The sequence below is a fragment of the Halomonas sp. KO116 genome (assembly GCF_000734975.2).
Classification (GTDB): Bacteria; Pseudomonadota; Gammaproteobacteria; order Pseudomonadales; family Halomonadaceae; genus Vreelandella; species Vreelandella glaciei.
Genome location: NZ_CP011052.1, coordinates 3,221,960 through 3,279,630, shown reverse-complemented (window position 1 = coordinate 3,279,630; position 57,671 = coordinate 3,221,960). Strand labels below are relative to the sequence as shown.

The following is a 57,671-nucleotide window of genomic DNA, read 5'->3' as shown; positions in this document are numbered from 1 at the left end:
AGGATACAGAGCGCTATCCGCTACCACCTGCTATTCATCTGAAGGCACTCTACCACCAGTGGCTGAGTAAGCTGATACCCACGCCTAAGCGCGATGGCGAGCATTTGGAAGAACAACTGGCAAGATTTAGTGCAGCCAGCACTTTAGAGAAGCAGGCTGAAAAATTAGAGAAACGGTTGCGCAACACGAAACAATTTAACCGCAAAGTCGAGCTGAATGCCGAGCTTCGCGGCATACGAAAACAGATTACCGAATATATTGCCCACTAGGGGTCAAGCGCCTAGCAGGCCAGGAGAAAGAAATCACCATGGATAAGCTCAAAATGCATTCGCCCAACCTAACAGAGGGCAACATCGCCAAGCTGGCAGAACTCTTCCCTAGCTGCGTGACGGAAGCGCGTGATGAGCATGGCAAGGTAAAGCAAGCAATCGACTTCGATCAGCTGCGCCAAGAGCTTTCCGACCATATTGTTGATGGTTCCCAGGAGCGTTACCACTTGAATTGGCCCGGCAAGCGGGATGCTTTGCTGGCAGCCAATGCGCCGATTGCTAAAACACTACGCCCCTGCCGGGAAGAAAGTGTTGATTTTGATAACACCAAAAACTTGTTTATCGAGGGGGATAACCTTGAGGCATTAAAATTACTTCAGGAGACATATCTTGGAAAGGTCAAAATGATTTATATTGATCCTCCTTATAATACCGGTAATGATTTTGTTTATAGTGATGATTACTCTGTTTCAGTTGACGATTATCTTTTGTACTCTCAACAGTCAAGTGAGGGCAAGGGTAAGCTGGTTGCCAACACTGAAAGCAATGGCCGCCGCCATTCTGACTGGCTCTCGATGATGTATGGTCGTTTAAGACTTGCCAGAAATTTGTTGAAAGATGATGGCGTAATTTTCTTATCTATCGATGATAATGAACTTTCTAATTTAATAAAAATTTGTGATGAAATTTTCGGGGAAGATAATTTTATTGCTAATTTTGTTTGGGAGAAAAGGACAAATAGAGAAAACCGTAAGGTGGTATCATCAAGACATGACTATGTAGTTTGTTATTGCAAGAATATTTACCATAGTGAGAGAGTTCTTAAGCAGCTACCTATGAGTGAAAAAGCATTAGCTAATTACAAAAACCCAGATAATGATCCCCGTGGCTTATGGAAGTCAGATCCTGCTACAGCCCAAGCTGGACATGGAACTAAAAGTCAGTTTTATACCTTCATAGCTCCAAACGGAAAGAAGCATGAGCTTCAAAGCGGACGTTGCTGGTTATACACTGAAGAAACTATGAAAAAAGCTGCTGAGGAAGGGAAGCTTTGGTTTGGTAGAGACGGCAATGGTGTTCCAAGAGTTAAAACTTATTTGAATGATAAAGAAAGGGGGCTTACTCCAGAAACAATTTGGTTTGCTGATGAAGCAGCTACAAATGAACAAGCAAAAAATTATCTAAAAAAACTGTTTGATGGTAAATCTGTTTTTGATACTCCTAAACCAGTAGATTTAATAGAAATAGCATTGCGTTTATCTACAGAGAAAGATGATCTGGTTCTAGATTTTTTTGGTGGTTCTGCTACTACAGCACATGCAGTAATGAAATTGAATAAATTAGATAAAGGCGATCGTAAATTTATTATCGTCCAGTTAGATGAACCATGTGCTGTTAAGAGCGATGCTTACAAAAATGGGTATAAAAAAGTTTCAGATATATCAATCGACAGGATTAAAAGAGCTGCAAAAGAGCTCTCTAAGAACACAAAAGATGATGAAATGTTGGATTTAGGTCTTAGGGTATTTAAAGTAGATAGCTCTAATATGCAAGAAGTTTACTACCAACCGGGACAGCTGCGTCAGGATATGCTGTCTGATACTGCCAACAATATTCGCCCAGATCGCACTCCAGAAGACCTGCTTTTTCAGGTGTTGCTGGACTGGGGTGTTGATCTCAGCCTTCCTATATCGCAAAAAAAGATTGCGGGTAAAACGGTTTACTTTGTAGATGGTAGCGACAAGCACATGGCGTTAGCCGCCTGCTTTGATCTTGATATCGATGAGGCCTTCGTCAAGCAGCTGGCTGAATACGAGCCGCTACGTGCCGTGTTCCGCGATGCTGGCTTTGCTAACGACAGCGTCAAAATCAATGTTGAACAGGTATTTGCTCAGAAGTCACCTAACACAGATGTGAAGGTGATTTGATGAAGCTCCAATTTAAAACCCAGGCATATCAGACCCGAGCCGTTGACTCTGTAGTGGCCTGCTTCAAAGGGCAGCCGCCAAGCCGTGGGGTAACGTACCAGATCGACCCAGGCAGGGTGAGCAAGCTTTCTACCCCTATGCAGCGTGACCTTTATGCATCGCCGCAAGCGGCTGATGCGGGCTTTCGAAACGCAGATGTTGAGCTTTCTGAAATGGAGCTATTGGGCAATATAAAAGCGGTGCAGCAGCGCCAGAACTTGCCCGTTTCAGACTCGCTGGCTAAGGATGATAAAACTGGTTGTTCCATTAACCTTGATGTTGAGATGGAGACCGGCACCGGCAAAACCTACGTTTACTTGAAGAGCATGTTCGAGCTGTATGAAAAATACGGCTGGGGCAAGTTCATTATTGTCGTACCCAGCATTGCCATTCGTGAGGGTGTATATAAGTCGCTGCAAATCACCGCAGACCACTTCCAAGAAGCCTATGGCAAGAAAGCACGGTTTTTTATCTACAACTCAAAGCAGCTTCACCAAATAGAGGATTTTTCCTCTAATGCGGGCATTAACGTGATGGTCATCAACGTCCAGGCGTTTAACTCCCGTGGTGCCGATAATCGGCGGATATACGACGAGCTAGATGATTTCCAATCTCGTAGGCCTATTGATGTTATCAAGGCTAATCGACCCATTCTATTCCTTGATGAACCGCAGAAGATGGAGGGCGGCAAAACGCTTGGCTCGCTGAGCGAGTTTAACCCTCTGTTTATCGTGCGCTACTCAGCCACACACAAAACGACTTACAATAAAATCCACCGGCTGGATGCGCTGGATGCCTACAACCAAAAACTGGTTAAAAAAATATCAGTGCATGGCATCACTACCCGTGGCTTAACCGGCACGGATGCTTATCTGTACCTCGAAAATATCGAAACCTCCCGCAGCAAACCACCCGTAGCGGTAGTGGAGTACGAAGAAAAAGGGGCAAGCGGTATTCGGCGTAAGCGTCGCAAGCTGCGGCTGGGTGACAACCTTTATGAGCTGTCGGGTGGGTTAGCCCAGTACCAAGGCTTTGTGGTCTCTGACATTGATGCCAGGGTTGACCAGCTCAGCTTTACCAACGGCGTTGAACTAACGGTGGGTGATATCACCGCTGATATCTCTGAAAAGGTATTGCGTCAGATACAAATTCGCGAGGCGATCAAAGCCCATTTCAAGAAAGAGCAGCAGCTCTTCTCCCAAGGTATCAAGGTTTTAACGCTGTTCTTTATCGATGAAGTGGCCAAGTACCGCCAGTATGACGACAGTGGCGAGGTCGCAGGTGAGTACGCTCAGATGTTTGAAGAGGAGTACAACCGCGAACTCAACGAGGTGATGACGCTAGAAGACAGTGACTACCATCGCTACCTGAAGGGAATTGCCACTGAGAAAACCCACAACGGGTACTTCTCTATCGACAAGAAGTCCAAGCGGCTAGTAGACCCCAAAACGAAGGCTCGCTCGACTGAGACGGATGATGTCGATGCTTATGACCTTATTCTGAAAGACAAAGAGCGGCTGCTTTCCTTCAAGGAACCAACGCGCTTCATTTTTTCGCATTCAGCGCTGCGAGAAGGCTGGGATAATCCCAACGTCTTTGTTATCTGCACGTTAAAGCATAGCGATAACACGATCTCACGTCGCCAGGAAGTCGGGCGTGGGCTGCGTTTGGCGGTTAATCAGTTGGGTGAGCGGATGGATGACCCCATGACCGTTCACGACATCAACGGACTGACCGTAATCGCCAGCGAAAGCTACAAGGATTTCGTCACCGCACTGCAGAAAGATATTGCCGCCAACCTTTCTGAACGGCCCCGTAAGGCTGATGAGGATTACTTCAAGGGTAAACTGCTGGTGAACGATGCCGGTGAAGAGACCGAAGTAACGGATGCGATGGCGAAGGACATCTATCGTTACTTGCTCAAACATGATTACACCGATAACGATGACCACATTACCGATACCTATCACCAGGCCAAAGAAAAAGGCGTGCTAGCGGAGTTGCCGGATTCACTGAAGCCTTATGAGGCACAAATTGGTCAGCTGATCGATAGCGTTTTCAGCAATGCTCAATTGCCGCACATCGACGATGGCCGTCGCACCAAGCTCAATCCCCTCAACGATAACTTCAATAAGCAGGAGTTCCAGGCGCTGTGGGAGAAGATAAATCGCAAAGCGGCGTACTCGGTACGCTTTGACTCAGATGAGCTGATTCAAAAATGCGTCGGTTATCTGGACTTAAAGCTCCAGGTGAAGCGCCTTGAATACAAAATCGAGCGTGGCGAGCAAAATGTGGATGCCAGCTATGAAGACCTCAAGCGTGGCGAAGGCTTTACGGTTAAGGAAAGAGATAACCAAAAATACCAAGACTCAGTGCATTCAGCGGTGACGTATGACCTTATTGGTCGATTAGCAGATGGTACAAAGCTAACGCGCCGTACTATTGCTGCGATGCTTTCTAAGGTCAAGGCGAGTACCTTCAAGCAGTACGCGATGAACCCAGAAGACTTCATGATGCAGGCTGTGCGCCTTATCAATGAGCAGAAGGCGACCATGGTGGTCGAGCACATCAGCTACGACCCGCTTAATGAGACTCATAGCCAAGAAATCTTCACCATCGAGAAGCCTGAAAACCGGCTGGATACCGCTTACAAAGCCAAACGGCATATTTACGATTACGTGGTCACTGACTCCGGCATTGAGCGTGACTTTGTGGAAGATATGGAGACGCGCAAAGAGGTCGTGGTATACGCCAAGCTGCCTAAGAGTTTCTTCATCCCGACACCAGTGGGCAATTACAACCCAGACTGGGCGATTGCCTTCCATGAAAAAGGCGTCAAACACATTTACTTCATTGCAGAGACCAAGGGCAGCATGTCGTCTATGGAATTACGCAATGTGGAAGAAGCCAAGATCAAATGCGCTACAGAGTTCTTCGATACTATTGCCACCGCCCAGGTGAAATACGATGTTGTGGATTCTTACGACACCTTGCTGGATTTGGTGAGGTGATGATTGTTTTCTGTAATCAATACCTAACCAGTATTTTCGCTCGTTATAAGAGCTTACAAGAGGTGGATTTTTGAAGCTTGATATCAGTAGTTAAAACCTGGTCTTTCTGGGGAAAGGTCAGGGTGCACTCTTACGCAACTCTGTTAGTTGCCTCACCCAGCGACGTATTGTGCTCTCATTAACGTCCAGGGCCGTACTGGCTTGGCGAATCGTTAAGCTATGATCTAGCACCAGGCTGGCTGCTTTCTGTTTAAACTCAAGCGACAAAGAGCGTCGCTGCCTGGTTGCAACGCTTAAGATCAGTAGCCAGTTTTCTGAGGTGGAGTGACTCTGGTATGTGTTTAAGACATTGTTGAAGTTCAGAGGGCGTTTTTCCTGTTGTGCAATTCTAATGGTTTGAATAGCATTTTTGAGTCTATTCAATGACCGTGCCACATCACTAAGCCCATCCACAAACTGAAGTCGGTAGTGAAAATCACAAGTCCTTCGTACGATCATTTCGTTCAGGGTATCCATCACCAAGTTTCTCTCTTTGAATACCCTTTCTGCAAAGCTATAGTAATCCTCTGGACTGGTTGGACGGGTAGCAACAACGGCCGGATAAGTCTTTAATTGGGGATCTGCAAACGGTGCAAATGGATCATTGTCGGCAGAAGGATAGAGGTACGAATTAGTGACCTTAAGATCTTCATCTTCAAACAAGAGACCTTCATGTTGTTTGAAACGAACTGTGAAAGGTACGTTTTGCTTATCAAGGCGGTGCCCTGGCAGCCTTAAAAAAAAACCTTTTTGATTCTTAATTCTTGTAATAAAATCGGCTTGGACAATATGAAAATCCCCAAAGCTGGCATTGTCAACTTGAAATAGTTCTTCAAGCTCTGATAGAAAAAAACACTGAACTATTCCTATGTCGCCATCTTTCCCTTCTTGGCTAGCAAAGAATAAAGCTATCCAGGCTGTTCTAGTTAGGTCAATTAGTGGTGATAGAATGCCATAGTGCTGAGCAATGGCCATGCAGACACTTTCGGATGAACCCTCACCTTTTTGTTCTAGAAGTTGCTTCATTGCCTCACAAAACAGTGCGAGATCTTTATATCGACGCTTGCACTCCTCAATCTCAGCCTGCACGTTATTTAGCGGAAGGCCACGCAGTATCGACGGTACCAATGGCCACTTTTCGTTTCTCGTCCCTCTGAATCCTACCCCATGTTCCCTGTAGTCATCTGTATTTGGGTTGAATAAATGCCCAGCCTTAAAAGCACAAGCGGCCGCGTAAACATCAGGGTAAATGCCACCATCGGGTAACGTTCGGTAAACTTCCCCCATCTCGAACAAACTCTCCACCTCTGCGTTTGATGGTTGCACGAGGTTTGAGTTGTTTCGGTAATCCTGCAAGGAACTATCACGGCGCGGTATTGAGTATGTGATTGCGGGATCGATAAGCATATGTCGATGATCTCCTTCATAATGCCGCTCAAAGTGCGACCATCGATTCCAAAGATCTTTCCATTTCGATGAATAGCTATATTCCATACTGAGTCTCCTATTTTTCAGAATCTTGGCAAGCCCATGCCTATATCTGATCGGTCTATAAGGCCGATGTGGCCAAGGAAGTGTTAGTTGCTATACGGTATTGATTGTAAATATATGCAAAAGGGATTTGTAGAAGGCCTAAGAGACTAGAAATACCAGTAGCCCTTGTTATTACCCGATTCTTATCTTAAGAGTAAGAATAGCTAACGAAAATGATAAATCAAAACGTTAACGCGAAGTTTTGGTTTTTTCTTACAGCAAGTTAAGTGATGGCTCAGATTTCGCAATGAATCAGAAGTTAGAAAATTGTCATCGCTGGTAATGGAATAAGTAATACTGCTCTATTGCGTTTGATGTTTATCTAATGCATATTAAGTTTTTGATATTTTAAGAAATAATCTTTTTCCTTTACTTTATAACACGGGAAGATTGCTTTGAGTCGAGTGTTATTAGTACGCAGCCCTGCGCTTCTAAGTCGTCAGCATCAGGTTGGCTACGGTTGGTCCCAGATGAATTTTTCTGGCCATGCGAGCGCTGATGACTTAATGGGCGCTTTTCGCGAGCAAAATATAGAGGTTGGACGAAAAGAAAACCAAATCCGTCGGTTTTTCAATATTCAGCAGGGTGACCTGCTTGTAGTGCCAGTAAATCGGGCGATTTTGCTTGCCCGAGCAACGGGTCAGAAAAGTTTCAGCCTAGATGTGCATTATGGTGAAAATCGTGTAGGCGCTGAGTTCCTGCGTAACCCTGACGGAAGCTTAAAGCGTGTTCCTCGGGATGATCTCTCCAATGCACTAGAAACACGACTAAAAATCCGCATGGCAATTGCGCCACTGGATGAGTTCTCCGATGAGCTAGAGCGTCTCTATACCACGCTGGAAAAGGGTGGGCATAGCAGTATTAGCAGCCACTACGAAGCACTAAACAATGACTTAGTAGCTGAGGCGAAAAGCGAACTACTCAAGCGTATCCAAAAGGGTGGTACCTACTTAGCAAGTGGTGGAGAGGGCTTTGAGCGGTTGGTTATGGAGCTATTGGAGTTAGAGGGTTATAGCGTTCATCGCCCTAGTAAGCGTCACTATGCAGGTATAGCGGATGGTAAGCGCCATTAAACCGACCCACTTGCCCTAACCGTATTGAGCCACATTTTTTAAAGCTGGCAGCTCTGCATTCCAGGGTAAGAGCGTTTCGAGTTGTTCGAGGGTAACTGCATCGGCGATGTGCGTCAGCACATGATGGATGTAAGCCGACGGCTCCAGTCCGTTGGCCTTGGCCGTTTCGATCAGCGAGTAACAGGTGGCGCTGGCTTTCGCGCCCTGCGAGGTATCGGCGAACAGCCAGGCTTTTCTTCCCAGAGCGAACGGGCGGATGGCATTCTCGGCACCCGCGTTGCTGATTTTCAGGTCGCCACGTTCACAGTAGCCCACCAGGGTATCCCACTGGTTCAGGGTGTAATCCATCGCCTTGCGGGTGAGCGAGCCCTTCAGTACTTTGCTGGTGTTTTTATCCAGCCAGGCCTTGAAGGCATTCAGCAGCGGCAGGCTTTTTTCCTGGCGCACGCGATAGCGCTCGGCGTCGCTCAGTTCGTTCGCGGCTTTCTCGACGGCGTACAGTTTGCGGATGTGGCTGAGGGCCACATCGGCTTTCGATGGCTGGCCTTTTTTGCCCTTGGCTGGCGCGGCCCGGGAGGCTTCCACGAACTTGCGTCGGGCATGGTCCCAACAACCGATGCGGGTCAGGCCGTTTTCACGGCAGACTTGTCCATAGCCGGAATAGCCATCGGCTTGCAGGATGCCCTGGAAGTCATCCAGCAGGCGCACCGGCACCTTGCCACCTCGTGATGGATCATACTCGAACAGCACCGAGGGTTTTCCCGGTGGACCACCCCGGGTCACCCACATCCACTTGTCCGATTGGGCTTTTTTGCCATCCTCCTTGAGCACCTGGATCCGGGTTTCATCGGCCTGCAGGTAGTCACTGCCGTTCTGGGTTTCACGTATCAGGGTCATCAGCGGTTTGAACACGTCGTTCAGGCGGATGATCCAGTGGGCCATGCTGGTGCGGCTCAGGTCATGACCCAGGCGCTTGAACATCTGCTCCTGCCGGTACAGTGGCAGGCCATCGGCGTACTTGGAGGTGATCAGGTAAGCCAGTAGTGACGGTGTGGCAATGCACTTGCCCAGTGGGTGCTTGGACCGGGCGGCCGCAATGACATGCTCTTGGCCGTCTTGTTCGAACACCGCCTTTTCCTGCCAGTACTCCAGGACTTTCAGTTGGGCCGGGATATACTCCAGCTCTTCTTTCACTTTGGTGAAGAAGGTCTTGCTGGCGCCGGCTTTCTCGTCGTCGCTGAGGGTCAGCTCAATACGCTCACGCAAAAGCGTGTCGGAGAAGCCGCGTTGGCGGCGCTTGCGGGAGCGAGGCGGCGCATCGGCTTCTTCCACATCGTCAGGGAGTTCGTCGCGTAGTTCGTCAATCGCCACTTCCAGCTCGGCTTCATCGAACAACACGATCTGGTTGGGCTGTTTTTCACTGCTTGCGGCGAACTGCTGGATCTTCTTGTGACGCAGCAGCTCTTCGAGAATGGCGATGTAATTGTCGCGACGCCGGAGGGCCTCATCATGCTGCTGCAACTGACTCTGCAGAGCCGCTTCTTTCGCGGCCAGTTGTTCCTGCAAATCGTTGATAACCGCCGCCATTTCAGCGGGCGAGAGACCGCTGAAATCGGGTGTTTTGGGCGTGTTATCAGGCATTGTTTTCATGGCGAAATGATAGCAAAAACAACGCCCTGACACACTTAAAAAGTGCTACCCAACGCTCTCATAATGCAGGGTTTTATGGCCCTGCAGCAGGGTGATGTCGTAGCCGTCCAGCAACCAGTTGATCTGCTCGCCGTTCAGCGGCATCAGCTCATCCGACGGGCCCGGCCATTTAAATTTTTCCTCGGCCAGAGACTTGTAGTAAAGCACAAAGCCGTTGTCTTCCCACATCAGACACTTAATCTTGTTGCGCTGCCGGTTGGTGAACGCATAAAGCGCGCCGGAGAACGGGCTGTGCCCCAGCTCCTGCTCGACAATCAGCGCCAGCCCATTGGCCTGCTTGCGGAAATCGACAGGCTGTCGATACAGGTATATCTCCGGCAGGTCCCAGGAGGGGCGCAGATAGCGGTGGCGCATTACAGTTGCCTCAGCACGGCACCGAGCAACTCCACATTGCCAGCGTGCAGGCCGGTGATCGAGACGCCGCCGGGCAATGACACCGTTAATCCTTCTGACGACTCCGGACCAGGCACTGCCGATACCTTGGCAAACCCAGGCGACGACACGGGTTGCTCCGGAACCGCTGTCTCCGGTTCGGCCAGCTTTTTGCGCCAGTAAACAAAGCGGCAATAAGTCAGTGATTGCTGCTGGCAGTAGGCCATGCCGGACAAACCCGACGCCTGCCAGTCCTCGATATGCTGCTGCCAGAGACGTTTGCGTTCGGCGTGTGTCATGCTGATTCCTCCTGGTGTTTATGAGGAAATCAGTGTGGGCAATTTCAGGGCGTGGCTGTAGGTGCCGATTTATGGGCGCTTACCGTCACTATGCAGGTATAGCGGATGCTGATATTGAAGCGTATCGGCAGGATCGTTTCATCCAGACAAAGCTCTTGCTTCAGGTTAAGCACCACCAGGGCACAACAGATGCACATGGAATCAAGCAGCTAGCGGCCATCGAAGAAGAGGGCGCACAGCGCTGGCTTATCACCTCTGCACTCATTGAAGAGCAAACAAAGACTTATGCAGAAAGCCATGATGTACAAGTCATGGATGGAGCTGAGTTTGTTGATTGGCTCTTTGAGCAAGCTCATCACTTGAGTGTAACTACTAGAAGTCGGCTAGGTCTCTCTGATGCGCCAGTCTTGATATAGGGATATCGCATTATGGGCGTCATGACTTGGTAAAAATAAACAAGCTCATTTTGCTTTTATAATGCTGTAAATTGCCTGTCGTAATTCGGCTGACTTTATCCCGACCTTAATTAATTCATCATTAAACTTTTCGGAGCCTAAGTAGCTCCTTACCTTCTTCATGCGCCTTTCTGCAGAAATGTCAATTAATATTAATATATCTGTTGCGCCTGTTTGGTTGCGGAAAATTTCTTCTTCGAGCACATCTAACGCATCTAAGTCTATTTCTATGTTTTCATTTTTGACTATTTTAGGAATTTGCCTTAAACATGCTGCTGTTACACCTTTCTTACCTTTCCATCTTTCTCTAAACCAAGTCTTTATCGCTTCATCATTAGAGCTAAGGTAATGATAATTAATTTTTTTGGTTGTATTTTTTAGGTGATGGTATGCTGCATTAATATCTATGATTACGCTGTTAGACCATTCATTTATTTGATAGTCGCCAATATTTGAAAAATTAGGCTTTGTTTTTTCATGAATATTTTTAGCAATAAGTTCAAGATCTGATTGTAAAATATAACAGTTATTTAGATCTATTTGTGTTGTGAGTAATAATTTGTTTTTAAAGAAAAATTCTTGATTTTGATAAGCCCTTCTTAGGTCTCCAATGCCGCAAACACAGTGAAGGCGGCACTCTCCTTCGTGCAGGCGTTGTTGTAGTGAAAGGCTATAGGGAGTATGTAGATCCACGCTGCGATATTTATGAGTAAGCCATGCTATTTTTTGAGGCGTTACAGTCTTCCAATTGCGAATGCGTAACACTTTTTCACTATCACCAGGCGAGATAGTAAAGCCATCTGCATCTTCAATATCGATTGAAAGTGGATTTTCACCGGCACGGTCAAAAATACCTTTTCGGTAGTTTCTAGGAAATCGCACTCCAATATGAAAAGGTGTGCTTGGGACCACTATTAAGGATGCTTTTTCTTCACAGAAAGCAATTGTTAATTCTTCTAAACTGCAGCCAATCTCCCTTATGGCATTTTTTGCGGAGGTAATTGGCTCGTCGGATTGGTAAAAAATTGGCATGATAAGTAGCTCTTAAGAACATTCTCTTAAAAATTGAATAAAGCTTATCGCTTGGATTTTAGATCAGTCAAATCTAAACCAAATATATTTCCCGTGTCTTGCGGTGCTACGTACTCTGACCACTCCTGCATCATAGCCCTACGTTTTTCAAATAGATCGCCTCGCCGGTAGGCAGCTTCCACTTTGTTTTCAATGGCATGTGCCAGTGCCATCTCAGCCACATCACGCGGGTAGCTAGTCACTTCACCTGTCCAATCCCTGAAGCTTGAGCGAAAACCATGAGGTACATAATTCCCTTTCTCACCACTTGGGCCGTAACCCAACCCCCGCATGAACTGCAGAAGAGACATATTGGAAAGCGGGCGACCCGCTTTTATTCCTGGGAAAATATGATTATTACCTTTCACTCGTGGGAGGCTAAGTAGCAGATCCATTGCCTGCTTAGACAAAGGTACACGGTGCTCGCGATTCGCCTTCATACGTTCTGCAGGGATCTGCCAAGTTGATTTTGCTATGTCGATTTCATGCCACTCAGTATTGAGTACTTCTGACGTGCGTGTGGCGGTCAATATGAGGAACTGCAATGCTTTTGAAGACATACTGCTATAGCGCTGAATTAAGTCCATAAACGCTGCAACTTGCTCGTAAGGCATAGCAGGGTGGTGACTCACCTTTTGTATCCGTGATGGTTTAGCGAGCAGTTTGTCGAGGTGGCCACGCCAGCGTGCAGGGTTAACCGGGTCGCGATACCCATGAGCTGCTGCAAAATCTAGTATGTTTTCAATGCGCCCTTGTACACGCTTAGCTGTTTCATTTTTGACTGTCCAGATAGGCGCGAGGATCTTCAATATATCCTGAGTGGTAACATCCTCTACAGGGAGGTGACCTATTACCGGGCGTACGTATGTTTTTAGCGTGCTTACCCACTGGCGTGCATGCTTAGAGTTTCGCCAGCCACGACGCTGCAGCTGAATGTAGCGTGCTGCACAGTGAGTGAACGTGACAGGCCCAGTTTCTATTTCAGTTTTCTGTTCACGTGCTGCTAGTGGGTCAATGCCTTGCTTGACGAGCTTGCGTTGCTCAGAAGCTAAATCCCTTGCCACTGATAGAGATGTATCTGCAAAGCTACCGAGTCCCATATCTCTCAGCTTGCCAGCCCATCGAAAACGATAAATCCAGCTTGCGCCGCCACCTTTGCCAATTTTGAGGTATAAACCATCTCCATCATTGGTCATGCCAGGGGTTGATTCCCGGACAAGCTTCTGTGCACCTTTTGTCGTCAGTTTGCCCATAGCCGCTATCCTCAAAGTAAGATTCTAGCGTACCATATCTTAGCCCATACACCAGCCCATACTTTTGCTTTGTTTGGAGTGATATTGATGTGGATGAAATTGGACTGCGTAATTTTAATTTTTTAAAAAAATCATAAGCTTAATGTGTAAATTTAGATGGCTTTGGAGTCTATTAATGCGGACTCCCCCTCCGCCAAGAATTCTTATAAACCAGCCACTTACGGCTGGTTTTTTTATACACCCACCATCCAGCCCACCATTAACAAAACGCTTGCTCCCTCCGGCCTCAAGAGAAACCACTGTACCGGTGAGCCCACCCATATCTTTTTTATTTAGCTTTATCGCGATTTTTTTAGTAGAACATCATCATTCCAGACAGGGTCACTGTGGTGTATGTAAACCGGCAGTGATATCTCTAAGAAGAGTTGGACATTTCTGTATAAACTGTTGATATTTAAAGAGCATATTGGTCTTATTGCTGGCGCTGTACGATGAGTTGTTGATATATAGTCAATAAATAAATTTGGTAAGCGCCCAATAAAACGTTGGCCAATATCTCTGTGTAAAAAATGAACGGTTATAATGAAAATTAACCCATTATGGAAACATTAGTAGGTAAAATTTATGTCTAGAAAGAAGGAACAGCCTAGGCCAAGAGATGAGTGGGCATATTTCAAGTTTTCAGAAAAAATCCAAAAAATTGATTGTCGTATTGTTGACGACGAAGTTGAAATAATTGGTTCGGATCCACAGTTCACAAAGACAGATCGAAGCTACGAGAGAATGTCTGGAAAAGACAAAGTGGAATTGTCTATCCCAAGTTGCGATGGTAAAGCTTCATTCTCACCAGAAAGACAATTGCTTAGGCAGTACAAATGGTTGCTGGCAGTTGATACTAACTATATTACTCTGAAAGACGTTGTTTATGCATGTACTGTAGTCTACGCTACCACTGAAGAGCTTTACCCCGGAATTAAAGAGGTTCCCTATGCCCCTTTGGTAACATACTTATTTAAAAACCCAAGAAGTAACACTAATCCAGAATTGATCGGATGGCATCTAGCTCTTAAGCATCTATACCAACCCCGCGATAGGAGCCAAATTGGTATGGTTGTTGATAGTGAGGCAGGAAACTTGAGTGCTTTTAATTCTCGTGTTAAGCCATACTTGGATGAATACGTCTTGCCAAGTTATGTAGATTTAATATATGCCTCAGCTGATCAAGGCAGCAAGTTGCCGAATCAAATGATAAAGCTCTGTGACAAAGTTGGTGCGCAAGTATTGAATTACTTTAGGGCCCATGGGGGATTGAGTATAGTCCATCAGGAAGCGAATGTGATTTTTACGAAAATATAGCTGTGATCGTTCCAAAAAATGGGCTCCATTCCACTCGTTCTTGATTTGTATTATGAAATTTGAGTACCGAGCAATTAGGCTGAAAGAGAGCTAGCCCCCACCCCCATTTTTATATGCATGATTGCCCATAAATGGTGTTTAGGTCGCCTGCGAAAAATTTCCGAAATTTGCAGTTTGGTCGGTTTGATCACCTAGTTTCCGCCCCCTTCTATGTGGTGATAGGTAGATCACTAAAACGTATTGAATGGAGGAGGAGTGATTAAACTGCATATTTCTTAGCGCTATAGGCCTCGATAAGAAAAAAATAGAGCAATAAAAATAAAAAAAAACCGCCACCGGGCATCCGGTAGCGGTACTTAGTTACGACTAATGTGGCTTATACACCATGCCAAGTATTAATCCACTGGCGTTTGGTCATGGGTGGGGCACTAATATAACCCTCTTCAGGTGTCCAAGTGCCAAACTCTACTTCCAACATCCAACATCCAACATCCAACATCCAACATCCAACATCCACCAGCCATATGCGTGCTTTACACGGTGCCCACGGGTAGCAAATATCCAGTCGCCTACCGATTCACCACACCATAGCCATTCGCCGCGGCGTAGCTTCTTTCCAAAAACATGGGCGCCTGCGTAGCGCTCCCAAATGACTGGGGGTATAGCGCCGCCGTTTTCAAAGTGAAGCAGAAGTCGTTCAGGGAGCAAAATTTCGGCGGGATAGGGCGGTGGGAATCCCGGCTCTTTAGTCCAGTCGCGAAACGTCTTGATGCGGACGTCCAGCGCACGTGCAATAACGCTTGTTGGTAGCCATTCTCCATCGTAAAGCAGGCAAGAGTAGCGGCTCCAGGTCGTCCCCTCTGTGCGCGGCGGAATCATTGAAACTGCAAATCTTGATTCTGGATCAACGCGCGCCGCGCATAAGCGCCCAATACCTTCTAGCTCGCGCCGTTCAACTAGCTTGCTGACATAGCGCTTCATTCGGCCAGTACCACTTCCCAGCGTTTCTCACGAGTGTGAGGTAACGGCTTGAGTCGCCGCCCGCCAACTATGCGGCCTTCACGAAAGCTTAAAATACGTTCAATGGTGCGCGATGATATTTTGCCTGGTGCGAGGTCTTCTAAGCATTCGCCCAAGTCACGACACGCGTGCCCCCCTCGGGGATCAGCGCCGTAATCTAAGTCTATGTCACGGTCTCTTTCATAACTTTTATATGTCTTCATTACATCTTTACTGGTAAATACCTTCGCGTCGTATACGTGATGCAATGCAATGAGTAACGCGACGTGAGCTTCTTTCTCTGGGTCTACAGCTTGGCTGGCGTCTATTGCATCCATTGGGTCGGTTAGCCACTCATACCTTTCAGCTAGCCACGCTACTGGCTGGCGGATCATATCATCCCAATGTTCAAAGCTCGACAAGCGTCCAGGCTTAGGGCTGGCACCTGATTACCGATAGGCGCGAAGCACTAGTAACACGGCTCTGACAATCGCTTGGCGGTGGTGTTGGCAATGGGTGACGGGATCCAAGTCAAAACGTCGCTTATAAGCGAACCCTACGCCTGGATCCATGTGACAGACAATTAAACGACGGCTTGTATCTGACTGAGCAATAAAGTTGTTTCCGGTTGCCAGAAATAGTGCGCGGTTAGGAAGTGAGACCTGTACGGACTGGCCAAGAATTCTGTCAGTAAAGGTTGCCGACGTCAGAAAGGCGTCTAGGTTGGGATTGCCAAACACTCCCCGGACGTTATCCCATAAGATGACATCTACGCCCGCTAGCAGGGCAGTGACTAGGCTTTGTACGAAAAGTCTTATCTGCTAACTTTTCCTATGCAATGGCAGCATAGGGGAAAACGATGGTCGGACGTTACGAGATATCTGATGACGGTTGGGCACAGATTGAAGATATCGTCTCGCCTCCTCAGACCATGGGCAGGCCCAGACGCGATGATCGGCAAGTGCTCAATGGTATCTCTGGATATTATGCTCGGGTGCCAAGTGGCGGGATAATGGCACCTTCGAGGCCATCTTGGCCCGCCTGCAGCTTCGGCTGCGTTAAGATGGGCTTATGGATTTGGATACATGGATGATTGATGCCACCTCAGTTCGAGCGACACGCGCTGCCGCTGGTGGCACTAAAAAGGGGGCTCGAAAGAACCGGTAGATCATGCGCTTGACCGTAGCCGCGGTGGCTTCACCACCAAAATTCACTTGGTATGTGACCGGCACGGCTGGCCTTTGACCTTCACTTTGTCACCCGGCCAACAGTCAGAGTCTCGCCACTTCATCTCTACCTTAGAAAGAATCCACCTGCTAGGTAGAACGGGTCGGCCCCGTAAGCGTAGTGTTACATAGTGGCGGATAAAGGCTATGACAGCGATGAGCTACGCCGCTATTGTGACAGACACGGTATGAAGCCCGTGATAGCTCAGCGTAATATGCATCGAAGAGTCCGTCCTGGATTATCAAGGCGGTTTGATAAACATAAATATCGGCAACGCAATGCGGTAGAACGCTGCTTTGGTTGGCTGAAAGAGTTACGCCGAATCGCCACACGCTATGAAAAGTTAGCCAGTAGCTTTAGAGCGATGGTATGCGTTGCGTGTATCGGCCGTTGCTTGCGAGCCAACTTTTCGTACAAAACCTAGTCTTCGCTCGCCGACTTTTAGTACAAAACCTAACGAAAAGGTTTACAGGTCAGGTTTAACTCTTGAATCCGCCTTTCATGGCTATTGCATCAAAAGTAAAAAATTACTTTACCCTATGACTTTTTTATCAAGATGAAGGTAAAGCGAATCAAACTCGCCAGCCTCCTTTAGTTTCTGCCAGTCAGGTATGGTTACCTTTCTTTTGTTCGTAATTATCAAGCCATCGTTACGAAGGGCCTGTAGTACTCGGTTTACGTGTACTGGGGTCATCCCCGTTGCATCTGCCAGCTCTGCTTGGGTGATAGGCATATCAAAAATGTTTTCATTTTCTACCAATCCCACCGCTTTAAGGCGTAGCAAGAGCTCACAGATAATATGAGCGATCCGTGAATAGCCTTCACGTTGCCCTACATTCAACAACCATTCCCGGAAAATGGAAGCATCCACCAACGTCTCATGCCAGAAACCCGCAGTGAGCCGAGGGTGACGCTCAAATAAAAGCGATAAATCTTGGTGCTGTATGAAGCCGAGTTTGCATGGGCTGAGTGATGCAATATTGATATCAATAACTTGCAAGTGCAGGCTTTGCAAATCTGGCATATCGCCAGGAATATGCAACGCCATTATTTGCCGTTTGCCCTCAAGGGTTAATTTGTAGACACACGAAAAACCTTCCAGCAGTAAGCAACATTGACGAGGTTGGTCGCCCATTTTAACGATGTCTTGGTTAGACTTGACGTCTTGTGTTTGTACCGGTAATTCCTGGAGCGCCCGCTTTTCCTCGGCAGTAAGGGTGAAGTTACTTTCTAACTTGCGAATCATCAGGTGGGTATGAGGAAGCAGGGCAGTCGGCATGTTTGCTCCAGATTTGGCAGGAATGAAGCCCTTCGCAACAGTGTCTCTGCTTGAGTGCTAATAAAAATAATGTTTAGACATATAAGTAGATCTTCTTGACAAGAATATTTTAAATACGAAATTATAAAAAGCTTATTTAAATTATTTAAGAAAATAAAAATTACCCAGCCGCCTAGAGCGCTTAGATAAAATTAACCATATGATTTTGGTGCCTGTATCTAATTGAAAATAATAATTATTTTATTTGTTTTTTGTGCATGACATAAAACTAGCCTTTGGTAGGCTAGTTTTTAAACTTAAGGTTTTAACTTTTGTTAAATTCTTGCGAGCTGGGCATGGGTGTGATGCGCGCTTAGGCACCCTACGTTAACCACTTCTACGAGCGATTAAAAAGGCAGCACACCGCCGAAGCCAATACCCAGCACGGCAACGATAACAACAACGATAACGACGATAGTGGTAGTAGACATATTCTCTTCCTTTGAATAGTGAGCGTTGCTATAGCGTAGTCGCGAAAGCGCTATTTCGCACGTTGGCGAAAACGACTGCCCTACGGTTTCCTCACGACGGAATGAAGTGACCAGCATGCGCCAGCAGGAGTAGGGCCGGTAGGGGGCTGCTGGGCTTGTCGGCGTGCTTACCTGACGTGCTGTTGTTCTTTTAGGCAGTTAAGCAGCAACTGACGGATTTCTTCATGTGTCTCCGCGTCGCCGCGCCATATGCAGTGCGACTGATGGCGTGTCGTTGAATCGGTCAGAGGAAGAAAGCTCACATTGGAAAAACCGGCTTTGGCAAGTGATTGGGGAACTAGAGCAACCCCCATCGCATTAGCTACTAGAGCAAGAATGGTCAACCAGTGGGAGACTTCGTGGCAGATATGAGGTTTAACATCGGCGTGGTGAAACAGTCCGATGATCCTATCGTAATAGTGAGGGGCAAGGTCGCGACCAAACAGGATGATGGGCTCATTGGCCAGTTCCTTGACCGCCAACTCGCGTCGGCCTGCCAGGTGGTGATGCGCTGGCAAGCAGCACAGGAAGGGTTCGTCCGATAGGATGACCGACTCGATTCCCACGGGTAACGGCATTGAGTGGATGAAGCCGATATCAAGTTGCTCTTGCATCACTGCTTCTACTTGATCTGCCGAGTTGCGTTCGATCAATTGTATTTCGATGCCGGGATAGCGGGATTGCAGGCGTTTGAGCAGTTCCGGCAGGCCGCGAAAGAGCATGGCAGGCGTAAACCCGACGCGCACCAGGCCGGTGGCGCTTGAGGCAATGCGCTGCACCAGCGTTTGCGAGTCTTCTAGCTGCTCGAGAATCCGGCGTGCCTGGCGCTGGAAGGCTTCTCCGGCAGGCGTGAGGGTAACGCGTTTGCTATTGCGCAGCAGCAGCTTGACCTTTAGCTCCTCTTCCAGTTGACGCAGGCTGGCACTTAGCGGTGGTTGAGAAATATGCAGGCGCTGCGCTGCTCTGCCGAAATGCAGCTCCTCCGAGAGCACCAGAAAGTAACGCAGCTGTCGAAATGTCAGTGCCATTGGCTTCGTTCCTTATTATTTCTTGTTCTTCAATCATACATAAAACTGAATCAATGGATCCTAAAACAGTATTGGAGACGGCCTCCATACCCGCCTAATGTGACGATAAAACATATAATAAGTCCAAAAGGTACGCCGTCGTGAATGACATGATACACCGCAATATCCCCGATTCCTGGGGGCAGAACAGTTACCATAACGACCCCACCCTTTCCCAGCTTCTGGATCTCTATTTGCCGACGGCGCTACGTCAGCACGTGGAGTGCCATTTCAACGAGATGGGAGCCCTTGCTGGCGGTGAACTGGAAGCGCTGGCCATCGAGGCTGACAAGCATCCGCCTGAACTTGCCCTGCGCAGCAGAAATGGTGCCGAGCGTCAGCAGATCCTCAAGCATCCCGCCTATCAACGCCTGGAAGCGTATGCCTATGGGCAGTTCGGGCTGGCGGCCATGTCGCACCGCGGTGGCGTGCTTGACTGGTCGGAACCCATGCCGCCGGTAGTGAAGTATGCGCTGACGTACCTGTTCGTGCAGGCTGAGTTTGGCCTTTGCTGTCCGCTTAGCATGACCGATGCACTGACTCGCACGTTGCGCAAGTTTGGCGACGATGCCTTGGTGAACCGCTACCTGGAAGCGTTGACCTCACAGGATATGGATCTGGCCTATCAGGGAGCCATGTTCATGACCGAGCAGGATGCAGGCTCTGATGTTGGGGCGATTACCACGGAAGCGAGGCAGGAAGAGGGCAAGTGGCGCCTTTATGGCGACAAATGGTTCTGCTCTAACCCCGATGCCGCGCTGGCGATGGTATTGGCGCGCCCCGAGCAGGGGGAGCGGGGCACTCGCGGCCTCACGCTGTTCCTGCTGCCCCGGTATCTGGAAAATGGTGATCTTAACCATTACCGCATCGTACGCCTGAAAGACAAGCTGGGTACTCGCTCCATGGCGAGCGGTGAGATCCTGCTCGAAGGCGCCGAAGCTTATGTGGTGGGAGAGCCGGGGCAGGGCTTCAAGCAGATGACGGACATGATCAACATGTCTCGTCTCTCGAACGGGGTGCGGTCGGCGGGCTTGATGCGGCGCTCACTCAACGAGGCGCTTTTCATTGCCCGCCATCGGCAGGCGTTCGGTAGCCAGCTCATCGAGCTGCCGCTTATGCAGCGTCAGCTCAGCAAGATGATGCTCACTGCCGAGCAGGGGCGCACGATGGTCTTCCACACGGGAGAGTGCCTGCGGCGTGCCGATGCGGGGGATGCCCAGTCAGCCAAGCTCTTGCGCATTCTGACGCCTATGATCAAGTTCCGTACCACGCGGGATGCACGCAAGGTGGCTGGGGATGGCATGGAAGTACGTGGTGGATGTGGCTACATCGAGGAGTGGTCGGATGCCCGCGTGCTGCGCGATGCCCACCTTGGCTCAATATGGGAAGGCACCAGCAATATCGTTGCCCTGGATGTGTTCCGGGCGGTTCGGCGTGAACAGACCTTGCCGGTACTGGCTGACTACTTGCACCAGCAGTTGCAAGCGTCCGCCCTTGAGGAGCACGAGCGCCACCTGTTGCAGGTGCTCCTCGACAAGGCAGTGGCGAGCGCGAATGCACTGGCAGAGGATCCTGCCTGCGAGCACGACGCGCGGCGGATCGCCAGCGGTCTCTATCACATTACCTCCGCCATTCTTATGGCCTGGGAGGCGTCCAGGATCACGGGAGACAGGCGGCGTTTGGCACTCGCCTGGCTGGTGGTACACCACAAGTTACTACCCCCCGATCCGCTATCGGTCAGTCGCGCGTCGCCGGAAGCGCTGGCGATGCTGCTCAGCGAAACGCCGATGACCGACGAACAGGTCGCTGGGGTGGTGAATACCCAAGCACTGGCGCGTTCCCACGGGCTGGAGGTGGGTCATGGATAAGCCCAATGGCGCACTGAGCGGAATCAGGGTGATTGATCTTAGCCGTGTGCTGGGAGGCCCGTACTGCACCCAGGTGCTGGGGGACTACGGTGCGGATGTGATCAAGATCGAACCTCCTGGGGGGGATGAAACCCGTGGCTGGGGGCCTCCTTTCGAAGGCGATGCGGCTTCCTATTTCCACGGTTTGAACCGCAGCAAGCGCGGGATGGCGCTGGATCTTCGTCATCCTGACGGCAAAGCACTGCTACTGCAGTTGCTGGAGGGCGCCGATGTGCTGGTGGAAAACTTCAAGCCGGGAACCCTGGAAAAGTGGGGGCTGAGCTATGACATTCTCAGCGCGCGCTTTCCCCGTCTGATCCAGTGTCGAATCAGTGGATTTGGTGCTGATGGTCCGATGGGCGGTTTGCCTGGCTATGACGCCATCATCCAGGCAATGGCAGGGCTGATGAGTGTCAACGGTGAGAAACAGGGGGAGCCACTGCGAGTGGGGCTGCCCATTGTCGATATCGTGACTGGCCTGAATGCCGTCATCGGTATCACCTTGGCTCTCCATGAGCGTACGCGCAGCGGACGTGGGCAGTTTGTCGAGACAGCACTGTTCGACTCCGGACTGTCCTTGATGCACCCCCACTTTCCCAACGTATTCTACGGTGGGCCGCCGCCGCGCCGCACGGGAAATGAGCATCCCAATATTGCCCCTTATGAGGTCTACCGGACGGCGACACAGCCGATTTTTCTGGCGGTTGGCAATAATGTGCAGTTCGCGCGCTTATGCGAGTTGCTCGAATGCCACGACGTTAGCCAGGATGAACGCTTTGCGACCAATGGTGCCCGTCTGGGTAACCGCGCTGCACTGCGTGATGTGCTGGAGAGTGCCATGGCCAGGTGGGAAGGGGACAAGCTCGCCGACCGGTTGATGCGTATCGGCGTTCCCTGCGGGCCCGTACTCGATACCACGCAAGCACTGGCGCATCCGCATACCCAGCACCGCGATATGATCGTCAAGATCGGCCATTACAAGGGCACTGGCTCGCCGATCAAGCTAGCTCGCACACCCTCGCGCTATGAAACGCCACCGCCACGCTTTGCCGAACATACCAATGCAATCCTTCATGAAGCAGGGTTGACTGAGCAACAAATAGAGCACCTGAGAGCGAAAGGCGTGCTGCCGGATGTACCGGTGGCTTAGCCCCAGTGCACCATTGTGTGCCTGACTGCCCAGCCGAATGGGCTGATAACAATCACCAATGACGTTGATGCCAATAACAACACAACATGAGAGCAAAACCATGAAACGCACGCCCCTGGCCACTGGCCTTATCTCCACCGTTTTTGCCGTACTAGCCAATACGGCCTCGGCCGCAGAGCTTCCCAGCACCATGACATGGACCGCCTATGATGTGGGCTCGCAAGGGCACTCGGAGGCCTCCGCCATCGCCGATGCCTTTGGCAAGGCCTACAACACCCGCATCCGTATCCAGCCTGCGGGATCGGCCATTGGGCGGCTGCAGCCCCTGGTGAGTGGCCGGGCGGACTATGCCTACCTGGCCACGGAGTCCTTCTTTGCAACGGAAGGAATTTACGACTTCAGCGAGCGCCGCTGGGGGCCCCAAGACCTCAGAGCCGTTGCCGGAAGACCATCTACCTTTGGTGTGCCATCGGCTGCCGACGCCAATATCCACACGCTTGATGACTTGCGGGGGCAACGGGTTGCCTACGTGGCAGGCAACCCTTCGGTCAATGTGAAATGTGATGCGATCTTGGCCTTTGCAGGGCTGAGGCGCGACGATGTGGAGGCGGTGATGTTCCCGACTCACGGCGCCGCCATGAGTTCGCTGGTCGAGGATCGGGCCGATGCTACTTGCACCACCACCACCGCCAGCCAGCTTTATGAGCTGGAAGAGTCGTCTCGTGGTATTCGCTGGGTAGATATTCCTGCCGATGACGAAGAGGGCTGGGCGCGCATGAACCAGGTGGCCCCCGTCTTCCAGTCATTCCGTGAAACCATTGGCGCCGGGCTAAGCGAAGAATCTCCCGCCAACATGCTTGCCTACCGTTACCCGATCATCGTGGCCATGGCTGATCGTGACGAAGAAGAGGTCTACCAGTTCATCAAGAGCCTGGATGAGAGTTATGACCTTTACCGTGACGCGACCGCTGCCATTCACCGCTGGGCAATCGAGGACGCCGGTGTGCCGCCTATCGATATACCTTTTCACCCTGGGGCTATCCGCTACATGCAAGAAAAAGGGCTATGGAGCGAGGAGATGCAGACATGGAACGATAACCGCCTCGCCCGCCTGGAAGCACTGAAGCAAGCTTGGGATGGCCTGCTGAACGAGGAGCCAGACCTCGAAGGGGAGGCGCTTGCCGAACGTTGGGAAGCTCGCCGGCAAGAAGTGATAGGCGCGCTTTGACCACGGGGTGGATATGTCACTGGGAGCGACAGCATGAGCAATTCAAGTCAAGAGCGATTGGAAGGTTCGGCAAGGTGGATAGTGATGGGGCTGGGGGCCGTCGGTCTGTTGATGACGATCAACCAAACCTTTGCCCTCAAGCTGTTGGGGTTCTATCCGATCGGTAATGCCTTCATCTACTATCTGATAGGGCTGTTCCTATCGGCGGCACTACTGATCTTTCCGGCTCGCAAGGCTGATACCGAACGCCTCCCCTGGTATGACTGGGTGCTGGCGGGGGCTGCTCTTGGTGGCGCCATCTACCTTGGCCTTAATGGCCTGCGCATGACCCAGCAAGGGTGGGAGTATTTCGCCCCGCTCGAAGCAACGCTGGTGGCAACGATGATGCTGCTACTGGTGCTGGAGGGCGTTCGCCGCTGTGGTGGCTGGGCGATTTTTGCCGTGGCACTGCTGTTTGGGCTCTATCCGCTCTATGCAGGCCACATGCCTGGTTTCCTGTGGAGCAATGGCTTTGGCTTGGGGGAAACTATTCGAGCCCATGTCATGGGGGCGGAGAGCATTGTGGGCGTGCCGATGCAGGTCGTCGCCAACCTGATTATCGGCTTTGTCGTGTTCGGGATAGCGCTGACCATCACCGGTGGCGGTGAGTTCTTTATGAATTTCGCCACTGCATTGATGGGCCGAAGCCGCGGCGGGCCTGCCAAGGTGGCCGTCGTTTCCAGTGCCTTCATGGGCAGCTTATCCGGTAGTGCGGTATCCAACATCCTGACCACAGGGACGATTACCATTCCTGCCATGAAGCGCAGTGGCTATTCCCGCGAGTATGCCGCCGCCGTAGAGGCGTGCGCCTCCACGGGGGGTACCTTGATGCCGCCCGTTATGGGGGCCGTTGCCTTCATCATGGCTTCCTTCCTAGGCGTCAGTTACGGTGAGGTCATGATGGCGGCGCTACTGCCTGCGTTGCTCTTCTACCTGGCCCTGCTGCTTCAAGTGGATAACTATGCCGCCCGCAAAGGCCTCACGGGTATGCCCGCCAAGGATATCCCCAGAGTGCGTGAAACGCTGCTTTCTGGCTGGCCGTACCTGCTTAGCCTGAGCGTGTTGATCTATATGTTGCTTGTCATGCGCCTGGAAAGTCAGGCGCCTTACTATGCCACCCTTATGCTGCTGGTGATTTCGCTGGTTCGCCGTCAGCAGCGCCTGCGTATCAGTCAAGTGCTGGATTTTTTCTATCAGCTGGCACATGGGGTAGGGAGTCTTGTTGCTGTGCTAGCCGGTATCGGTTTGGTGGTCGGTGGGCTTTCCTATACGGGGGTTGCAGGGGCTTTCTCTCGCGAACTGCTGCTGTATGCAGGTGATAGCATTCCCCTAATGCTGGCGGCGGGGGCGATTACCAGCTTTATCCTCGGGATGGGCATGACGGTCAGCGCGTGCTACATCTTCCTGTCGATCCTGCTTGCGCCAGCGCTGGTGGGGGCTGGTCTCAATCCTCTTGCCAGCCATCTGTTCATTCTTTACTGGGGAATGCTCTCCTATATCACGCCACCCGTGGCGCTGGCGGCCATTACTGCGGCCGGTGTTGCCGGTGCCAACAGTACCCTAACAAGCCTGCATGCCGTGCGGCTGGGAGCCGTGCTGTTCGTGCTGCCGTTCCTGTTTGTGCTCAACCCATCGCTGATTTTGCAGGGCCCCCTGTTGAGCGTGATAGCCTCCGCTTTTACCGCCATGACTGCGATCTGGCTGGTGGCAGCGGCGATGGAAGGATATCTTTATCGGATAGGTTCGGTGGGAGTGCGCATGCGTTGTGCGCTGCTGATACCTGCCGCGCTGATGATCTATCCCGAATGGATCAGTGACCTACTGGGCTTTCTAGCGCTTGCATTGTGCTATCTGATAGCGGTGATGCGCACTACGAAATGCGCAGGTATTACGAAGTGCTCTACCTAGGTTAATCTGCTTTATAAGCCCACGGTGTTCGGCAGCAAAGCCTGTCGAGCGCCGTGATGCTTACTCTGCATCACGCAACGCTTTCCCCAGCCCGCCAAAATAGTCGCTAAATGCCACGTTAATCCGTTCCCGCTGCTCACCCTGGGGATAAAGCCCGCGTTCGGCCTCGGGTGAAGCTTTGGTGCCTTTGACCAGGAAGTGATTAGTGATGTCCGCATCCTGCACAAACGCCTCAAAGGCGCGTGCACAGAGTTCTTCGGGTTTGCTGTAATAGAGCTGGCCAAGCTTTTTATCCATCTGCACCGAGCTTTGAAACAGATCGCTAGGCTGGTCGCCTTCGGGCTGCAGTAATACGGCTTTGAAACAGCGCATAAGCAGTTGATTCAGAGGGTGGGCGATGGGCGTTGCATCGGCAAGCCAAGCAGTAGAGGCGAACATACCGGCAGGCGTGCCGCGAAAACACTTACTGGCGATATAGTGGTCGAAAGCATGAAACCACTCGTGGGCAATGCTGCCGGGGCCTGCGTTTTTGGCCAGCGCAAAACTGCGTTGGCTGGGGTCGTAGTGGGCAGAAACGCCAGGTCGGCCACCGCTGCCGTATTGCAGGGCGATTGAGCCGCGTAACGAAATCAGCGCCTCTGGCCCCTGTAGAATCACCATTAGATCGCACAGCGCATCGTGAAACAGCTCGGCGGCACGGTCGCGCTCAGCGCTGGTGACCCAGCGGCCAATCTCAATGGAGCGAAAATCAAACTGACGCCGGATCAAGGCAAAGCTGCTGGCTTGCCCTTGGCGGTGATCAGGGCCGCTGCGGTAAAAATCCCGCGCTTCAATACTCACTGGTCGCTTCACCTGGCAATGACTGAATGACGCCATGATAAAGCGCCATTAACGGATTGACACTACTGGTGATCAACTGCCGTTTGAGCCAGTGATGACGATCTTGGATATCTCCTTGCATTCCACCTCAGAGGCCCCACTAAGAAACAACAAGGACTTTTAATCGCCTCCTTTTCCACCGCCAGGAGAAAGATATGAGCAAGCGTATTTTAGTGGTACTGACATCTCACGATCAGCTGGGCGACACCGGTAATAAAACCGGCTTTTGGCTGGAAGAGTTGGCCGCCCCATACTATGTCTTCAAAGACGCAGGGGCCGAGGTAACCCTGGCATCGCCTCAGGGTGGCCAGCCGCCGCTGGACCCCAAGAGCGACGCTGAGGATAGCCAGACCGATGAAACGCGCCGTTTCAAGCAAGATGAAAAGGCCAATGCTGAGCTTGCAGCGACCCATCGTTTGGGCGATATGAAGGCCGATGACTTTGATGCGGTGTTCTACCCCGGCGGTCATGGTCCGTTATGGGATCTTGTTGACGATAAAGACTCCATTCGCCTGATCGAAACATTTATTGCTCAAGGCAAGCCGGTCGCTACCGTTTGCCATGCGCCAATTGTCTTAGTGAATGCCAAGAACAGCGAAGGCGAGCCGCTCGTTAAAGGCCGCCAAGTAACAGGCTTCACCAATGGCGAAGAAGATGCGGTTGGCCTGACTGACATCGTGCCGCATCTGGTCGAAGATGCGCTGCAACAGTGTGGCGGTATCTACACCAAGGCAGAAGATTTTACCCCTTACGTGCGTGAAGATGGCCAGCTGATTACCGGGCAAAACCCGCCTTCTTCAGCGCTAACGGCTAAGACGCTGATGGCGTGGCTGGAGAAATAACCGCTAGGTGGTAACGCAGGCTCAATGATAACGGCGAGGCTATCCTCGCCGTTTCTATTTTGGTCACAGACCATATTCTGACTACCTTTATAAGGTAGAGAGGGGAATTTGCTTAATAGGTAGTTTTCAGACACGCATCAAGGAGGTGGTTAACATGGAGACGGCACATGTTTATCGGATGAAGACGGCAGAGCACCGTTGCCCGTTTGGTATGAAAACGGTCGATTTGTTAAAGCGTAAAGGATATGAGGTTGACGATCACCCGTTAACCTCCCGAGATGAAATAGAGGCGTTCAAGGCTCAGGAAAATGTCGATACCACGCCGCAAACCTATATCGGCGATAAGCGTATTGGTGGTTATGAAGAGGTGCGCAAGCATCTTGGGATGAGCGTGCCGAATGCAAAAGAGACCACATATCGACCGGTAATCGCGATTTTTGTTACCGCCTTGCTGATCGGTCTGGCGGTTAGTTGGGTCGCCAATGGTACCTTGTTGGCCGCGCGGATGCCTGAATACGCAGTGGCAACGGCGATGGTGCTGTTGGGGTTACAGAAACTTCAGGATGTAGAGAGCTTCAGCTCTATGTTCCTTAACTACGACCTGCTGGCTCAGCGCTATGTCCCCTATAGTTATGTATATCCTTACGCTGAAACCCTGGCCGGGGTATTAATGCTGGCAGGCGCTTTGATTTGGCTGGCGGCGCCGTTGGCACTGTTTATCGGTACGGTGGGGGCGGTGTCGGTGGTTAAAGCCGTGTACATCGATAAGCGTGAATTGAAATGCGCGTGTGTTGGCGGTAGCAGCAATGTACCACTAGGCTTTATATCGTTAACGGAAAACATTGCAATGATACTGATGGGGCTATGGATGCCGCTTAAAATGTGGTTTTGAGCAGCACTGCCAGAACAACATCACTAGAACCATCCACTAAACGCAAAAGCGCCCTAAACGTGAAGGGCGCTTTTATGTTGTCCAGGCTTTCTAGCGGCTTAATACGGCTAGAAATGATAATTGAGCGATACACCCGTCACGGTCTGCCATTCGCTGCCTAAATCGTCAACGATGGGGCTGTCAGACGCATTGTCAGTCAGGTAGCCGGTGCCAACAAAACCAGTGGCCGACCATTGCGGCGTTAGCGCATAGGTTAGGCTGGTGCTAACCCCTAAACGCCAGGAGCCGCCATCAGGGTTATAGCTGGCAATGCCGCTACGTAGGCTGTCACGTGTAGAAACCCCACTCTTCGTCGGTTAGGCCACATTCGGGGTAAGGGTAAAGAATGTACGCTCATTGAGAGGCAATCGCCAAGCAGTCGATGCTTCCAACTCGGCGCCATCCACATCGCCCGTTACCGGCGTGCTTCCCGCCAAGCTTGGAAGCTTGGCAAGCCGCTTGATAAAATGGCAAACGAACGTTTAATAATAATTTATTTTCTATTAACTAACACAGGTTAAATAAACATACTTCTATAAGGCTCATTGTGTGCTCAGCGAAAGGAAATCGCGAAAAGGAAGACCAAGCAAGGATTGCTTGAGCAGTACAAGGATGCACAAATAGGATATTTGTAGTGTGCGGTTATGGAAGACCTAATAAGGCTCAGCCAAAAATGGTTGAGCTTTATTTTTTTGCTGAAGATAGTAAAAAAATTAATCAATCGTTTGTTTGACTTTTCATGGGTAGCTGGCTAGTTTTAATTGCTTTCCTATAAATATCAGGAATTTAAAATTTTTTATAACCGCTATGCAAGCTTAAGTCAATGACGAATTTGCTTTTTATTGAAAGTTGGATTTACCTAACGTAAGGCCAGTGTTGCTTGGGTCCTTTAATCAAAAATGCCTCAATTTAGAGGGCTATATGTCGTTTTTGTAACATAGCGATGACAGGTTAAGAATAGCCTTAAAGCGCGTAGTCGTCACTAAAAAACACTTAGCTTAGTGTAAAAACTATTTTCTCATTAAATAACCTAGGTTAGGTAAAATCGTCGTTAAAAGGCGCATCCTAATCATCAAGCACAAGGATGTGGTGACAAGGAAGATAGTGCCAGGACGGCTTAAGCTCTCATGGACGCGCAAACAGGATGTTTGTGAGGAAGAAAGATGCGGTAATTAAGCCCTAGCCAGGGAATGGCTGGGGCTTTTTATTCGGTAATAAATGACGTGAAAGTGACAGAATTGTGTATTTTTCATTTATTTTAAATAGCTTGCTAAGAAAAAGGGCAGATGTGTTAGCCATCTACCCCTTCTTTTTTATTAACCAGCCTGCCCATTAACACGCATGGTGATAATAGAGCGTGCTTAGTTCATTCAAGGGCACTTCAACTGCTGTTTGGCAGTTAAGGCAGCGCACCGTCGCCGTGTTTTTCCCTGTGCCTTCTAAACGAAAGCGATTAAAAAATGGTGACTTGGCTGTCTCTGAATTGCCGCAATGACGACAGATGATATCTAATTCATTGACTTTATTGCTGATTATAATGTTTCGCACGCTGACCTCCTACCATTAGGGTTGATGATGGTTCAGGCGTGGTAACCTCCCTGTTGATCCGTGTCGTTACCGACACGGTTTAAGTATAAGTGTCAATTCATATATTCGCCATGCGAAACGTATTGCAAACGTGCATTAAATCGACGCAACAAGGCTGTTTTAATATTAAATCAATATTTTTTTGATTTAATAACCTGGGATAGATAAACACAGCGCTATAACGTCCATTGTGGGCATACACCACAAGGAAGTGGAAACAGGGAAGGCAACGCCAGGAAGGCTAAACGCTCTCAGGGAAGCACAAACAGGATGTTTGTGAAGAAAATCAAGGAAGGTTTGATAAAGCCCCGGCCAAGGAATGGCTGGGGCTTCTTTTTATACGTGTGTTTTATTTTTTCGCTTTTTTCTTGGTTTTCTTACTAGCAGCTTCATTGCTGTTGGCACTGTTTTCCTTACTTTCCTTACTCTCTTTGCTTACCTGGCTCTCTTTGCTGTCATCACCCTCACTGTCGGGCTTGTCGCTGCCCTGGTGGGTCAGTGGGCTCGCTTGGTCTAAGCGTGGATGATTATCCAGGAACTCACGCGGTAGATCCGGCATGGCATCCATTGCCTGCAGGGTATGGGTGAGGGCATGAATAGCTGCCAGCACATCCTGGGTATGGCCGGTTTCCGAGATCGTGTGCATGTTGCGGATAGGGAAGCCGATCGAGGTAGCAGCACTATCGATAGATGCCAACACACCCGCCATACCATCGGTACCGGTGTCCACGCCCACGATATCGCGCTGTAGCGGAATATCCTGCGCTTTAGCGGCTGTCGCGATAATCCGGTTGAGCTGTTCGCTGGCAATCGAACCCACCGCCATGGTGAAGCCCTTGCCCATTTCCAACGGCTGCATGCGCTTGTCGCCGATGCCTGGCGCGCCCACGTAGTCGTGATTGACGTCAACGCCAATCAGCGCATCCGGCTTCATTTCCCCGGCCATCACGCGGCTGCCGAAGCGGCCAATTTCCTCATAGCTGGCAATCGCAAACAGTACGCGCACGTTTTTAGTGCCGCCAGCTTCAGCGATCAAACGCGCCACTTCGGCAGCCACAAAGCAGCCCAGCCCGTTATCCAGGTAAGCACCATAGAACGTATTTGGGCTAAAGCCGGGGCGAATAGGGCGGTCAAAGATAATCGAATCACCAGGGCGCACGCCGAGATTCAACACCTGCTGTTTCTTATTGTCGCCGTGAATCTGTAGATCCAGATAGATCTGCTCTTTCTTGATCCCTTTGCTGCCATCACGCTGGGCAGGGTCAGAGAAGTGGATCGCGCCGAGTGCTTCTACCGTGCCGCCTTCAATGCAGCGATAGCTGCCAGGGGCATCCGGGTCTTCACTGAACAGCTTCACTTCATGGCCGATCAGCACGGTGGGCAGGAAAGAATCGGTGTTGATCCAGATCTTGCCGTCTTCACCAATCGAGCGCACCTGCATACGGATTTTATCCGCATGGCCGATCAGCATGACCTTGAACATATCGTCACGGCCGGGATGGGTGTCCAGCACAACACCGGCGTTGCCCTTGAACTGGTGCAGGTGCCAGCCTTTAGGCGCAAAGCTTTCAAAATGCGGCTTCAACACGCCGTAGGTCATTGCGGCTTCAAGGCCCACGGGGCTAGGCGCAGCAAGAATATCGCGCATCAGTTTGAACTGCGCGTCGGGCATGGGTTGTGTCCAGGGTTTTGCTGTATCACTCATCGTATTGCTCACTTAGTAAGGTGGATGTTCATCGCCTCTAGTCTGCCAGATTCCCACCTCAGGTGTAGAGAAAGCCTCACCGAAAACGCTTATTTGTGGGAAGTCCTCATTCGTGATCACGAATCAGTTGGCACAGGGCGCTGGCGGCGGCGGAAGGGGGGTGTCGTCGGCTCAATATCATGCCCAGCTCGCGACGGATAGTCGGTTCGACCAGTGGGCGGTGTGCAATGCCATCGGTGGCAATCTGGCGAAAGCTGAGTGAGGGCAGCACGCTAATACCCAAGCCCGCCGCCACCATGCGGCCGACGGTAGCGATCTGGCGGGCATCGCACAAGATATCCAGCCGTTCCCCGACGCTCTGCATAATGCGGTCAATATCCTGGCGTGAACTGGAAAGACGATTGATGCCGATAAACGGGTAGGCGGCGAGCTGCCCCCACGCCACTGCCGGTTGTGCCAGCAGTGGGTGCCCGCAAGGGCAAACTGCCACGTAGCTATCTTCGAGCACGGGTTCAAACGTGAGGTCATCTGCGTCACCGGGAGGTACGGAAAGCCCCAGGTCGGCACGGCCTTCGCGCACCATCTGGTTGATCTGTTCGGCCAGCACATCGTGCAGGCTGAGGTTGATACGGGGGTAAGCCTCGTGGAAAAGCCGGATGACCTGCGGGAACAAGCCCGCTGCCAGGGTGGGTAAGGCGGCGATCGTTACCTTGCCGCGCTGCTTGGAAAACTGGTCGTTGAGATCCTCAAAAGCTTCGTTCCAGTCATTTAACAACCGCACGGCAACCGGTAGGAAAGCGTCGCCTTCCGGGGTCAAGACAAGCTGGCGTGATGTGCGGGCAAATAGCGCACCGCCTACGTTCTCTTCCAGTTTGCGTAGTGCAATCGAAATCGCCGGTTGGGAAAGGTGTACTCGCTCGCTGGCCTCCGCAAGGCTGCGCGAGTGGGCGACGGCAATAAAAACGCGCAACTGCTGGATGCTTGGATTCATTTAGAAAGTAAAACATAAATTAAAAACTATTCAATACCCAAAATAATAGTCGGACGCTATTATTTTCAGTAGAAGCTATATGCGAATGGTTTTTTAAGAGGTGCTTATGGTTTGAGTTGGAGGAAGAAGAACATCAGTATGACTTTATAATCAACAAAAACAACGCTTTGAGGAATAAATATGAAAAGTAATGTGATAGTCAACTTTTATGCTGTTGGATTCATTGGCTTGTTTATATTAGGCTCTACTTTAGTTCAAGCAAAAGAGGAGAATGATTTATCTTGGCTAAGATTTATTAGTGAAAAAAGTTATGATGGTAAAAGTAACGACTTGGTGACAGCGGGACTTGGCATAGAGGCAATGGAAAATGGGGTTGTCCCTCAATTTTCAGATTCTTTAGTACCGACTTCGGAAGAGTTAAGGCGTAACTCTATTTTTACTAAAGGCACAGCTGGTTTTGGAGTCATTTATGGGCCCAATGTCGACGCGTCTACGGGGAGCCTTGTAAATAATGAGCTGATAGCTGGCTCCGAAATTATGGCCTATGCCGATAACGGCAGCGGGGACGAGAACGTTTCTCTGCTCCTACAGGTGCCGAAACGTTTTGATTGGGAAACGCCATGCGTCCTCGCGGTACCAGTAGCTGGTTCTGCAAGTCTGTTTCGTGATATTGCGACCATTGGCTACTGGGGGCTGCAAAAGAATTGTGCAGTTACCTATACAGATAAAGGATTGGGTAATGGGTTTCATGATCTTGAGAACGATACCGTGACGCGGTTTGACGGTATTCGATTAACAGCACAAGATGCCGGGATAGACTCTCTTTTTACAGCCGATATTGCTGACGATCAGCGTCACAGTTTTTTGAATAATTACCCCCATAGAATTGCATTTAAACATGCGCACTCTCGGCAGAATCCTGATGCTTCCTGGGGGCGGGATGTACTACGCTCCATACAGTTTGCTCTTTTTCAGTTAAATCGGTTAAGACCTAGCCCGGATTTCTCACAGGGTATAAAAGAAAGCGGCTGAAAGTGCTATGATTTCAAGAACCTAACCAATCCATCAAGCACCAACAGCCGCTTCCAAAATGGTACCTGAAAAGCTGACCTTCTCGCCACTCTCACGCCGCCAAATTGAAGCCGACTTCTCCGGGGGCCACATTACGTCGGACGCCGGATTACTCCTGCTTCGTGAAGTCGATAAACAGCATCGCCTGACACGCCGCTTGGCCGCCGTGCTTCATGATCCCCGCGCACCGGAACAGGTTCGTCATAAGCTCGACACTTTGGTTCGTCAGCGGGTGTTCGGTGTCGCCGCTGGCTATGAAGATTTCAACGACCATGAGGCCCTGCGCTATGATCAGGCCCTTCAGACAGCGCTCGGTGAAGAGGATACGCTGGCAGGCAAGTCGACGCTGTGCCGGGTGGAGCAGAACGCCGATCGGCAAGCAATAGTGAAGGCCCATGAGTTGCTGTGGCATCACTTCATTGAACAGCATGACGAACCACCAAAGGAGATCGTGCTGGACTTTGATGGCACCGACATCCCCGTGCATGGCGAGCAACCCGGCAAGTTCTTTAACCGTTATTACGATCACCACTGCTACTTCCCACTGTATGTCTTCTGTGGGCGCCACTTACTGGTGAGCTATCTGCGCACCAGTGACCGCAGCGACAGCCGCCATAGCTGGGCGATCCTCGCCTTACTGGTACGCTTTATCCGTCAATACTGGCCCGATACGCGCATCGTGTTACGAGGTGATAGCCACTTTTGTCGTCCCCGGATGCTGAACTGGTGTGATCGGCATCACGTCGACTACATCGTGGGAATCGCCAAGAACAGCCGGCTGCTCAAGGAAGTGGACGTCCCCATGATGCTGGTGCGCAAGACCCAATGGCAGGTGGGAGGGAAAGTAGCGGGGACGTTCCGCTTCCAGTATCAAGCCCACTCCTGGAAATACTCACGCTGGGTGGTGGCCCGCCTAGAAGAAGGCGAGTTAGGCTCTAATCCCCGGTTTATCATCAGTTCCCGTTACGATGATGGCTTCAAGCTTTACTACGAGCAGTACTGTGCCCGGGGTGACATGGAGAACCGGATCAAGGATCAACAACTGAGCCTGTTTGCTGACCGGACCTCCAGCACGCACTGGTGGGCCAATCAGTGGCGGCTGATCTTGTCGGGCTTCGCTTATACGCTGTTCGAGCGGTTACGGACTTATCTGAAGCACACGCCCTTCGCGCGCATGAGTCCGAGCAACCTGAGGCTCAAGCTCATCAAAGTAGGCGCGGTCATCATCCGCAATACGCGTCGAATCCGAGTACTCATGAGTGACAGCTACCCCTATAAAACGGCGCTATCCGATCTCGTCAGGCGGTTGGTTCCTAACTGACTGCTCGGGCGCCCCCGGCCCGAAGCAATGGGGGAAAGGGGGAAGTGTGTCTGAACGCCGGAAAGTGGTTAAAAAGTAGCCGATGTAAGTCGAGCCAGTAGGTGTTTAGCGGTGTTACAGCCTGAGTGCGGTACTGGCTGAGGTACTATGAGAAATCCAGGCTAGTGAAACCGACGATCTGGACGCTGCTAATACCATGGTAATTGTCGCCGGTAATTCAAATGGTGGCGGCGCTGCTTTATATGCCGGAGAAAATGACAGGGAAGGTTTGATAGACGGGATTGTGGCGGCCCAGCCGCAGGTGCAGCTCCGGCCTGATGATCGTGTTTCAGTCGTTCGGGGCGAGCGAACGATAGAGGGAACGGGACGCTCTCTTATGGATTACTTTACCTATGCGATTCTTTATCAACCTTGTGCGGCAATAGCGACGCCTAACGCACCAATGAGGCAGGCTATTACTCAGGCAGAACAGCGTTGTCATAGTTTAAAAGAACGCGGGCTATTGCAGGCCGAAACGCTACCAGCACAAGGACTTGAGGCACTGGAGAAATTGCAAATGTACGGCTGGGAACCCGAGTCGGACATGTTGCACGCATCACATTATGCAATAGCACCTACCGCCACTGCAGTTAAATATGCAAGCTCCCATGGCCGCTTTGGGGTAGAAGAGCGTCTATGTGGTTATAGCTTTGCCTCTGTTAATGAGCAAGGCACGCCTCAACCAGTGCCGAAGAACGAGCTAGCAGTTATTTTTGCGACTGCGTCAGGCGGTGCTCCTGTCGGTTCAATTGACATCGTTAATGATGAAAACCCAAGCGGCCCCATGAAGGATGCGCTGTCTCACTCTCCAAGTAATGGTAAGCAGGACTACAATTTGGATGGCGCTCTTTGTTTACGCGAATTAGTGGTGGGCAACTCTGAAAATGCCTTGCGTGTACAGGCGGGCATTGCGGAAGTTCAAGGCAGTGCTGACTTGGGTGGCACCAGTACTATCATTGTGCATGGTCGATCTGATGCGCGTGTACCCGTGGGTTTTACTTCGCGTCCTTATCTGGCGCTCAATTCCTTAACAGATCACCAGCCTAATGTTCACTTCTACGAGCTAACCAACGTTGAGCATTTTGGAGCTAGGCTGCCTGGCTATGCTGAGAATTTTGTACCGATTCAGCCGTATCATATAGATGCTCTAGAAATAATGTATGCGCACCTTCGACATGGCACGCCACTTCCACCCAGCCAGGTGATTAGACCCATGCCTGGAGAAGATGGCGAATTCGATAGCGCGCATTTCCCCCCTATTCTTATGGAACCCCATCCCAGCGATACCATTCGTGCCAGCATGGGGCGAGTAGAAATTCCTGATTAGCAACTAAGCCATTTCTTAAAAGCACTAAAGAAGCACAGCAGGTTTGTTTTATAAAATAAAACAAAACCAAAAAAATATTCAATATACAAAATCAACCCTTAACATCATGCTTGATTTATCGCGATTCGATGAGTTGCGATCACCGTTTTACATAAAAAAACCGCTCTACAATAACAATAGCTCGCCTTGCGAGCTTCGGAGACACGATGAAAACGCTACTTACCGCCATGGTGGCAAGCGCCGCGGTGCTGGCTGCTGCCACTTCCCATGCCGATGAGCGCCTGCTGATTGGTTCTACCTCCAGCTCCTCCAGCCACTACAGCTACTTTGTTGCGGTTAATCAGATCATCAACAACCAGGTCGAAGGTGTGAGTTCTTCTGTCGCTGAAACCGGCGCTACGGTAGATAACCTGCGTCGTTTGGGGCGCGATCAGATTGATATGGGGCTGGTAACGACCAATACCGGCTATCACGCCTACGCCGGTGAGGAAGATTTTGAAGGCCATCCAGTGGATAACCGCCTGCTGTGGGTCTACACCGTGGCGCCCCAAAACGCAGTGATGCGCCAGGATGCCAACGTCGCCACCTTCGCTGATTTGGATGGGGTGCGTTTCAACCCCGGCATCACCGGCTCAGCCACTGAGAAAACCACTGAAGCAGTGATGCGTACCCTCGGCATAGAGCCGGATTACGTGCGTGGTTCCACCACCGATATGGTCGACGCCATGAAGGATGGCCGGGTGATGGGCTCGGTGAAATCGGGCGTCGGCGAGCGTCTGGATGGCTCCTCTATGGATATCGCGACATTTACCCCCATTAGCGTGCTGTCTCTCGATGACGCGCAGGCCGACACGCTGCGCAGCGAAATGCCCGACGTGGCGATTGTCGATGTGCCCGAAGGTGCCGCAGAAGGTATCCCCGCCTATACCACCTGGGCGTTTGGGGTTGCCGTACATGCGCACCCGGATATGGATGAAGAGACCGCCTATCAAATCGTCAAAGCCGTGATGGAAAACCCCGAACCGCAGGTTAACGCCTTTGCCGCGATGAAAGATGCCGATATGGCGAAGATGACCCTGGAAGTTGGCACCGTCCCGCTACATGCTGGTGCGGCGCGCTATTTCGAAGAGCAGGGGTATGACATCCCTGATGCTTTGCAGCCTGTCCAGTAAGGCCATTCGGAGAAGATGATCATGCGCGAGACAGTCACCAAAGGCTTGGCGCTGCTGTTGGGCGGTCTAATCCTTTATACCTCCGCCACTGGGCCGTTTGAGAGCTTGATTCAGCGGAGTATCTTTCTCGCGCTGGTCATCCTGCTAGGGCTTGCCGTCTACCCATTAGGGGAGGGCAAGCGCTGGCGGCCGCTGGGCATCGCCATTGATGTCGTACTTGGAGTAGGTGTGTTAGGCGCCTGCGGCTATGTGGCACTTAACCATGAGCAAATCCTGGTGGAGCTCCCCTGGGCTACGCCCCGCGACATGTTGCTAACCGGCGTGCTGTTAGTGGCGATTTTGGAGCTTTCGCGACGCGCTATCGGGGCTATTTTCCCACTGCTGGTAGTAGCGGGGTTAGCCTACGCGTGGTTCGGGGCCGCGATTCCAGGGCCGCTCGGCCACCGGGGTTTTGATCTCTACTACATGACCGAAACCATCTACCTGGGTGATCTAGGCGTGTGGGGCATGCTGGTCGGCGTTGCCGCCACCACCATTGCGGCTTTCGTGCTTTTCGGCTGTTTGCTACTGCACACCGGGGGCGGCAATACCTTTATGGATTTGGCGCTGCGTATTAGCGGCCGTTCGCCGGGCGGTGCAGCCAAAGTAGCCACGGTAGCCTCCGGGCTGTTTGGTATGGTCAGTGGCAGCGCGGTGGCCAATGTCGCCACGACGGGCAATTTCACCATTCCCATGATGAAACGCTTGAACTACCCAAGCCCGTTTGCGGCTGGGGTAGAAGCGGTCGCCTCCACCGGCGGTCAAATCGCACCGCCGATCCTGGGCGCTGCGGCATTTATCATGGCGGAAATTCTCGGTGAGAGTTACCTGCGTATCGCCTTGGCGGCCTTGCTGCCGGCGATACTTTTCTACCTGGGTGTGTTTGTCACGATTCACCTGGTGGCCAAGCGCCGTCAGTTGCAGGTGGTACCCGATGACGAGCTGCCCAGCTGGTCAGACGTGATACGCGCTGAACGGATCATTCCCATTCTGGCTGCGTTGGGTGGGCTGTTTTACGGTGTGCTTAGCGGCCGTTCGATTCAGATGTCCGCTTTTTACGGCATCCTGATGACCGTGCTGACCTTTGTACCCTTTGCGCTAATGGCCAAGATGCCGTTGCGCGAGATTCTCGGCAAGCTGGTGGCGGGCTTGGTCGATGCCGGTAAAGGCATGGTGATTATCGGCGTGCTGCTGGCTGGGGCGCAGATTCTGGTGGCGATGATTGGCATGACCGGCATCGGCGTAACGCTGGCGAGCTTGATCGTCACGGTCGGTGGAGAGTCCCTTTTCCTGGTCGCCTTTATCGTTGGCGGCGTCTGTCTGATTCTGGGCATGGGTATTCCGACCACGGCAGCGTATGTACTCGTCGCCTCCGTATTGGCTCCGGCGCTTACCACCATCGGTGTTGAGCCACTGATTGCCCACTTGTTCGTTTTCTACTTCGCGACACTTTCAGTCATTACACCGCCTGTCTGTATTGCGGTATTCGTGGCCTCAGGCATTGCCGACACCAACTGGCTGCCTGCCGCCGTCGAATCGGTGCGTTTGGCAGCGGCGATCTATGTCATTCCTTTCCTGCTGCTGATCTACCCAGCCCTGGCGGGGTTTGGGACTCCCCTGGAGATCGTCTTGGCCAGTTGTCAGGGTGTCGTGTTCGTGATGGCCTTCGCCGCGCTGATGTCTCGGGTCGCCATGACGGGTAAGCGCGTGATTGATGTGGTGGCGCTGATCGCGGTGATTGGGCTTGCGCTGACGCCAGGCTGGCTGACCACGCTGGCAGCGCTCGCCTTGATCATTGGGCTATTTATACGCCGCCGCTCGCTGCTGGATGACGAGCCGGTAGTTGCCTCCGGCGACCACCACTCCCTTCAGGCTAAGGAGACACATTTATGAGTTTTTTACTGGGCAGCGGGGCAGGCTTTTCCGGTGACCGTACCGATGCGGCCGTGGCGGTGGTGGCAGAGTTGATCAAGCGACAGCAACCCTCTGCCTTGGTATTCGAAACCCTGGGTGAGCGGACATTGGCGGCCGCCCACCGGGCGATGCGTGAGGACCCCGAAAGCGGGTTTGAACCGCTGCTGGACGAGCTGCTGGCGCCAGTGCTTCGCGATTGCCTGGATCACGGCATTAAAATTCTAGGCAACTTCGGTGCAGCGAACCCTGGTGGCGCGTGCCAGGTCATTGCGGAGCTAGCCGCACAGCTTGGTCGTCCAGAGGTGCGGATTGCCCAGGTGCATGGCGATGATATCCGCCAGCAACTGCATGGCCTGGACTTGCAGCGTTGGGAGGCCGAACGGTTGGAGATGCCGGGCGATGACGCCTTGATTTCCGCCAATGTCTACCTGGGCGCCAAGGCACTGGCCGAAGCGTTAGCCATGCAAGCCGATGTCGTGGTCACCGGGCGGGTAGCCGATCCGGCACTGTTCTTAGCCCCGCTGATGCACCACTTCGATTGGCGTTGGGATGATTGGGACCGCCTGGCTTGCGGCATGATGGCCGGACACCTGGCCGAGTGTGGCGCCCAGGTAAGCGGCGGCTACTTTGCCGACCCAGGTTTTAAAGACGTACCAGGCCTCGCCACGGTGGGCTATCCGATTATTGAAGTGGAGCAGGATGGCAGCCTAATCATCACCAAGCCTGCCAATACCGGCGGCTGTGTTACCGAGCAAACGGTGAAAGAGCAGCTGCTCTATGAGGTCCATGACCCAGCCAATTACCTGACCCCGGATGTCACGGTGGATCTTACCCACGCCGAGGTCCGCCAGCTCTCACCTAACCGCGTAGCGGTAACGGGGATTCGCGGCAAGCCCGCCCCCGAACGGCTAAAGACCACCGTCTGCTACGAAGGGGGGTGGCAGGGTGAAGCAGAAATTTCCTATGCCGGGCCCAATGCGCTAGCAAGAGCCCAGCTTGCCGCCCAGGTACTGCGTGAGCGGTTGGTATTTCGCGCCCCGGCTGAGCTGCGGATCCGCTTGGATATCATTGGCCTCGCCAGCGTATTCGATAGTGATAGCGGCGAGCTTCAGCGTAGCGCTTCAACGTCTGTCAGCGGCGATTACCGGCTGCGGTTGGCAGCGGAGCACAGCGAGCGGCGCTGGGTAGCCCGCGCCACCCAAGAGCTACTGGCGCTTTACTGTGCCGGGCCTGCCGGCGGCGGCGGGGTGCGACGTCAGTTTCAACGGCGGGTATTTACCGCCTCATATCTGGTCAAGCGTAGCGACATTTATGCCCATGCCACGCTATTTGAGTCGCCGACCCAGGAAGCCCACAGGAGCGAACGCTATGCTGCAAGCTGAACCCACACAAACGTCAATGCGTGCGCCCGCCTCGATCTCTCTTCACCAGCTGGCGCACGCCCGTGCGGGGGATAAAGGCGAACGCCTCAACGTGGCGCTGTTTGCCTATGAGGCGGATCACTACGCCACCTTGCTGGAACAGGTCACCGAAGAACGAGTGCTGGCGCTATTCTCCCATCGCGGCGCTAGTCGGGTGCGGCGCTACCCTCTACCTAACTTGGCAGGCATGAACTTCGTGATCGATGATGTGCTTCAAGGTGGCGTTAACGGGGCACTCAATCTGGATGGCCATGGCAAAACGCTGTCGTTTTTGTTGTTAAGCCTGGAGGTTCACCTCTAGCCAGTTTTTTAACCACGCACTCGACCTAGGTGGTCATGACGCGCTGCTCAAAACGCCCTACTATGCATGGACTTGCATGCGAGCTAATCAATATAGCGATAGCTAATATAATAAAAGTGGTGTTTAAGGAGCAGCCCGATGACCGCAGCAACGCTAGGTTCCCAGCGCTTTAGAGTGCTATTGGCGGGCGTTTTCAGCCAGGTATTGTGTGTGGGTATCGCCCGCTTTGCCTATACGCCGTTGCTGCCAGTCATGCAGCAGCAAACCTGGATGGGGGACGCCGATGGTGGCTGGCTGGCGGCGCTCAACTACGCGGGCTATATGCTGGGGGCGGTGTTGGCCGCCACTATCCGCAGTCTCTATATCAAAGACCTCCTATTTCGCTGTGGGTTAATCCTGGCAGTGCTTACTACCGCGGGCATGGCGCTCACCGAGCACTTCTGGGTATGGGCGGGGCTGCGTTTTCTGGCGGGTCTTTCCAGCAGTGGCTCAATGTTGCTAGCGTCCGGGTTGATTCTTCACTGGCTGATGCAACACCGTCAGCGCGGCGAGCTGGGCATCCACTTTGCAGGTTTGGGCATTGGTATGGTGGTGGTCTCCGTCGCGGTTGAAATGATGCTGCAGCTTTCGTTTAGCTGGCAGACCCAGTGGTGGGGCTTTAGCCTGCTGGGCGCAGCTCTACTCGTGCCCGCGTGGCAGTGGTTGCCGCGCCCGGAGAAACCGGTCGTCGGTGCTCCCGCGGCTAACAGCCAACCCGCGATGCCGCCCACACGCACCTTTATGCGCTGGATGCTGGCTGCCTATTTTTGCGCCGGTTATGGCTATGTGATCAGCGCTACCTTTCTTGTCGCGATTGTCGAGCGTGAGCCGCTGCTGGCGGGGCTGGGTAACTGGACCTTTGCCCTGGCTGGTTTAGCCGCTGCCCCGGCGGTGATGCTGTGGGATCTAGTCGCCCGCCGCGTCGGTTACCTGGGGGCGCTGATTATTGCCATGTGCATTCAGGTAGTGGGCATTCTACTGCCTGCGATTACCGCGAATGCAGCGGCGGTGTTGCTCAGCGCCGTGCTCTACGGCGGTACCTTCCTCGGCTGCGTCAGTCTGGTGCTAACCATGGCAGGGCGGCTTTATCCTTCAAGCCCAGCGCGGTTAATGGGGCAGATGACCCTGGCCTACGGCGTTGCCCAGATATGCGCCCCGGCCTTGACCGGCATGCTGGCCGAAGCCTCTGGCAATTACAGCCTAGGGCTTTGGTTGGCAGGCGGCTTTGTGGCCCTCGGCGCCGTGCTGCTGGTCTGTTTGCGCCGGGTGGATCAAACCGCCCAGCGTCTGGATGCTGCCGCCAAGGCCGCCGTATACGCCTAGACGCTGTTGGGCATTGCCCGCAAAATCCTATAGGATGAGCGCCTTTTTCTGACAGGGTAACTGGGCAAATGACCTCTTCTGGGCAACCTCGCACCCAGTGGCTAGGCCGCTGGGGGTTTATGTTGGCAGCAACCGGTTCGGCGGTTGGGCTGGGCAATATCTGGAAATTCCCCTATATCACCGGGGAGTTCGGCGGCGGTGCCTTCGTACTGGTGTACCTGGCCTGTATTTTTGCCGTGGGTGTGCCGGTCATGATGACCGAGATCGCCTTTGGACGGCGCGGCCAGGGCAGCCCAGTGGATGCCATTCGCCGCGTGGTCAATGAATCAGGCCGCTCGTCGGTGTGGTCGCTGATTGGCTGGATGGCCATGCTCTGCGGCTTTATGGTGCTGTCGTTTTACGTCGTTGTGGCAGGCTGGTCGTTCTCGTATCTGTGGAAGATGCTGACCGGTGGCCTGTCCGGTAGCAGCGTTAACGATATGGCCGCTGTCTTTGGGGCCAACAACGCTAATCCGCTGAATCTCGGTTTCTGGAGTACCTTGGTGACGCTGCTCACCATGCTAATTGTGGGCAAGGGTGTACAGAAGGGGATCGAGAGGAGTGTCAGTTGGATGATGCCGGGCTTGGTCATCATGCTGGTGATCCTGATTGGCTTTGGCCTGTTTTCCGGTGGCTTTGGTGCGGCGGTTAACTTCCTGTTCTCGTTTAACGCGGGCAGCCTCTCCAGCGAAGGGCTGCTGGCAGCGCTGGGGCATGCCTTCTTTACCCTCTCGCTGGCCTCGGGGGCGATCCTTACCTACGGCAGCTATTTACCCAAAGGTGCCTCGATTGGTCGCACCACGGTTAGTGTGGCCGTGGCGGATACGGTCGTGGCGTTGATGGCGGGGCTGGCGATCTTTCCGGTGATCTTCGCCAACGGCATGGACCCCGGCGAAGGCCCAGGGCTTATTTTCATGAGCCTGCCCCTGGCCTTCCAGGCGATGCCGCTGGGGACGCTGTTTGGCATTTTGTTCTTCCTGATGCTCTCCATGGCCGCGTTGACCTCTGCCATTTCCATGGTCGAGGCGACGGTTTCCTGGCTGTGCGATAACAAAGGCATTTCGCGCCCGGCAGCCGCTTGGGGCACGGGCATTGTGCTGTGGTTGATTAGCACCCTGGCGATGCTGTCATTCAATCTGGGCGCGGATTGGACGCTGGCAGGCAAGACCTTTTTCGACTGGCTGGATTACCTGACCTCACGCTGGATGATGCCGCTGGGTGGCCTGGGCATGGTGCTGCTGGCGGGCTTTGTATTGAAAAGCGACACCTTCCGCGATGAACTCGGGCTGTCGCCGCTGCCTTATGCACTATGGCTGGCCATGGTGCGCTACGTTAGCCCGCTCGGCATTGTGGTGATTTTTGTCGATGCGCTGGGGGTTTATCAGGTCTCGTTTGCAGCGCACTGGCCGTGGCTGCTGGCGATACTGGTGGTTATGGTGACGCTTGGGGAAACCCTAAGCCCGCGGCTGCGTCACGCGCTAAAAACGGCGTAATCCGCTACGGCATCTATCCTTTACGGTGCCTGACCTGATAGCAAACGCCGCTGCTGTGCTTTTATATCTTCATTGCGCAGCGGCGTTTGGCAGGTTGCAAACACCTCGGCTAAGAATTTTTTGCGCGAACCCCGGTAGGTGCCGCTAAGCAGCGCCGCCTGGGTGAGCGTATTAAGCAGTGTTTGGCGCGCAGGGGCAGGCAACTGGGCGTAGTCGCGCAGGGCAATGGGCCAATCTACCTCCAGTGCTTGCGGCTTACCCGTTAGGCTGTCCAGTAGGCGAGCCAACAGCAACACCAGGTTCGGGTGAGGGTGCTGATTGCGCATGATAAGTTCGCCCACCCCCTGGGCTACCAGACGCCGGGTATGCTCATCGCTGTCAGCCAGCGTTTTCATTAAGTGTTTCACCAGGGCAGGGCCACGCGCCTGCAAATAGGCTTCTTGAATAATACGTGCGGCAATCCAAGCATTCCACGCCGCGTACAGCGGCCCGGTTAAAACGGGTAGAAAACCGCGTAGCGTCAGTCGGCCTAATAATCGACGCAGCAGTAGGCGCAGCAGAAAGCTGCTCAAGCTGATTTTTAAGCGGTAAAGCAGCGATCTAAAAGTTAATCTCCAGCCGTGCAGATAGGCGTGAGGGTCTACGCCATAGATAAGACTACCGGGGCTGGGGTATTCCAAGGCCGCTCGGGAAACACCGTGAACAGTCAACTGAATGTCGGGCTCCAGTGCGTCCGTTTGCCCATAATGTAGACCCGCTAAGCGCGTTATATTCGCTACGCCACGCAGCGCATTCCAGTACAAAAAGCCAATTTCCAGCGCGGTAATAGTACCTGCAACGGCCAGGTAGCCCGCCCAGTAGGGAAGCTGCTCCCGCAGGCTCATGGCTTCCCAGTGGCCAGTGGCAAATTCGCGCATAAACCACTCGGCGCCACCAATCAGCGTGCCGGAAATCATGCCAGCTAGCGCTGCCCAAGCAATGATCCAGCGCCGTGCACGCTTAAGTGCATGTGGATCGGGTGAATCAAGTGCCGGCTGACGGCGTAAATAGCCCTGTACATAGCGGCTGGCCCAACGTTGCGCTAAGCCAGGGGCAGGAGCGTACTCTTTATCTGGCCGATTGAGAGGCATGAGGACGGCGTTTCCTACGCATTTGGCCTCTTAGGGTAGCGGTTACGTCCGCGAAGTACACGCATCGATAGCGCCGGGGTGAGTGCCCACTTTCATCAGCTCATCCCAACGCGTGGTAAAGCGGTTGGAACGGTGAGCACAGCGTAGCTGCCAGGCAGCAGGCGCGTCGGTCATGCCAAAGCTGATGGTGCCTTGCCCCATGCGCTGATTGATCTGATCGACTGTGGCCATCAAGAAGGGGTGACGCTCACGGGCCGGGGGATGCAGCAGCGAAAGCTGATGCTGCTCGGCGTCCACCAAGTCGAGCAGCATCACGCCCGCTTTCATAAATCGAAAGCGAGGACGGTGAATCTGCTCAAGCCCCTGGCGTACGGCATCAAGAATCACCCGCGTATCGTCGCTGGCCGAGGGTAGAGGGATCAGTGCCTGAGGAAAATACTGCGGCTGGTCGCGGCGGTGGCGGTTGGTATTGAGAAATACCATCACCGCACGGGCCATGCTGCCCTGTTCACGCAGTTTCTCAGCGCTACGCTGGGCATGGTGGCGCAACGCGTTGTGCACCTCGGCAAACACGCCGGTCGGTTGGCCGAACGAGCGCGAGGTCATAATGCGCTGGCGCGGCTGCTCCAACGCGTTCATTTCCAGGCAAGAAGTACCACGCAGTTCAAGCGCTGTGCGAGCCAGCATCACCGAAAAGCGCTTGCGCAGCAGTTTTTCATCGCTTTCGCGTAAATCCCAGGCGGTATTGATGCCGCCAATCGCCAAGCGCTCAGCAAGCCGACGACCGACTCCCCACACACTGCCCACCGGGGAGCGCTTTAGCAGCGCTTCCGTGGTGTGGTCCTGCCCGCTTAATAAGCAAACGCCTTCGTAGCGGGGGTCTTGCTTGGCAAGGTGGTTAGCCAGCTTGGCGAGTGTATGGGTAGGGGCAAGCCCCACGCACACCGGCAATCCTAAATGACGACGAATACGCTGACGCAGCTTGCGCCCCAGTGCTTCACACTGCTCGGTGGTGAAACCTTCTAAATAGACGAACATTTCATCAATGGAGTAGGGCGCAATCTCTGGGCAGGCATCACGCAGCAGTTGGGCCAGCCGTGCGGACATATCACCATAAAGCTCATAGTTGGAAGAGAGCAGGTGGATCTCGCCACGCTGGCGCAGCCCTTCGAGTTTGAAGGCGGGCGTACCCATGGGAATATCCAGCGCCTTCAACTCGGCGGAACGCGCAATCACACAACCGTCATTGTTGGACATCACGCCAACAGGTCTACCTTCCAGCTTATGCTGAAATACCCGCTCGCAGCTGACATAGAAGTTATTGGCGTCGACCAGGCCAATCATCGTACGTACTCATGGATAACGGCGCGCACCACGCCCCATAGCTGACAGTCGCTGCCCTCAAGAGGCAAGGGCGGGTAGTGGGGATGGGTGGAGCAGAGGTGGGGCGTTCCCTGGTAAAGCGCGTAGCGTTTGATCAACGCTTCGCCCTCCAGCATAGCGACCAGAATGTGGCCCAAGCGAGGCTCGATACCGCGGTCGACGATAAGCAGGTCGCCCTCAAAAATCCCCCACCCCTCCATGCTGTTACCGGTAGCGGTGACATAAAACGTCTGGGTAGGGTTTTTAACCAGCCGGGTATTGAGATCCAGCGTGCACGGCTCGTAATCCTGCGCAGGCGAAGGAAAACCACTAAAGCCAGCGCGGCCCAAAAAGGTTAAATACGGCAGCGGCTGGGCGCTTAACGGCAAGGCGGGGGTAAAATGAGAAGACTGGCCCGGCATTGTCGGCATCCTGACTCTTAAAGTGTTGTATGAATATACAGTATTTTTCAGAGTGAAGGAAAATGCAAATGGGCGGATAGTGTTGAGATTGCTTCACTGCGTTCGCAATGACAAAGAAGAGGCTATTCGGAATGACACCGAAAAGCGTTATTGCCCAATCGGTCAACCTTTGCTGACTCGCACAACATGAAGCACGCTCATGCACGACCTGACGCGGATGCGATGAAAGTAGTGACAGGCTGCGTTATGATACCGGCCTCGCTTCTTCCATGATGATCCTTTCTCGTTACGAGGTTCCCGCCGATGTTCAGCCGTGATATGTCAATTGCCGGATTCGATGATGTGCTGTTTGATGCCATGCAGAAAGAAGTGGCGCGCCAGGAAGCCCACATCGAACTGATTGCTTCCGAAAACTACGCCAGCCCCCGCGTACTCGAAGCCCAGGGCAGCCAGCTGACCAATAAATACGCCGAAGGTTACCCCGGCAAGCGTTACTACGGCGGTTGTGAATTCGTCGATATCGCTGAAAACCTAGCGATTGATTACGCCAAAGAGCTGTTCGGCGCTACCTATGTCAACGTACAGCCCCATTCGGGCTCGCAAGCCAACAGCGCCGTTTTTCAGGCACTGGTTAAGCCAGGCGACACCATTCTAGGCATGAGCCTGGATGCTGGCGGTCACCTGACTCACGGCGCCAAGCCGAGCTTTTCGGGCAAGCACTACAATGCCATTCAGTACGGCCTCAATGACCAAGAGCTGATCGATTACGACCAAGTGGCCCAGCTTGCTCGTGAGCACAAGCCCAAAATGATCATTGCCGGTTTCTCTGCCTATTCGCAAATTGTGGATTGGGCCAAGTTTCGCGAAATCGCCGATGAAGTGGGCGCTTACTTACTGGTCGATATGGCGCACGTCTCAGGCTTGGTAGCGGCGGGTGTTTACCCGAGCCCCTTGCCCCATGCGCACGTGGTCACGTCTACCACCCATAAAACGCTGCGCGGCCCGCGTAGTGGTGTGATTCTCTCGGCAGAAAACGACGCGGATATCGAGAAGAAGCTGCAGTCGGCGGTATTCCCCGGTGGCCAGGGCGGCCCCTTGATGCACGTGATTGCTGCCAAGGCAGTTTGCTTCAAAGAAGCCATGGCGCCTGAGTTCAAAACCTACCAGCAGCAGGTGGTGAAAAACGCCAAGGCCATGGCCAAGGTGTTTATCGACCGCGGTTACGACATCGTCTCCGGCGGCACTGAAGACCACCTGTTCCTGCTCTCGCTGATCAAGCAGGGCGTAACCGGTAAAGACGCCGATGCGGCGCTTGGCCGTGCCCACATCACCGTCAACAAGAACGCCGTTCCTAACGACCCGCAAAGCCCGTTCGTCACCTCCGGCCTGCGTATTGGCACGCCGGCAGTCACCACACGCGGTTTCGGCGAAGAAGAGTGTACCCAGCTGGCTGGCTGGATCTGCGACATTCTGGACGTCCTGGCCAAAGGCGAAGACACCAGCGCCATTGAAGCGAAGGTGCTGGATAAAGTGGCTGACGTCTGCGCACGGCTGCCTGTTTATAAGTAGTCGCTATAGCGATTCTCCTGGCTAAGGACAGCCCAAAAAACGGGTGACCCATGCGGGCCACCCGTTTTTTGTCTCTGTTGTGGTAGCGCATAAAAAAACCCGCCGGGGGAGGCGGGCATGAAAGGGCTTGGTTCACTGCAGCCCACTGGCATCAGGTGAGGGGTATACAAGACCACCAGTGGTTACAATTTGAGTATAGCTATTTATGAGGCGTTGCCAAGTACTGTCTCAGTTTTTTAAAGTTTTGTCTCATTTTTTTAATGGGTATCGGTGCGACAGTGCACTATTGTGTTCCATGCATTATTTTGGTGCATTCAGGCTGCTTCCTTTTGGTGCTTGGGAGTGTGGTGCGCCATAAAAATCTAAAAATCCCCGGTAACCCCCTGCTAAAGCTACACTTCTCTGATTTGGCTTATAACTTGCTATCCTTTTCATAGCCAACTACTCGTTGGTCATCGCCATAGGGCATCGCAGGCTACTGTCTTGACGATGTGCTAAGACCGAATAGAGGTAGTGCCATGCCGGAATCCAATCATTTTTCAGCGCCGCTTTCTCCGTCGCCTTCTCCGTCACCATCGCCGGTAGACCCAGCGTTTCAGCCGCGTCTGGTAGTGACCGATTTAGATGGCTCGCTGCTGGATCACCATAGTTATGACTTTAGTCCCGCCGCGCCGTGGCTTGCTCGTTTAAAACAAATGGGTGTGCCGGTCATTCCGGTCACCAGTAAAACCCGTGCGGAGTTGATTCCGCTGCGCGAAGCGTTGGGCCTGACGGGTACGCCTTTTATCGCTGAGAATGGAGCGGTGATTGGCCTGCCGCCAGGTTGGTGCCATGCGCGGTTAGACCGCCCTGGTAGCGGTCGCGATGGCGTTGTGATTAAACACCCAGGGGTGGATGTTGGCTTTATTCGTGCGCGCTTAAAGGTGTGGCGCGAGCGCCTGGGGTTTCAATTTACCCGAATGGGTGAGCTGAGTGTGCAGGACGTCATGGAGCTGACTGGATTGGACGAGCCCCGCGCCCGTGATGCGCGGCAGCGGGAAGGCAGTGAGCCGTTGTTATGGAAAGACAGTGACTCAGCATTAGAGACGTTTCGTGCTGCTCTGGAGGGGGATGGCCTACAGCTAACGCAAGGCGGGCGTTTTTGGCATGTCATGGGGCGCTCGGCGGATAAAGGCAGTGCAGTAGAGTGGTTAGTGAAACGTTTTACGGCATTAAGAGGCCGCACGCCTCTCTCGTTAGGGCTGGGTGATGGACCGAACGATATCTCTATGCTTGAAGCGGTTGATCAAGCCGTCGTCATCCGCGGTTGTCACAACTTAGTCGTAGAGCCGCGTAATACTTCGCTATATCGCACGGAAGCAACAGGGCCGACCGGCTGGGCAGAGGGGGTTGCCCACTGGTGGGGGCGAGACGACCGCCGTTTAGCGACGGCGGAGAAAGATGATGCTGTTGTTATTTGAGAACAGTTCGGTATTTGAGAACCGTTCCATGAATCCAGGGAGGCAAGCGCATGAGTGACTTTCATCAAAATGGGATTATTACCGACTTCCATAACCTGACTAAGCGTTCAGTCGAGGCACTTGAAGAGGAGCTATGCCAATTTTCCCGACGGCGGCCGATGGGCTTGATTCTACCGTCGCTTTTTTCCGAATTGGAAGGACCTGCGCTTTCAGCGATTGTTGATGAACTGGTTAAGGTCCCTTACCTCAATGAGATTGTTATTGGTCTGGATCGCGCCGACCGCGAACAGTTTTTATACGCACGCGAATTTTTCTCGCGTCTGCCGCAGCATACGCGCATTTTATGGAACGATGGCCCGCGCCTGAAAGCGCTCGATGCGGAACTGGAAGAGCATGGGCTAGGGGCGTTGGAGCCAGGCAAAGGACGCAATGTGTGGTACTGCGCAGGTTATATGTTGTCATCTGGGCGCTCGACGGTGGTCGGGCTGCACGATTGCGATATTCTCACCTACGAGCGTGGCCTGCTGGCGCGGTTGATGTACCCGGTGGCCCACCCCAATTTCAACTACAGTTTTTGCAAAGGCTATTATCCCCGCATTGCGGAAGGCAAGCTAAATGGCCGGGTTTCTCGGTTGTTAGTTACGCCGTTGCTGCGGGCGCTGAAAACCGTCTGTGGGCCGCTGCCCTATCTTGACTACTTGGATAGCTTCCGTTATCCACTTTCAGGTGAGTTTGCGATGCGTAGCGAAGTGCTGGAAGGCATTCGTATCCCCGCTGATTGGGGGCTGGAAATCGGTGTGCTATCGGAGCTGCAGCGTAACTACTCACTGCGCCAGCTCTGCCAAGTCGATATTGCCGATGCCTACGACCACAAGCATCAACCGGTTAGTGAAGATGATCCCAACGGTGGCTTAAACCGGATGAGTTTGGATATCTCAAAAGCGCTGTATCGAAAATTAGCCACTCAGGGTATTACCTTTAGCAGCGAAGATTTCCGCACGCTCAAGGCGACTTACTACCGCTTCGCATTGGATTTGATCGAGGCCTACGACCACGATGCCACGATGAATGGTCTGAGCCTTGATCGCCATAGTGAGGAGCAGGCGGTTGAGCTATTTGCCAGTAATTTGCTCGAAGCAGGCAACCTTTTCCTGGATAACCCCAGAGAACGGCCCTTTATTCCCAGTTGGAACCGGGTACAGGCGGCCGCACCTGACTTACTTACCCGCATGCACGAGGCGGTCGAGCTGGATAATCAAGGTAAGGTTTAACCCCACAGACTGCATAATGAAAAAAAGCCAGCTACCCACCGGTAGCTGGCTTTTTTGTCATTGAAGAGTTCTGCCCCTATGTCGTTACTATCGGCCTAAACAGGATAGAGATGAGCGAAATGTCTCATAAATGCTGTTTGGTGTATCACTCTTATTTTTTTGAATAGTAGCTGCTGTAATATTCAAAAATAGTCTAACGATAGAACCTGTAATGCACTATGCTGTCTTTAAAGCATGAGAATGCGATTACCACTAATGGGAGGCAGCAATGCAACGCCCAATCGTTACACCCTTTTTTGATGAGCCCACGAACACCTTTAGCTATGTCGTTCAAGATCCCGACAGCCGCGCCTGCGCGATCATAGATTCGGTACTCGACTTTGATTATGCCGCAGGGCGAACGGATGTGCGTTCAGCTGACAACATCATCGCCTTTGTTCGCGAACACCAACTCGACGTCGCCTGGATTTTGGAGACTCATGTGCATGCCGACCACCTCTCGGCAGCCCCCTATCTGCATGAGCAACTAGGGGGCAAAACCGGTATTGGTGCAAAAATAGTCAAGGTGCAAGAGATCTTCGGCAAGGCGTTCAACGCGGGTACCGAATTTGCTCGGGATGGCAGCCAATTTGATGCGCTGTTCGAAGAAGGGGATACGTTCACCATTGGCCAATTACAGGGCCATGTGCTGCACACCCCAGGGCATACGCCCGCCTGTTTAACCTACGTAGTGGGCGATGCCGCTTTTGTAGGCGATACGCTGTTTATGCCGGATTATGGCACCGCGCGGTGTGACTTTCCCGGCGGCGATGCGCGCACTCTTTATCACTCTATTCAAAAAGTGCTGGCGCTTCCCGAGCAGACGCGGCTGTTCTTATGCCACGACTACAAAGCCCCCGGCCGCGATACCTTTCAGCATGAAACCAGCGTAGCGGAACAGCGCAGTGAGAATGTCCATGTTCATGAAGGCATCAGCGAAGACGAGTTTGTGAAGATGCGCACCGAGCGCGATGCCACCTTAGGCATGCCACGGCTCATCATTCCTTCGGTGCAGGTCAATATGCGTGCAGGGGAGCTGCCTCCAGCGGAAGAGAACGGCACTGTCTATCTCAAAGTGCCGATTAATTTTTTCTAACGATTTAAATGCGATCTAAGGAGTCACCAGTGGATTGGACAGCAGGTTTACAAGGGCTGGTTGGGGGTGTGTTGATCGGACTTTCCGCTACCTGGCTGATGGCAACGCTGGGGCGTATCGCGGGCATCAGTGGCATCGTGGGCAACTTGATAACCCAACGCCCCAAGGGCGATAGCACTTGGCGAGTGGCTTTTCTATTAGGGCTGATTAGCGGCCCGCTTTTGCTTATGGCGTTAGGTGGCGGCTTGGGAAACGTGGCAGGAAGCCCGGGTGAGGTGATTGGCGCGCCAGCCGGTGGTGTCGGATTGATGTTGGTGGCCGGCTTGCTGGTGGGTGTGGGCACAGGGCTTGGCAGCGGTTGCACCAGTGGGCATGGCGTATGTGGTCTGGCACGCTTGGCGCCACGCTCCATGGCAGCCACCGGTATGTTTTTGCTGACGGCGCTAGTGACCGTTTATATCTCGCGCCATCTGTTAGGCCTAGGCGTTGTGCAATGAACAGGAACGCGATGAAAACAGCGGCTGGTTATGCGGCGGGGCTGATTTTTGGTTTGGGTTTGGCAATTTCCGGCATGACCGACCCAGCACGAGTGCTGGGGTTTTTAGATGTAGCGGGCGCCTGGGACCCGACGCTGATGTTTGTGCTTGGCGGGGCCGTGGTGACCACCTTTATCGGCTATCGGCTGGTATTCAAGCGTTCGGCACCCCTGTTGGGTGGCGTCTTTCAGCTACCGACTAAACAGGAGCTGGATGGCAAGTTGCTGGGCGGCGCAGCCCTGTTTGGCATTGGCTGGGGGCTTTCCGGCTACTGCCCTGGGCCTGCGATCGCCTCTATTGGCGGTGTATCACTACCGCTAGCGGCCATGCTGGTGACGATGGTGCTGGGGTGGTTTGCCGCCAAAAGGCTCGGCTAATATAAGTCGGACTTATATGGCCGCTGCTGCTAACGCCCTTGCCTTTACTGCAAGGGCGTTTTGTTTTCTTAACGCTGGGTTAATGCGTGGCCGTCATGCTGTCAGGTAATAAAAAGGAAACCGTTATGCACGTCTTGCTGATTGAAGATGACCCGCTGGTGGCATCGGGTATCCGCTCTGGATTAATGACCTTCGATTTTGTCGTCGACCACGTCTCCACGCTCAACGCTGCTCGCCAATCGATGCGAACAGTCACTAGTGATGTGGTCATCCTTGACCGTGGCTTGCCGGATGGCGATGGCTTGCAGCTGTTGGCCGAGTGGCGTGAGCAGGGCGTCGATGTGCCGGTGCTGGTGTTAACCGCAAGAGATACCGTGCGAGACCGGGTGGATGGCCTGCAGGGCGGTGCCGATGACTATCTGGTCAAGCCCTTCGATCTGGATGAATTAGTTGCGCGCCTGCACGCTCTGCTGCGCCGTGTGGCAGGGCGCAGCAGCGGCATGATTTCCCATGGAGCCCTCGCGTTAGATCCCGCCGCCCGCGAAGTGTATGTCGAAGGGCAACTGATCTCACTGTCTCGCCGTGAGCTGGTGCTGCTGGAAACCTTCCTACAATCGCCGCGTAGCGTACTGTCGGCCGATCAGCTCAAAGACAGCCTTTATGGCATGAATGATGATGTCGAGAGCAATGCGCTGAATGTGCATATTCACCATCTGCGCCGCAAGCTCGGGAGCGGAGTGATCGAAACGGTGCGCGGGCTTGGCTATCGGCTGGGCAAGCCTGAGGCGGTGCACTTGGCGGGCACGCCTTATAAGGGTCGGCTATATAAGGACCAGCTATGAGTTTACGCGCGCGCTTACTGCTCACCCTGGGGCTAACCCTGGCGTTGCTATGGGGTATCGCCGCGGCGTGGCTGATGCGTGACCTGGAAGACAAATTTGTAGAAACCCTGGACCAACGCCTGGCGCAGTCGGCACGGATGGTAGCTGGGCTGGTTTTGCAGCTTCCTGTTGACGTTTGGGCGAACGCCGAGCATCCGGTGCTCTCCATTCCTTCTATTGAAGGGCTGGCCTGCCAGGTGCATTCACCCCAAGGCGAGGTCATGGCGCGCACCCATGCCGATATGGACGATGTGCTGGCGCCGGGAGAGAGCGGGCACACTTATCGCCAGGCTGGCGATGTGACCTGGCGGGTCTTCACCTACGAGCGCAATGGCATCGTGATTACCACCGCCGACCGGATGGATGAAAGGAACATACTGCTCAACGGTGTTATTCGGGTGGCGGTGGTGCCGTTTGTGGTGGCGCTGGTGGGCAGCATGGTGGCGCTGTGGCTAGGTATCTGGCGTGGGCTGGCACCGCTGACACGGCTGCGAGAGTCGCTTGCCAACCGCCATCCGGATGCGCTGGCCCCGGTGGCTACCTACGGCTTGCCAAAAGAGATCCGGCCTCTCATCACAACGCTTAACGCGCTGTTGGCACGGGTGCAGCAAACCATTATCCGCGAACAGCGCTTTACCAATGACGCCGCGCACGAGCTGCGCACGCCGCTGACGGCCATCAAGACCCACCTGCAAGTTGCCCGCCGCGTTGACGGGGAAGCGGCGAAGACATCGCTCAATCAGGCGGAAGAGGGCGTGGTGCGGCTGAGTTCAACTCTTGATCAGCTGCTGACTCTGGCACGGGTAGAAGGGCGTGCGCGGTTTGATGATGGCGAGGTAAGCCGTGTTGCGGATGTTGCCGAGTGTGCCCTGGCGGATTGCCACCACAGTCACTCTGGCCGCTTTGTGGTGCCCGTTGGCTGGCCAGAGACCACCCTGGCCATGCCTCGTGAGCTAGCGATTACCGCGCTACGCAATTTGCTCGATAACGCGCTGCACCATGGGCCGCCGGAAACGCCCGTAACGCTGGAGGCGCAGTGGGAGCACGGGCAGCGCTTTCTTACCTTCAGCGTCAGCGACCAGGGCTCTGGCGTCGATGACGCGACGCTCAAACAACTGACACAACGCTTCTGGCGCGCCAGCAAACAGCAGGGAAGCGGGCTGGGGCTGGCGATTGTCGCGGCAATCGCTGAACGATTCGATGGCGAAGTGGCGTTTGCCAGCCCGGCAGGGGGCGGGTTTACCGCTCGCCTGATGGTGCCAGTGGCGGACAGCTAAAAAAGATAACGCAAGGGAGAAACCGATATGAATAACAAATACGTCAGCAGGGTTGGTCTCTGTGTAGGTATCACCCTGTTCGCCGCAGGGGCGGTGGCCCAGGAGGGGGATGTGGAGCGGGGTCAAGCCGCCGCGGCCAGCTGTAGCGCCTGCCACCAGGCCGATGGCAGTGGCATGAATGTGCCTGATGGTGAGTCCTGGCCGCGGTTAGCTGGCCTGGATGCCGACTATATCGCCAAGCAGTTACATGATTTTAAAGCGGGGCGGCGTGAAAACGCGACGATGGCAACATTTGCCAATATGCTCAACGACCAACAAATCGCCGATGTGGCCGCCTACTACAGCCAGCTACCCGCTACCCAGGGACAAGGCGGCGATGAAGCCGACGAGACGCTACTGGCCCGCGGGCAGCAGCTCGCCGAACGTGGCGATTGGAACGCCTACATTGTTTCCTGCCAAAGTTGCCATGGGCCTGGGGGCAAGGGCGTAGGTGACACCTTCCCAGGCATTGCAGGCCAGCATGCCGGCTACATCCGCACCCAATTGTCGGCGTGGAAAAACGAGACACGCAGCAACGATCCGCAAAACCTGATGGGCGCCATTGCCAAGCGCATGAGTGATGACGACATCCAGGCTGTCTCCGCCTGGTACGCCAAGCAACCCGCCTCCGCCGACCAGGAGTCAACACAATGATAACCTGTCCACGCCCTCTCGTTTTAGCGCTTACTGGCTGTTCATTGACAGTCGGCATCGTTATGAGCGTTTACGCCACCAGTGTCTTTGCTCAGGAAGAGCGGGCGGATGCAGCGCTGAACCAACTGGTGCACGAACCGCCCACCATGGAAGATCTGGAAAGTGCCGATATTCATCCAGAACTGAAAAAAGTCATCCGCTACGGTCATGATCTATTCACTAATACGCAGCAATTGCGTGGTGAGAACGTCTTCAATGACATGAACTGCTCCAGTTGCCATCTGGGGGAAGGGCGGGTGCCGTTCAGTGCCCCGGTGTGGACAGCGGCCATTACACTGCCGGACTTCCGTGGCAAGAACCAGCATGTGAATAACTTGGAAGAGCGTATCGCCGGCTGCTTTGCCTACTCCATGAACGGCGTACCACCGGAGTATGGCAGTGATGAAATGTTGGCACTCAGTGCCTATCACCAGTGGCTGGCCACCGGCGCACCGATGTATCCCGACAAGCCGATTTATGGTCGTGGCTTCCCAGCGCCAGAAGAGCCGACCGAAGAGCCCAGCTACGCTAGAGGGGAAACTGCCTACCAGGAAAACTGCTCGATATGCCACCAGGAAAATGGTGCCGGGCACTATGAAAATGATGAGTACGTGTTTCCCCCGCCCTGGGGTGACGGCTCCAATAACTGGGGAGCAGGCATTGCGCGGCTGGAAACCATGGCGGGCTTCATTTATCAAAACATGCCGCTTGGCCAGCCCCGCTCGCTCAGTGATCAACAGGCCTGGGATATTGCCTATTACATCACCAGTCAGGAGCGTCCTCAGGACCCACGCTATACAGGGGATGTCGCCGAGACGGCTGAACGGTTCCATGGCCGTTCACTCTATGGTCAAACCCGCGAGCATGATGGTCATGTGCTGGGAGACCATGACAACTTCGGAGAGAAAGGCGATATCAAACCCTGGAATGTAGGCATGCCGAGGTTTGAAAACTTATCGGAGGAGTGAAAGTGGTAATCGGTTGCAACACTGCAGGATGTAACGTCAGCTCGCGACCACGGTGTCGCGAGCTGACGTTGAAGAGTGACGCCGCGGCTTCAGGGCGCTTCACTGCCCATCATGTCGATCAGCCGATCGTCACTGGGCATACCCTGAATGCGGTCAAGACGCACGTTTCCGTTCCCTGTTTTCCGCTGAAAAACCGAGGTGGGGGTAGCATACAGCCCCAGCTCCTCGAACAGCTGGTTATTGGTATACACTTGTTCTTCAATTTCCCTTGGTTGGGCGCTAGCTTCGACTTCCTGCTGGCCACTTTCATGGGCATGCAGCGTCGCAGCCGGGTCACCGGCTCCGAGTAGGGCGGCTGCTTTTCCAGGGCTGTCGGGCGCTAAGATTCCGACCATG

The 57,671-nt window shown here is 53.1% G+C and carries 50 protein-coding genes and 1 pseudogene (2 of these 51 running past the window's edge); 32 read left to right on the top strand and 19 right to left on the bottom strand.

Annotated features, from left to right (window positions below; all coding sequences use genetic code 11):
- The 3 genes in view from KO116_RS15080 to KO116_RS15070 are tightly spaced (at most 38 nt apart) and all read left to right on the top strand, a layout consistent with a single transcriptional unit that may run on beyond the window.
- Positions 1 to 269: the 3' end of a DUF4391 domain-containing protein gene (locus KO116_RS15080; protein ID WP_035562874.1), read on the top strand. The gene continues 394 nt to the left of window position 1, outside the view; 269 of the gene's 663 nt are visible here — the last part of the coding sequence; its start codon lies beyond the left edge, outside the window; its stop codon occupies positions 267 to 269.
- A 38-nt stretch (positions 270 to 307) separates the two neighbouring features.
- Entirely contained in the window at positions 308 to 2,197 is a 1,890-nt protein-coding gene (locus KO116_RS15075; RefSeq protein ID WP_035562872.1) for a site-specific DNA-methyltransferase, read from the top strand.
- Positions 2,197 to 5,247: a type III restriction-modification system endonuclease gene (locus tag KO116_RS15070; RefSeq protein ID WP_035562869.1), complete on the top strand. Its 3,051-nt coding sequence runs from the start codon at positions 2,197 to 2,199 to the stop codon at positions 5,245 to 5,247. Before KO116_RS15075 ends, KO116_RS15070 begins: the two co-directional genes overlap by 1 nt.
- Positions 5,248 to 5,364: 117 nt before the next feature.
- Here the strand turns inward: KO116_RS15070 and KO116_RS24160 are convergent, their stop codons facing one another.
- On the bottom strand, positions 5,365 to 6,780 hold the full coding sequence (locus KO116_RS24160; RefSeq protein ID WP_082072605.1) for an FRG domain-containing protein: 1,416 nt from the start codon (positions 6,778 to 6,780) through the stop codon (positions 5,365 to 5,367).
- 434 nt (positions 6,781 to 7,214) lie between these two features.
- Here KO116_RS24160 and KO116_RS15060 point away from each other — a divergent pair, with 434 nt between their 5' ends.
- The gene (locus tag KO116_RS15060) at positions 7,215 to 7,892 is read left to right on the top strand and encodes a hypothetical protein (protein ID WP_144408601.1); all 678 of its coding nucleotides are present in this window, start codon (positions 7,215 to 7,217) and stop codon (positions 7,890 to 7,892) included.
- A 15-nt stretch (positions 7,893 to 7,907) separates the two neighbouring features.
- Here the strand turns inward: KO116_RS15060 and tnpC are convergent, their stop codons facing one another.
- From tnpC to tnpA, 3 genes are read right to left on the bottom strand one after another with little or no spacing between them, the layout of a single operon-like run.
- A complete protein-coding gene (tnpC, locus tag KO116_RS15055; protein ID WP_035565164.1) occupies positions 7,908 to 9,542 on the bottom strand; it encodes an IS66 family transposase in 1,635 nt (544 codons plus the stop codon).
- 45 nt (positions 9,543 to 9,587) lie between these two features.
- Entirely contained in the window at positions 9,588 to 9,956 is a 369-nt protein-coding gene (gene tnpB, locus KO116_RS15050) for an IS66 family insertion sequence element accessory protein TnpB (RefSeq protein ID WP_035565167.1), read from the bottom strand.
- Entirely contained in the window at positions 9,956 to 10,273 is a 318-nt protein-coding gene (tnpA, locus tag KO116_RS15045) for an IS66 family insertion sequence element accessory protein TnpA (RefSeq protein WP_035565170.1), read from the bottom strand. Before tnpA ends, tnpB begins: the two co-directional genes overlap by 1 nt.
- A gap of 71 nt (positions 10,274 to 10,344) precedes the next feature.
- Here tnpA and KO116_RS15040 point away from each other — a divergent pair, with 71 nt between their 5' ends.
- Entirely contained in the window at positions 10,345 to 10,689 is a 345-nt protein-coding gene (locus KO116_RS15040; RefSeq protein WP_035559778.1) for a restriction endonuclease, read from the top strand.
- 45 nt (positions 10,690 to 10,734) lie between these two features.
- On the opposite strand, the gene KO116_RS15035 is transcribed toward KO116_RS15040, so the two are convergent.
- Together KO116_RS15035 and KO116_RS15030 are read right to left on the bottom strand one after the other, a co-directional pair.
- A complete protein-coding gene (locus KO116_RS15035; RefSeq protein ID WP_035559776.1) occupies positions 10,735 to 11,760 on the bottom strand; it encodes a hypothetical protein in 1,026 nt (341 codons plus the stop codon).
- 44 nt (positions 11,761 to 11,804) lie between these two features.
- On the bottom strand, positions 11,805 to 13,052 hold the full coding sequence (locus KO116_RS15030; RefSeq protein WP_082072603.1) for a tyrosine-type recombinase/integrase: 1,248 nt from the start codon (positions 13,050 to 13,052) through the stop codon (positions 11,805 to 11,807).
- Between the two features lie 624 nt (positions 13,053 to 13,676).
- Between KO116_RS15030 and KO116_RS15020 the strand changes: the two genes are divergently transcribed.
- Complete coding sequence (locus KO116_RS15020; protein WP_035559768.1) at positions 13,677 to 14,408, top strand: hypothetical protein; 732 nt, start codon at positions 13,677 to 13,679, stop codon at positions 14,406 to 14,408.
- A 465-nt stretch (positions 14,409 to 14,873) separates the two neighbouring features.
- Here KO116_RS15020 and KO116_RS15015 read toward each other — a convergent pair whose 3' ends face one another.
- Positions 14,874 to 15,389, bottom strand: coding sequence for a hypothetical protein (locus tag KO116_RS15015; protein WP_035559764.1), 516 nt, complete (start codon positions 15,387 to 15,389; stop codon positions 14,874 to 14,876).
- Positions 15,386 to 15,829: a hypothetical protein gene (locus tag KO116_RS15010; protein ID WP_144408600.1), complete on the bottom strand. Its 444-nt coding sequence runs from the start codon at positions 15,827 to 15,829 to the stop codon at positions 15,386 to 15,388. Before KO116_RS15010 ends, KO116_RS15015 begins: the two co-directional genes overlap by 4 nt.
- Before the next feature lie 437 nt (positions 15,830 to 16,266).
- Between KO116_RS15010 and KO116_RS24700 the strand changes: the two are divergent.
- Positions 16,267 to 17,058: pseudogene (locus tag KO116_RS24700) on the top strand (IS5 family transposase).
- Positions 17,059 to 17,166: 108 nt separating this feature from the next.
- Here KO116_RS24700 and KO116_RS15005 read toward each other — a convergent pair.
- The 3 genes from KO116_RS15005 to KO116_RS15000 form a co-directional block, all read right to left on the bottom strand.
- The gene (locus tag KO116_RS15005) at positions 17,167 to 17,913 is read right to left on the bottom strand and encodes a Crp/Fnr family transcriptional regulator (RefSeq protein WP_035559758.1); all 747 of its coding nucleotides are present in this window, start codon (positions 17,911 to 17,913) and stop codon (positions 17,167 to 17,169) included.
- A gap of 386 nt (positions 17,914 to 18,299) precedes the next feature.
- On the bottom strand, positions 18,300 to 18,500 hold the full coding sequence (locus KO116_RS25090) for a hypothetical protein (protein ID WP_144408599.1): 201 nt from the start codon (positions 18,498 to 18,500) through the stop codon (positions 18,300 to 18,302).
- A gap of 50 nt (positions 18,501 to 18,550) precedes the next feature.
- Positions 18,551 to 19,450, bottom strand: a complete 900-nt coding sequence (locus KO116_RS15000) for a LysR family transcriptional regulator (protein ID WP_052703778.1) — start codon at positions 19,448 to 19,450, stop codon at positions 18,551 to 18,553.
- A 149-nt stretch (positions 19,451 to 19,599) separates the two neighbouring features.
- Between KO116_RS15000 and KO116_RS14995 the strand changes: the two genes are divergently transcribed.
- The 4 genes from KO116_RS14995 to KO116_RS14980 all read left to right on the top strand — a co-directional run bounded on the left by KO116_RS14995 (position 19,600) and on the right by KO116_RS14980 (position 25,721).
- Positions 19,600 to 21,357, top strand: a complete 1,758-nt coding sequence (locus KO116_RS14995) for an acyl-CoA dehydrogenase family protein (RefSeq protein WP_045812272.1) — start codon at positions 19,600 to 19,602, stop codon at positions 21,355 to 21,357.
- Positions 21,350 to 22,546, top strand: coding sequence for a CaiB/BaiF CoA transferase family protein (locus KO116_RS14990; protein WP_035559755.1), 1,197 nt, complete (start codon positions 21,350 to 21,352; stop codon positions 22,544 to 22,546). Before KO116_RS14995 ends, KO116_RS14990 begins: the two co-directional genes overlap by 8 nt.
- A 100-nt stretch (positions 22,547 to 22,646) precedes the next feature.
- A complete protein-coding gene (locus tag KO116_RS14985; protein ID WP_035559752.1) occupies positions 22,647 to 23,774 on the top strand; it encodes a TAXI family TRAP transporter solute-binding subunit in 1,128 nt (375 codons plus the stop codon).
- A gap of 33 nt (positions 23,775 to 23,807) precedes the next feature.
- Complete coding sequence (locus KO116_RS14980; RefSeq protein WP_045812147.1) at positions 23,808 to 25,721, top strand: TRAP transporter permease; 1,914 nt, start codon at positions 23,808 to 23,810, stop codon at positions 25,719 to 25,721.
- Positions 25,722 to 25,781: 60 nt separating this feature from the next.
- On the opposite strand, the gene KO116_RS14975 is transcribed toward KO116_RS14980, so the two are convergent.
- Positions 25,782 to 26,561, bottom strand: coding sequence for a CLCA_X family protein (locus KO116_RS14975; RefSeq protein WP_035559749.1), 780 nt, complete (start codon positions 26,559 to 26,561; stop codon positions 25,782 to 25,784).
- A 194-nt stretch (positions 26,562 to 26,755) separates the two neighbouring features.
- On the opposite strand from KO116_RS14975, the gene KO116_RS14970 reads away from it, so the two are divergent.
- Positions 26,756 to 27,442: a type 1 glutamine amidotransferase domain-containing protein gene (locus KO116_RS14970; RefSeq protein ID WP_035559745.1), complete on the top strand. Its 687-nt coding sequence runs from the start codon at positions 26,756 to 26,758 to the stop codon at positions 27,440 to 27,442.
- A 154-nt stretch (positions 27,443 to 27,596) separates the two neighbouring features.
- A complete protein-coding gene (locus tag KO116_RS14965; protein ID WP_035559742.1) occupies positions 27,597 to 28,334 on the top strand; it encodes a MauE/DoxX family redox-associated membrane protein in 738 nt (245 codons plus the stop codon).
- Between the two features lie 107 nt (positions 28,335 to 28,441).
- Here KO116_RS14965 and KO116_RS25850 read toward each other — a convergent pair whose 3' ends face one another.
- The 3 genes from KO116_RS25850 to KO116_RS14955 form a co-directional block, all read right to left on the bottom strand.
- Complete coding sequence (locus KO116_RS25850; protein ID WP_235272567.1) at positions 28,442 to 28,645, bottom strand: MipA/OmpV family protein; 204 nt, start codon at positions 28,643 to 28,645, stop codon at positions 28,442 to 28,444.
- Between the two features lie 1,664 nt (positions 28,646 to 30,309).
- Positions 30,310 to 31,665, bottom strand: coding sequence for a M20/M25/M40 family metallo-hydrolase (locus tag KO116_RS14960; protein ID WP_035559739.1), 1,356 nt, complete (start codon positions 31,663 to 31,665; stop codon positions 30,310 to 30,312).
- 106 nt (positions 31,666 to 31,771) lie between these two features.
- Positions 31,772 to 32,656, bottom strand: a complete 885-nt coding sequence (locus KO116_RS14955; RefSeq protein WP_035559735.1) for a LysR family transcriptional regulator — start codon at positions 32,654 to 32,656, stop codon at positions 31,772 to 31,774.
- Positions 32,657 to 32,836: 180 nt separating this feature from the next.
- Between KO116_RS14955 and KO116_RS14950 the strand changes: the two genes are divergently transcribed.
- The 9 genes from KO116_RS14950 to KO116_RS14910 all read left to right on the top strand — a co-directional run bounded on the left by KO116_RS14950 (position 32,837) and on the right by KO116_RS14910 (position 44,155).
- On the top strand, positions 32,837 to 33,688 hold the full coding sequence (locus KO116_RS14950; RefSeq protein ID WP_052703776.1) for a 3-hydroxybutyrate oligomer hydrolase family protein: 852 nt from the start codon (positions 32,837 to 32,839) through the stop codon (positions 33,686 to 33,688).
- A 58-nt stretch (positions 33,689 to 33,746) separates the two neighbouring features.
- Positions 33,747 to 35,048: an IS1380 family transposase gene (locus KO116_RS14945; RefSeq protein WP_035565795.1), complete on the top strand. Its 1,302-nt coding sequence runs from the start codon at positions 33,747 to 33,749 to the stop codon at positions 35,046 to 35,048.
- A gap of 196 nt (positions 35,049 to 35,244) precedes the next feature.
- Entirely contained in the window at positions 35,245 to 36,414 is a 1,170-nt protein-coding gene (locus KO116_RS14940; RefSeq protein ID WP_052703775.1) for a 3-hydroxybutyrate oligomer hydrolase family protein, read from the top strand.
- A gap of 206 nt (positions 36,415 to 36,620) precedes the next feature.
- Positions 36,621 to 37,586, top strand: a complete 966-nt coding sequence (locus tag KO116_RS14935) for a TAXI family TRAP transporter solute-binding subunit (protein ID WP_035555335.1) — start codon at positions 36,621 to 36,623, stop codon at positions 37,584 to 37,586.
- 21 nt (positions 37,587 to 37,607) lie between these two features.
- On the top strand, positions 37,608 to 39,518 hold the full coding sequence (locus KO116_RS14930; RefSeq protein ID WP_235272401.1) for a TRAP transporter permease: 1,911 nt from the start codon (positions 37,608 to 37,610) through the stop codon (positions 39,516 to 39,518).
- Positions 39,515 to 40,921 carry an acyclic terpene utilization AtuA family protein gene (locus tag KO116_RS14925; RefSeq protein ID WP_035555340.1) on the top strand — a complete coding sequence of 469 codons (1,407 nt, stop codon included), beginning with the start codon at positions 39,515 to 39,517 and terminating at the stop codon, positions 40,919 to 40,921. The genes KO116_RS14930 and KO116_RS14925 overlap by 4 nt, the downstream gene beginning before the upstream one ends.
- Positions 40,908 to 41,261 carry an AtuA-related protein gene (locus tag KO116_RS14920; protein WP_008957250.1) on the top strand — a complete coding sequence of 118 codons (354 nt, stop codon included), beginning with the start codon at positions 40,908 to 40,910 and terminating at the stop codon, positions 41,259 to 41,261. Before KO116_RS14925 ends, KO116_RS14920 begins: the two co-directional genes overlap by 14 nt.
- Positions 41,262 to 41,399: 138 nt before the next feature.
- On the top strand, positions 41,400 to 42,623 hold the full coding sequence (locus KO116_RS14915; RefSeq protein ID WP_035555343.1) for a YbfB/YjiJ family MFS transporter: 1,224 nt from the start codon (positions 41,400 to 41,402) through the stop codon (positions 42,621 to 42,623).
- A 68-nt stretch (positions 42,624 to 42,691) separates the two neighbouring features.
- Positions 42,692 to 44,155 carry a sodium-dependent transporter gene (locus KO116_RS14910; RefSeq protein ID WP_035555346.1) on the top strand — a complete coding sequence of 488 codons (1,464 nt, stop codon included), beginning with the start codon at positions 42,692 to 42,694 and terminating at the stop codon, positions 44,153 to 44,155.
- Between the two features lie 20 nt (positions 44,156 to 44,175).
- Here the strand turns inward: KO116_RS14910 and KO116_RS14905 are convergent, their stop codons facing one another.
- From KO116_RS14905 to KO116_RS14895, 3 genes are read right to left on the bottom strand one after another with little or no spacing between them, the layout of a single operon-like run.
- Positions 44,176 to 45,285: an LBF_2804 family protein gene (locus KO116_RS14905; RefSeq protein ID WP_035555349.1), complete on the bottom strand. Its 1,110-nt coding sequence runs from the start codon at positions 45,283 to 45,285 to the stop codon at positions 44,176 to 44,178.
- 42 nt (positions 45,286 to 45,327) lie between these two features.
- Complete coding sequence (locus KO116_RS14900) at positions 45,328 to 46,629, bottom strand: Y-family DNA polymerase (protein WP_035555352.1); 1,302 nt, start codon at positions 46,627 to 46,629, stop codon at positions 45,328 to 45,330.
- Complete coding sequence (locus tag KO116_RS14895; protein WP_008957245.1) at positions 46,626 to 47,069, bottom strand: LexA family protein; 444 nt, start codon at positions 47,067 to 47,069, stop codon at positions 46,626 to 46,628. Before KO116_RS14895 ends, KO116_RS14900 begins: the two co-directional genes overlap by 4 nt.
- Positions 47,070 to 47,372: 303 nt before the next feature.
- On the opposite strand from KO116_RS14895, the gene glyA reads away from it, so the two are divergent.
- The 10 genes from glyA (at position 47,373) to KO116_RS14845 (ending at position 57,275) form a co-directional block, all read left to right on the top strand.
- A complete protein-coding gene (gene glyA / locus KO116_RS14890; protein WP_035555357.1) occupies positions 47,373 to 48,638 on the top strand; it encodes a serine hydroxymethyltransferase in 1,266 nt (421 codons plus the stop codon).
- 518 nt (positions 48,639 to 49,156) lie between these two features.
- Positions 49,157 to 50,098, top strand: coding sequence for an HAD-IIB family hydrolase (locus KO116_RS14885; RefSeq protein ID WP_035555360.1), 942 nt, complete (start codon positions 49,157 to 49,159; stop codon positions 50,096 to 50,098).
- A 50-nt stretch (positions 50,099 to 50,148) separates the two neighbouring features.
- Positions 50,149 to 51,369: a glycosyl transferase gene (locus KO116_RS14880; protein ID WP_035555363.1), complete on the top strand. Its 1,221-nt coding sequence runs from the start codon at positions 50,149 to 50,151 to the stop codon at positions 51,367 to 51,369.
- Positions 51,370 to 51,637: 268 nt separating this feature from the next.
- Positions 51,638 to 52,504 (top strand): MBL fold metallo-hydrolase, encoded by an 867-nt coding sequence (locus KO116_RS14875; protein ID WP_035555366.1) that lies wholly within the window; start codon positions 51,638 to 51,640, stop codon positions 52,502 to 52,504.
- 29 nt (positions 52,505 to 52,533) lie between these two features.
- Entirely contained in the window at positions 52,534 to 53,001 is a 468-nt protein-coding gene (locus KO116_RS14870) for a YeeE/YedE family protein (protein ID WP_035555370.1), read from the top strand.
- Positions 53,002 to 53,012: 11 nt separating this feature from the next.
- Positions 53,013 to 53,417, top strand: coding sequence for a DUF6691 family protein (locus KO116_RS14865; RefSeq protein ID WP_235272400.1), 405 nt, complete (start codon positions 53,013 to 53,015; stop codon positions 53,415 to 53,417).
- 125 nt (positions 53,418 to 53,542) lie between these two features.
- Positions 53,543 to 54,259: a response regulator gene (locus KO116_RS14860; RefSeq protein WP_035555376.1), complete on the top strand. Its 717-nt coding sequence runs from the start codon at positions 53,543 to 53,545 to the stop codon at positions 54,257 to 54,259.
- Entirely contained in the window at positions 54,256 to 55,575 is a 1,320-nt protein-coding gene (locus tag KO116_RS14855; RefSeq protein ID WP_035555378.1) for an ATP-binding protein, read from the top strand. The genes KO116_RS14860 and KO116_RS14855 overlap by 4 nt, the downstream gene beginning before the upstream one ends.
- A 27-nt stretch (positions 55,576 to 55,602) precedes the next feature.
- On the top strand, positions 55,603 to 56,268 hold the full coding sequence (locus tag KO116_RS14850) for a c-type cytochrome (protein WP_035555381.1): 666 nt from the start codon (positions 55,603 to 55,605) through the stop codon (positions 56,266 to 56,268).
- The gene (locus KO116_RS14845; RefSeq protein ID WP_035555383.1) at positions 56,265 to 57,275 is read left to right on the top strand and encodes a c-type cytochrome; all 1,011 of its coding nucleotides are present in this window, start codon (positions 56,265 to 56,267) and stop codon (positions 57,273 to 57,275) included. Before KO116_RS14850 ends, KO116_RS14845 begins: the two co-directional genes overlap by 4 nt.
- Positions 57,276 to 57,364: 89 nt before the next feature.
- Here KO116_RS14845 and dsbG read toward each other — a convergent pair whose 3' ends face one another.
- Positions 57,365 to 57,671, bottom strand: partial view of a thiol:disulfide interchange protein DsbG gene (gene dsbG, locus KO116_RS14840; protein ID WP_035555386.1) — the 3' portion only. It continues 476 nt past the right edge of the window; only the last 307 of its 783 coding nucleotides appear in the window; its start codon lies off the right edge, out of view — the gene reads right to left on this strand; it ends in the stop codon at positions 57,365 to 57,367.

Excerpts from the sequence above, each read along its gene's own strand:
- KO116_RS14940 (WP_052703775.1), top strand. The coding sequence starts at position 35,245 with ATGGTAATTGTCGCCGGTAATTCAAATGGTGGCGGCGCTGCTTTATAT.
- KO116_RS14860 (WP_035555376.1), top strand. The coding sequence starts at position 53,543 with ATGCACGTCTTGCTGATTGAAGATGACCCGCTGGTGGCATCGGGTATC.
- KO116_RS14970 (WP_035559745.1), top strand. The coding sequence starts at position 26,756 with ATGAGCAAGCGTATTTTAGTGGTACTGACATCTCACGATCAGCTGGGC.
- KO116_RS15030 (WP_082072603.1), bottom strand. The coding sequence starts at position 13,052 with ATGGGCAAACTGACGACAAAAGGTGCACAGAAGCTTGTCCGGGAATCA.
- KO116_RS14925 (WP_035555340.1), top strand. The coding sequence starts at position 39,515 with ATGAGTTTTTTACTGGGCAGCGGGGCAGGCTTTTCCGGTGACCGTACC.
- KO116_RS14880 (WP_035555363.1), top strand. The coding sequence starts at position 50,149 with ATGAGTGACTTTCATCAAAATGGGATTATTACCGACTTCCATAACCTG.
- KO116_RS14960 (WP_035559739.1), bottom strand. The coding sequence starts at position 31,665 with ATGAGTGATACAGCAAAACCCTGGACACAACCCATGCCCGACGCGCAG.
- KO116_RS15070 (WP_035562869.1), top strand. The coding sequence starts at position 2,197 with ATGAAGCTCCAATTTAAAACCCAGGCATATCAGACCCGAGCCGTTGAC.
- KO116_RS14905 (WP_035555349.1), bottom strand. The coding sequence starts at position 45,285 with ATGCCTCTCAATCGGCCAGATAAAGAGTACGCTCCTGCCCCTGGCTTA.
- KO116_RS14995 (WP_045812272.1), top strand. The coding sequence starts at position 19,600 with ATGATACACCGCAATATCCCCGATTCCTGGGGGCAGAACAGTTACCAT.
- KO116_RS15005 (WP_035559758.1), bottom strand. The coding sequence starts at position 17,913 with ATGCCGACTGCCCTGCTTCCTCATACCCACCTGATGATTCGCAAGTTA.
- glyA (WP_035555357.1), top strand. The coding sequence starts at position 47,373 with ATGTTCAGCCGTGATATGTCAATTGCCGGATTCGATGATGTGCTGTTT.
- KO116_RS14980 (WP_045812147.1), top strand. The coding sequence starts at position 23,808 with ATGAGCAATTCAAGTCAAGAGCGATTGGAAGGTTCGGCAAGGTGGATA.
- KO116_RS14885 (WP_035555360.1), top strand. The coding sequence starts at position 49,157 with ATGCCGGAATCCAATCATTTTTCAGCGCCGCTTTCTCCGTCGCCTTCT.
- KO116_RS14985 (WP_035559752.1), top strand. The coding sequence starts at position 22,647 with ATGAAACGCACGCCCCTGGCCACTGGCCTTATCTCCACCGTTTTTGCC.
- KO116_RS15000 (WP_052703778.1), bottom strand. The coding sequence starts at position 19,450 with ATGGCACTGACATTTCGACAGCTGCGTTACTTTCTGGTGCTCTCGGAG.
- KO116_RS14900 (WP_035555352.1), bottom strand. The coding sequence starts at position 46,629 with ATGATTGGCCTGGTCGACGCCAATAACTTCTATGTCAGCTGCGAGCGG.
- KO116_RS15075 (WP_035562872.1), top strand. The coding sequence starts at position 308 with ATGGATAAGCTCAAAATGCATTCGCCCAACCTAACAGAGGGCAACATC.
- KO116_RS14850 (WP_035555381.1), top strand. The coding sequence starts at position 55,603 with ATGAATAACAAATACGTCAGCAGGGTTGGTCTCTGTGTAGGTATCACC.
- KO116_RS14930 (WP_235272401.1), top strand. The coding sequence starts at position 37,608 with ATGCGCGAGACAGTCACCAAAGGCTTGGCGCTGCTGTTGGGCGGTCTA.
- KO116_RS14855 (WP_035555378.1), top strand. The coding sequence starts at position 54,256 with ATGAGTTTACGCGCGCGCTTACTGCTCACCCTGGGGCTAACCCTGGCG.
- KO116_RS14865 (WP_235272400.1), top strand. The coding sequence starts at position 53,013 with ATGAAAACAGCGGCTGGTTATGCGGCGGGGCTGATTTTTGGTTTGGGT.
- KO116_RS14875 (WP_035555366.1), top strand. The coding sequence starts at position 51,638 with ATGCAACGCCCAATCGTTACACCCTTTTTTGATGAGCCCACGAACACC.
- KO116_RS14945 (WP_035565795.1), top strand. The coding sequence starts at position 33,747 with ATGGTACCTGAAAAGCTGACCTTCTCGCCACTCTCACGCCGCCAAATT.
- KO116_RS14920 (WP_008957250.1), top strand. The coding sequence starts at position 40,908 with ATGCTGCAAGCTGAACCCACACAAACGTCAATGCGTGCGCCCGCCTCG.
- KO116_RS14990 (WP_035559755.1), top strand. The coding sequence starts at position 21,350 with ATGGATAAGCCCAATGGCGCACTGAGCGGAATCAGGGTGATTGATCTT.
- KO116_RS15040 (WP_035559778.1), top strand. The coding sequence starts at position 10,345 with ATGGGCGCTTACCGTCACTATGCAGGTATAGCGGATGCTGATATTGAA.
- KO116_RS14950 (WP_052703776.1), top strand. The coding sequence starts at position 32,837 with ATGAAAAGTAATGTGATAGTCAACTTTTATGCTGTTGGATTCATTGGC.
- KO116_RS15035 (WP_035559776.1), bottom strand. The coding sequence starts at position 11,760 with ATGCCAATTTTTTACCAATCCGACGAGCCAATTACCTCCGCAAAAAAT.
- tnpB (WP_035565167.1), bottom strand. The coding sequence starts at position 9,956 with ATGCGCCACCGCTATCTGCGCCCCTCCTGGGACCTGCCGGAGATATAC.
- KO116_RS14895 (WP_008957245.1), bottom strand. The coding sequence starts at position 47,069 with ATGCCGGGCCAGTCTTCTCATTTTACCCCCGCCTTGCCGTTAAGCGCC.
- KO116_RS14910 (WP_035555346.1), top strand. The coding sequence starts at position 42,692 with ATGACCTCTTCTGGGCAACCTCGCACCCAGTGGCTAGGCCGCTGGGGG.
- tnpC (WP_035565164.1), bottom strand. The coding sequence starts at position 9,542 with ATGAAAACAATGCCTGATAACACGCCCAAAACACCCGATTTCAGCGGT.
- KO116_RS14935 (WP_035555335.1), top strand. The coding sequence starts at position 36,621 with ATGAAAACGCTACTTACCGCCATGGTGGCAAGCGCCGCGGTGCTGGCT.
- KO116_RS24160 (WP_082072605.1), bottom strand. The coding sequence starts at position 6,780 with ATGGAATATAGCTATTCATCGAAATGGAAAGATCTTTGGAATCGATGG.
- KO116_RS14965 (WP_035559742.1), top strand. The coding sequence starts at position 27,597 with ATGGAGACGGCACATGTTTATCGGATGAAGACGGCAGAGCACCGTTGC.
- KO116_RS14915 (WP_035555343.1), top strand. The coding sequence starts at position 41,400 with ATGACCGCAGCAACGCTAGGTTCCCAGCGCTTTAGAGTGCTATTGGCG.
- KO116_RS14955 (WP_035559735.1), bottom strand. The coding sequence starts at position 32,656 with ATGAATCCAAGCATCCAGCAGTTGCGCGTTTTTATTGCCGTCGCCCAC.
- KO116_RS15015 (WP_035559764.1), bottom strand. The coding sequence starts at position 15,389 with ATGAAGCGCTATGTCAGCAAGCTAGTTGAACGGCGCGAGCTAGAAGGT.
- KO116_RS14845 (WP_035555383.1), top strand. The coding sequence starts at position 56,265 with ATGATAACCTGTCCACGCCCTCTCGTTTTAGCGCTTACTGGCTGTTCA.
- KO116_RS25090 (WP_144408599.1), bottom strand. The coding sequence starts at position 18,500 with ATGCTGGTCACTTCATTCCGTCGTGAGGAAACCGTAGGGCAGTCGTTT.
- tnpA (WP_035565170.1), bottom strand. The coding sequence starts at position 10,273 with ATGACACACGCCGAACGCAAACGTCTCTGGCAGCAGCATATCGAGGAC.
- KO116_RS15020 (WP_035559768.1), top strand. The coding sequence starts at position 13,677 with ATGTCTAGAAAGAAGGAACAGCCTAGGCCAAGAGATGAGTGGGCATAT.